Below are 51,818 nucleotides of genomic sequence, written 5' to 3'. Positions count from 1 at the left end.
GTCGTCAAGACGCTCGTGACCGCGGCGGCCGGTGCCGCCAGCATCATGGGCGGACTCGCCGGCGCGGCGATCCTCAAGCACTCCGACGAGGGCGCTCCCGGCGTCACGGAGCCGGGCGCGGACGCCTCGAAGCAGCTGAAGTCCGCCCAGCGGGTGGAGCAGCTGACCCAGTGGGCGATCCCGGTGCTCACCGGCGTGCTCATCGTGCTCGGCGCCCAGCAGGGCGAGCAGCAGCGTCCCGCCGCCGGGTGGGCCCGCCAGGTCGGGGCGAAGGCCAAGGGCCTCGTCGGCCGGTAGCGGCGCGACCTCATCGGGGCGGACGGGGACGACCCCTGCCCGCCCCGATCTACGCCGTCGCGCGTCCGCGCCCCGCAGTGCCACGTTCGGGCGTCGATTGCAACCCCCTCCGCTTCCCGCCTCGGGCGCGGAGACTCGGCCCATGCCTGGGCCGCTGCCCTCCGAGCCCGATGAGCCGTCGGCGATCGCGCCCCCGCTGCTCATCGAGCCGGACTGCCTGGCCTGCGGCGCGCCCCTGCAGCCGGTGACGCTGCGCTCCGAGTCCGCCGTCCTGCGCTGCCCGGCCTGCGGGCTCGTCGAGATCTGACCGCCCCGGATGCCGTCCCGTCGGGCACGGATCGCGTCCCGTGGCAACCCGTGGTCGCTGCGGATCCCCATGCCTACGGTCGACGCATGCAGCACCTCACCGTCGCCGACAAATCCGTCCTGATCGGCGACGCGATCGCGGACGCGCTCGTCCGCTACGCGGCGTCGCTGGGCCGCACGAACAGCGCCGACGACCTCGCGATCCAGGCCATCGGCGTCGACGGCGAGGAGGTGCGCCTGCTCCTCCTGCTGAACTCCGGCGTGACGCTGGTCGCCGAGAGCACCGAGTCCGTGCTGCCCGAACCGGACAACGCCGCCGCCCTCGCGTACATCGACCGCCGGATGGCTGCGTTCGAGCTTCCGACGAACGCGGACTGAGCGCGGCCCGCAGCCCGCGCTCCAGGCGGGACGGCGCTGAGGATCGACTGCGCGTCCCGGATCGCCCCTGCGCTTCTCGGACATCCGGCCGTATGGTCGGGAGGTCGGGAGGTCGCTGTGGGCACGCTTTCGTACGGGCACGCGATCGTCGAGTTCGACGACCGCACGCTGTCGCACCTGCAGATCGTCATCATGCAGAAGTTCCGGCGCGGGGAGTCCTTCCCGATGTCCTGGATCGACTCCATCGCCATCGGCGACGGCCGCAGCGCGTGGTGGCTCACGCCGTCGAACCCGGTCTTCTTCAAGTTCGACGGCTCGCGCGTGCCGGCCGTCGATCAGGCCTGGGTGGATCGGCTCACCCGATCGGCGGAGAGCCCGAGGGGCCTCGTCGTGACGGACGTCGACGGCGGCCTCATCGCGGCGACCGGGGCGAACCACCGGCCCGTCGCGGCGCACCACGCCGTGCGCTGAGCGCGGAGGCCGACGCCTCCGCTGGCACGGGTCGCACCCCGGTCGCTCGTCTCCCGAGCAGACGATGTCGTTCTGCGCCACCCGTAGCGCCGAACCCCTTCCCTCTGCCACCCTGCGTGCTCCAGTCCACACGTTCGGGAGCACCCATGTCCTACGCGCAGACCGAATCGCACCCGCGTTCGACGGGGACGATCCTCCTGCTGCCGTTCCTCGCGATCGCGGCCGCGCTGTCGGCGCTCGGCCTGCTGTCGACCACCTCGCTCGTCAGCAGCTGGTTCACCAGCAGTCCCCGCGCGGACTGGACCCCGCACCTGTCCGTCTTCACCGCGGTGTGGACGCTGGTGTACTGCGCCGATGCGCTGGCCGGCTGGCTGCTGCTGCGGGCCCGCCGCACGTCGTCCGCGTCGGGAGCGCCGCTGATCGCCTACTGGGTGCAGCTGGTGCTGCAGGCGGTGTGGCTGCTGGCGTTCATGGCGCAGGCGGCGGTGGGCGGCACATGGCTGTGGGCGGTGTTCGGCGTCATCGTCCTGCTCGACGTCGTCACCGCTGCGGCGGCGATCTCCGCGTGGCGCGTGTCGCGCGCGGCCTCGGTGCTGCTCGTCGCCGTGCTCGCCTGGCTGCTGTTCGGCACCGTGCTGTCCGGCGCCGACACGCTGCTGCAGGTCGGCCTGCCGTAGCCGCCGAGGTCGATGCACGCTCGCGCCGCAGTGACCTTCGCGCGGTAGCAGTGACCTTCGCGCGGTAGCAGTGACCTCCGCGCGGTAGGTCTGCCTACGGCGCGGAGGTCGGAGCATCGCGCGACGTGGTGGGAGCACCGCGCGACGACTCCGCCGCGGCTCATCGCCCGCCGGGCTCAGCCCGCCGCCGTCTCCTCGAAGTACTTCTCGAACGTGGCGTCGTCGATGAACCACACCGACGTCTTGGCCTGGACGCCCGTGACCACGAGCCAGTCGCCGGGCATCGCGCCGTGCTCGACGCCCATGACCTCCAGCTCGATGTACCCGGTCAGGTCGGATCAGCCCTTGTACTCGGTGCGGGGGCGCACCGGCCAGTCGGGAGCGACCACGCCCGTCCAGGTCACGATCCGCTCGACCCCAGCGGTGGTGCCGTCGAACTGCATGGCCTCAACCTGCCGGGGTCGCATCCGGTAGCGCTTCACGTCCGGAGCCTACGGACGCCCTCGCGGCGCAGCCCTGGGAGCATCCCGCCGGCGCCGTCCCACCTGCCGCTGCGGCGCTCGGGGGCGAAGGCCTCGTCCGCCCACACCTCGGTGTCCGCCCAGGCCTCGGCGAGCGCTCCCGCGCGCACGGGGTAGCCCGCCTCCACCCGGATCCAGAACCCCGCGGCCACGAGTTCCGAGATCGCCGCCCCGCACCGCTGCGCGAGCCGCTCGGCGTCGCGGCAGCCGATGCGGCCCTCGCCGCGGCCACCGATGGCGGCGATCAGGCCGAGCGTGTGCAGCAGGATCGCCTCAGGGCTCGGCAGCCGCGATCCGGTGCTGCGCGTCCCGCCCGCCCGCGCCCCGTCGTGCTGCGAACCGAACCTCCCCATCGCTGCTCCGGTCCTGGTCCTCGGCGGGCGCCGCCCTCGGGCGCCGACATCTGGCACCCGGTGCCGGGAGCGACGCTGCCCGGTCCGCGATCCGACGGCAACGCCTCCCGGCGGATCCTCAGGATCGCGACACGCGGGCGGCGCCGCGCGACCGGCGGTCGGGCCGTCGGCGGGGGCGCGGAGCCTTCCCTCAGCCGGGCCGGGGATGCTGCGACGGTGAGAGCCGTGATCCTCATCGCCTACTGGGTCATGGCGGTGTGGCTGATCGTCGCGGCGATCATCCGCTTCGTGCTGCTGACGAGCGAGCACCTCCCGCTCGATCCCCTGCCCTTCGTCAGCGGCGCGCTCGGCCTCGCCGCGATCGGCGGCCTCGTCGCCCACCAGCGCATCGACGCCCGACGCGACGGCCGCCGGTAGCCCGCCCGGGTCCGCCGGTGCGGCCATCGGGGCGCGGGCGCCGCGATCGGCGGCGCACCATCGACGTCGCGCGGTAGTCGGGACCTTCGCGCGGTAGGTCTGCCGACCGCGCGAAGGTGCAGGTACCGCGCGACGCGGTGGCGCTACCGCGCGACGCGGCGGGCGACGTGCTGCTCGACGAGGTCGCAGATCGTGGACTCGGCGTCGGCACCGGCGATCTGCGCGGCGAGCCGTGCCGCCGCGGCACGGAAGGCGTCGTCGCGGCGCACCCGCTCGACGGCCGCCAGGATCTCGGCGGAGGACGGGCGGCTGCTGCGCAGATCGATGCCGGCCCCGCTCCACGCCACCCGGGCAGCGGTCTCGACGTCGGTCTCGAGCGTGCCGGCCACGACGACCGGGATGCCGTGGCGCAGCGCGTGCTGGGTGTGCAGGTAGTCGCCGTCCGAAACGACGACCGTGCGCTGCGGCAGCAGCCGGGACCACGGCATCCGGTCGTCGAAGTGCACGTTGACCGGGATCGGACCGGGGAACGCGCGGGCCACGGCCGTCCGGCTCACCCCGGCGACGATCACCGTGCTGCTCGTGTAGGCGAAGGCCCGCAGCGTCGGCACGACCAGGTCCTGCACCGCGGCCGCCGACCCGGCGCGGACGGCCACCACCGGCGGTTCCGTGACCGGGTCCCACCAGTCCGGCACCGGCTCCATCGACGGCGGGTGCAGCGGCCCGACGAACCGGAAGTTGGCCGGCAGGTCGGCGCGCGGGTACTCGAAGCGGGGGACCGTCAGCTGCGCCCACACGTCCCCGAACCTGGGGGAGGCGCGGAGGTCCCCGGTCACCGGCACCCCGAACGTCCGCTCCACTTCCGCGTTGAACGACCGCGACAGCCGGGCCATCGGCCGCGCGGCGAGCAGCTCGAAGGCGGCGGCGCGGACCCGGTCGGCGCCGTCGTCGGAGGGGGCGAAGCCCATCCCGTACGGCGGGACCCTGGGGTCGGGGATCCACGGCGCCGAGAAGCCCAGCATGATCACCGCCGGTCGCGTCGCCCGCGGACGCGCGGCGAGCATGGAGCCGCCGACGAACAGCCCGTCCGTCACGACCGCGTCGACCGCCGCGTCGCGCACGACCCTCTCGACCACCCGCCACTGGCCCGGGACCGGCTCGATCACGTTCCGCTGCACGCGCACGTACAGCTGGTGGGCTCGCCGCGCAATCGGCGGGAGCCCGCGCTCGAGGTCCGGCATCGGCGGCTCCGGCACCGGGTGCACCTCGAACCCGAGCCGGCGGTAGGGCGCGGCTCCCGGCTCCGAGGTGACCACGGAGACGCGGTGGCCACGCGCGCGGAGGGCCTCCGCGACGCTGACGGCGTGCTCCGCCGCGCCGAGTCCGGCGAGCGTCGACACGATCACGGATGCCACGCGAGCAGTGTCGTCCGTGCCTCTGTGGATCCCGGGCGAGCCCTGCGGTTCCCGGACGGGCGTCCGCGCGACGCCGCGGGCGTCAGGACGGCAGCGGAGCGAGCACGATCCCGGCGACGGCGAGCAGGCCGCCGAGGGTCCGCGGCCAGATCCGCCGTCCTCGCCGGAGGGCCGTCGCGCGCCTCCATCCGAGGGCTTGAGCAGGATAGAACGGCGTCAGCAGGACTACTCGCGCCGGATCGTCCTGCTGACCGCGTTCTGTCCTGCTGTCGGCCTGGGGCGTGGGACGCGAGCGGGACTCGGGGAGTCCCACCGCCGCCCGTCGAACGACTCGCTGCGCCGCGCGCCGCACCGACGGAATGGTCTGCTCGCGCGATGATCGCGCAGCCGGGAACGCGGAACCTGCGCTGAGAGGTGGGCCGTCATGCTGGGACGTCGACGCGAGAACGTCGTGAGCCACGACGCGGTGCTGGCCGCGGCGACCGAGATCATCCAGGCCGAGGGGCCGATCGCGGTGACCCTCGATCGGCTCGCGCGGGCGCTCGACGTGCGCGCGCAGCAGCTGGAGGTGGACGTCCCGGCGGTCGTCGCGGAGGCGTACCGGGCGCTGAGCGTCGCGGAGCTCGGCGCGGTGCGCCGCGCGGTCCTGGCGAACCCGTCGCCCGCCGAGCAGATGCGGGCGCTGCTGAACTGGCTGGCCACGCCGCCGGAGGACAGCGACGGCATCCGCCTGGAGGCGTGGGCGCTGGCCCGGCACAACCCCGCGCTGCGGCAGGCGGTCAAGGACGGCGAGACGGCGTGGCACGGGCTGGTCGCCTCGGTCGTCCGGCGGGGCGCCCGCAGCAACGACTTCCTCCAGGCCGACGCCGACGAGATCGCGGCGCACCTGATCTCGCTCGTCGACGGCATCAACGCGTACCAGACGATCGGCTACCGGTCGGACTTCGACCGCATGGTGCTGCTCACCCGGGTCGTGCAGGCGGAGCTCGGGCTGGCCTGGGGCCCCGACCTGGCGGAGGCGCTCGCCTGATCGGGCGGGTCAGGAGCCGTCGGCCGCCGGGGCGAGCTTCCGGCGCATGGTCGCCGTGCTCTCCCGCCACACCGCTGCGTCGAGCCGCACGACCACGACGGTGGCGTCCAGCCGCGCGGTCCTGACCGGCACGCGGTCGGCGCGGGCGAGCCGGCGTACCCCGGCACGCACCTCGCTCGCGAGTGCGTCGTCGGGGACGACGCGCACGCACTGCTCCTCGGACCGGGCGGTCGCCCACATCCGCTGCGCCAGCTGCTCGGCCTCGGCGGTCATCCCGCCAGTGTCCTCTGCGGGGGCCCCGAGCGACTGACGGGGCGCGGCAGGTCGCCCCCGGTGTCGCGGGAGGCCCCCGCAGCGCACCGGTTCAGCGCACGCGCCGGATGGGCAGGATCAGCACCGCGCCGAGCAGTCCGGCGAAGGCGCCGAGCAGGAACAGCGCCGAGTAGTTCGGGCCGGCTCCGCCGATCGCGAGCACCGCGGGCGCGATCAGCGGCACGACCGCGAAGGTGAGCGTGTTCGCCAGGTTCATGATGCCGAGGTCCTTGGCGGGGTTCTTCGGATCCGGCAGCACCTGCGTGACCAGCGCGACGTCGACCGCGAAGTAGACGCCCTGACCGAGCCCCACCACCGCGGTCGCGAGCAGGAACGCCGGGAACGAGGTCGAGAGGGCCGCCAGCACGAGGCCGACGCCGAACACGACCGCGGAGACCGCGACGAACGGCTTGCGGCGGCCGACCACGTCCGAGATCTTCGCCGCGACCGGCGCGGTGACCAGCGCGACGCCGGTGAGCACGAGCGTCGTCAGGAACACCGCTCCCGCGACGCTCCTCTCGTCGAACCCGAGCCTCGTCAGCAGGTAGAACACCTGGTAGGCCTGCAGCGCGGAGACGCCGAAGTAGATGAGGAACCGGCTGAACCAGGTCCAGGCGAAGTTCGGGTGCGTGCGGGGGCTGACCCAGAACGTGGTGCCGACCTGGATCCAGCCGAAGTGCGGGCGCTCCTCCGCGAGCAGCCTCCGGTCCGTCAGGCGCCACGCGAACAGCAGCGGGCCGACCACGGCGAACACCGCGGGCAGCACGATCTGCATCGTCAGGCCCGCGGGCGCCGCCGTGAACCCGACGAACAGGCCGAGCAGCGCGCCGACCGGCAGGCTGAGACCGACGATGGACGAGATCGGGCCGCGCCGGCCCGGCTCGACCTGGTCCGCGATCGTGGAGGTGACCGCGACGAGGACCGCGCTGTAGCCGACCGCGGTGAAGAGGTCGCCCACGATCAGCACTGGGACGTTCCCGGCGACGACCAGCAGGACGGCGCCGATCGCGAACAGCACGGATCCGACGAGCAGGAACGGCCGCCGCCTGCCGAGGGCGCTGGTCGTGCGGTCGCTCAGGCGGCCGAGCACCGGGAAGGCGATGAGGCCGGCGATGCCGGCCAGGCCGGCCACGATCGACAGGATCGACGTCGCGTTCGCGGGGTCGATCTCGGTGGCCTTCAGCGTGATGGTCAGCACAGCGGGGGTCAGGCTGCCCATGCCGGCGCCGATCGCCGCGAACGCGGCGAAGAAGAGGTACCCGCCGCGCGGGTTCGGCCAGCCGCCCACCGGGGCGTCGGACTCGGCCGGCGGCACCTCCGCGAGGCCGCCGATGGGGTTCGTGGGGATGGACATGTCGCTCCTTCGCGTCACGTGCTCTCGGCGATCTGCCGCTGCCGGCCTCGATGCTGCGCCGCTGCGGCGCGTCGACCGACCGGCGCGTCGCAGCGGGTGGTCCTACGTGGTGACGAAGGTCCGCCGCACCTCGGCGGGCAGGCCCTCCTCGGTGGCGGTGGGGCCGTCGGCCGGCGGGAACGACTCCGTCATCGACGGCGGCAGGCCGCCGTTCCGGTAGAAGTTGTTCGAGCCCTGCGCTGGCGTCCAGGTCTGCGCCTCCCAGTCCGGCACGTAGTTGCGGTACCCGCCGGTGTTCATCTCGATCCGCATCGTGGAGGGGTCGCGGAAGTAGAGGAAGTTCTGCTCGCCGATGCCGTGGATGGAGGGGCCGTACTCCATCGGCACCCCGTTCTCGATCAGCACGTCGGCCGCCTGGAACAGGTCCTCGCGCTGGTCGACCCAGAACGCGTAGTGGTTGATGCGGCCGCCGCGGCTCGACCGGTCGGCGAGCACGCCGAGGTCGTGGGACTTCTCGTTCGTGGTCACCACGCTGAAGATCGACTGCGGGCCCATCGGCGGGATGATCGTGCGGGCCATCAGCCGGAACCCGAGGACCTCGCTGTACCAGGCCGCGAACGCGTCGACGTCGGAGGCGGCCACGGTCACGTGGTCCAGCTGGCGGGGGGCGCCGATGTGGCGGCTGCGCCGCGCGGGACGGTCCGGGTAGACCGAGGCCTGGTCGCCGGTGCCGTGGAAGTGCTCGGCGTCCCAGTGCAGGGTCATCGAGTGGCCGAAGGGGCCGGTGAAGGTGAACGCGCGGCCGACGGCGTGCAGCTCGGCCCACGTGCCTGTGACGCCGGCGTCCTCGACCGCCTTCGCCGCCGCCTCCAGCGCCTCCGCGCTCGACGCGCGCCAGGCCATCGTCGCGAGCGACGCCTCGGGCCCCGGGGAGATCACGAGGCTGTAGCGGTAGTAGTCGCCCCAGCAGCGCAGGTAGACGTCCTCGCCGATGCGGTCGGTGACGGTCAGCCCCACCTGCTCCTCGTAGAAGCGCACGGACGCCGCCACATCGGGCGCCGTGAGCGTCACGAAGGAGAGGTGGGAGAGCAGCTTGATCATCGTCGATCCTTCCGCGACCGTCGGGGGACGTCGCGATGTCACTGTGACGACCGGCCGGGGCTGGGGGAAGGTTCGATCGAGTATCCCGGCCATTCACCGCAGTTATGGTGCGGAGTCCGGCGCGAAGCCCGTCAGCGAGGCGTGAGCATCCCGGCGAGCACGAGCTCGGCGTAGCGGCGCGCCTGCTCCTCGTCGTCCGGCACGCCGCCGATCAGCAGCGCGAGGTCCGCGCTCGTCAGGTCGGCGCGGACGGCTCCTGCTTCGACCGCCGCGCGGAGCACCAGCTCGACGGCGCCGACGACCCGGGCTTCCACGCCGCCCGCCGGGAAGGGGCCGGACAGCTCCGTGACGCGCGCGCCGAGCGTCGCCGCGGTCGCCTTCACCGTGCGATCCGCGGCGTGCATCACCGCGATCCGCCGCACCAGGTCCGCCAGCGTCCCCCCGGCGTCGGCGCCGTCCGCCACCCGCTGCGCCGCCCCCTCCGCGAGCGTCGCCCAGTCGCCCAGCCCGTCGGCGATCACCGCCTCGAGCAGCGCCGCCTTGGTGGGGTGGTGCCGGTACAGCGTGCCCACCGCGACGCCGGCCTCCCCGGCGATCTCGTCCATCGACACGTCGGCCCCGCGGCGTCGCACCAGGGCGCGCGCGGCCTCCAGGATCCGCGCGTTGTTGCGCTCGGCGTCGGCTCGCACGGCCCTCCCTCGTCGCTGCGATCGTAGTTGCATGAAGATGAACTGTGGTTCATGATGACCTGAACCAGCGTTCATCTTCGAGAGGGAGGTCGCCGGATGCCCGTCGACACGCATCAGCACGTCGCCCTGGTCACGGGCGCCTCGTCCGGCATCGGGCTCGCCACCGCGCTCCGGCTGCAGCAGGCGGGCCTCGTCGTGTACGGCGCAGCGCGGCGGGTCGACCGCATGCAGCAGCTGACGGACGCGGGCGTCCACGTCGTCGCGATGGACGTGACCGACGACGCGTCCGCGACGGCGGGCGTGGAGCGCGTCCTCGCGGAGCACGGCCGCATCGACGTCCTGGTCAACAACGCCGGCTACGGGTCCTACGGCGCCGTCGAGGACGTGCCGATCGACGAGGCCAGGCGGCAGTTCGAGGTCAACGTGTTCGGCGCCGCCCGGCTCGCCCAGCTCGTGCTGCCGGGCATGCGCGCGCGCCGCAGCGGGACGATCGTGAACATCAGCTCGATGGGCGGCCGGATCACCACCCCGTTCGGCGCCTGGTACCACGGCACGAAGTTCGCCCTCGAGGCGGTCAGCGACTGCCTCCGGCTCGAGACGGCCCCGTTCGGCATCGACGTCGTCGTGGTCGAGCCCGGCGGGATCCGCACGGAGTGGAGCGGGATCGCCGCCGAGCACCTCCGCGCGACCTCCGGCCGCGGCGCCTACGCCGAGCGCGCGAACGCGGTGGCGACGTCGTTCGACTCCGAGACCATGGCGAGGCGGTCGTCGCCGCCCGAGCTCATCGCCGCCACGATCGCGCGAGCCGTCACCGCTCGGCGGCCGCGGACCCGCTACGCCGTCGGCTTCGGCGCGAAGCCGCTGATCGCGCTGCGGCGACTGCTTCCCGACCGCGCGTGGGACGCGCTGATCCTCCGCGCGACGGCCTGAGGAGCACCCCGACCCCCCACGGGGCCCTCCGCTGCTGGATCCCCGATGCGCAGCGACGGATCAGCAGCGGAGGGCCCCGCGAGCAGGCCGGCGGGCTCAGTCGCGGTCGCGCGGGCGGGGGCGGGCCGGGGCGATGACGGGCTTCGGCAGGCCCTCGACCACCCGGTTGCGGATCGTGCCGATCCCCTCGACCGTCATCTCGACCACGTCCCCGGGCTGCAGCGGCGGCGGGACGCGCTCGCCGCGCCGCCCCCACAGCTCCGCCAGGCAGCCGCCGTTGCCGCAGGTGCCCGAGCCGAGCACGTCGCCGGGCCGGACCCAGGTGCCGACGGAGGCGTACGCGACCAGCTCGGACAGCGGCCAGCCGATGTTCGACAGCAGGTCGCGGCCGATCTCCACCTCGTTGACGCGTACCGAGAGGTGGAGGCGCAGGAAGCCCTCGGCGTCGTGCCGGTCCTCGAACTCGTCGGCGGTCACGATCCACGGCCCTAGCGTGGTGGCGGAGTCCTTGCCCTTCGCAGGCCCCAGGTTCACCGCCATCTCCCGCCGCTGCAGGTCGCGGGCCGACCAGTCGTTCATGATCGTGTACCCGAAGATCGCCTCGTGCGCCGCCTGCGGCGCGAGGTCGTGGCCGGTCTCGCCGACCACGACACCGACCTCGAGCTCGTAGTCCAGCTGCTGCGACCCGGGCGGCACGAACACGTCGTCCTCCGTCGCCACGACCGCATAGGGGTTCGTGAAGTAGAACGTCGGCGCCTCGTACCACGCGGGGGCCGGGCCGCTGCCGACGCCGGCGCGCATCCCCTCCACGTGCTCCTCGAACGCGACGAAGTCGCGGATCGTCGGCGGCTCGATCGGCGCGCGCAGCCGCACCAGATCGAGCGGCACGGAGGGGGTGGCGGCCGCGACCGCCGCACCCACCCCGAGCGCCGCGGGCAGGCCGCCGCGGACGAGGTCGAGCATGGTCGTCCCGGCGTCGAACAGGTGCACGCCGTCGTCGAGCACGACGCCGACGCGGTCGGCTCCCTCGTGGCGCACCGTCGCGAGCCGCACGTCAGCCCCGCCTGCCCGCGCCGCTCACGCCGGCCGGCTGACCAGCGCGGTGACGCCCATCATCAGGCCGCGGTTGTCGCCGCGGACCCCGTCGAGCGCCCACTGACCCAGCTGGACGCTCGCCCGCACCACCTCGCCGGCGCGGGCGTGGCGGCGGTCGGTGTACGCGGTCCACAGGTGCTCGTCGACCTGGTCGCGGGTCAGCAGCAGCTCGGCGATCACCGCGGCGTCCTCCAGGGCCATCGCCCCGCCCTGCGCCAGCGTCGGGGGGCACACGTGCGCGGCGTCGCCGACCAGCACGGCCCGGCCGCGGTTCCAGGGCGGGTCGAGCAGGTGCGTCTCGAACAGCGTGTAGTTGATCTGGCTCGGGTCCGTCAGGGTCTCGCGGATCTCGTCCCACGGCCCGTGGTAGTGGGAGGCGAGCTCGACGACCGTGGCCAGCTGCTCCTCCGGGCTCAGCGTCGTGCGGTCCTGCCCCGCCTCGACCAGGTAGGCGTACTGCGTGTCCTCGCCGGTCGGGCAGTACCCGGCGATGTACGCCTCGCCGCCGTAGTACAGGTCGGTGTGCGTGATCGACGCCGGCCGCGGGCCGAAGATCCGCCAGATCCCCATGCCGGTCAGGCGCGTCTCCAGCTCGATGCCGACGGCGCGGCGGGTCCAGGACCGGATGCCGTCCGCGCCGATCACGACGTCGTAGCGTCCCGTCGAGCCGTCGGAGAACCCGACGTCGACGCCGTCGTCGTCCTGCTGCAGGTCGGTCGCGGCGACGCCGAGGCGGACCGTCGCGCCCACCTCCCGCACCCGCTCCATCAGGATGCGGGCGAGCACGCGGCGGTCCATCCCCATCACGGACGGCAGGTCGGGGCCGCCGGTGTGCGCGTCCTGCATCTCCACCAGGACGGTGCCGTCGGGGGTGCGCATGCCCGTGACGGAGAAGCCGTAGCCGTTCGCCTCCACCTGCGACCAGACGCCCAGCTGGCGCAGCACCCGCAGCGCGTTGCCCTGCAGGGTGATGCCGGAGCCGAGCGCGGAGGCGTCCGGCTTCGTCTCCACGAGGTCGACCGCGACGCCGCCCTCCGCGAGCAGGATCGCCGCGGCGCAGCCGGCCAGGCCGGCGCCCACGACGAGGGCGGATCGGACCGCGGGGCCGCCGATGGTGGCGTCGATCGCAGGCAGTGACATGGGTGGACTCCAGTGGCCGGGGCCGGCCCGTGGGGGCCGCGCCGGCCCTCACTCTCCCGACGCGCCGGGAGGCGAGGAAGAGGGACCTGCTGATGCAGGGGCATCACTGTCGTGAATACTCGGGGCAGCGGGACCCCGCCCGCGCGGACTGGGGGAGGGCCCATGAACATCGCGAACCTCGACCTCAACCTGCTGGTGTCCCTCGACGCGCTGCTGCGCGAGCGCAGCGTCACCCGCGCCGCGGAGCGGCTCGGCCTGACGCAGCCCGCCCTGAGCGCCGCGCTGCGGCGGCTGCGTGCGCACTTCGGCGACGAGCTGCTCACCCGGGTCGGCAACACGTACCAGCTGACGCCGCTGGCCGTGTTCCTGCTGGGGCGGGCGACGATCGCGATGGACGGGGTGGAGCGCGTCTTCGACGCCAAGCCCGAGTTCGATCCGGAGCTCTGCACCCGCGAGTTCGTCGTCCTCTGCTCGGACTACTCGTTGTCCGTGGCCGGGGCGCCGGTCGTCGCCGCGCTCGCCGCGCGGGCGCCGAAGGCGCGGATCCGCTTCCGGCAGCCCGCCCTTGCGCAGATCCGGAGCGCCGCGGACAACCTGCGGACCTCGGACGTGGGCATCCACCCGCACGGCTTCTCGGTCGACCTGCCCCACCTCGACGTGTTCCGCGACCGTTGGATCTGCATCGTCGCGGAGGGGAACGAGCGCGTCGGCGACCGGCTGACGGTGGACGACCTGACCGCGCTGCCCTGGGTCAGCGCGCTCGACCAGTCGTCGACGGCCTACACCCCCGCGCACAAGCAGCTGCAGCTGCAGGGCGCGGTGATCGACATCCGGGTCGTGACGGACAGCTTCCTCGCCGTGCCGGCGATGGTCGCCGGCACGGATCGGGTCGCGCTGCTGCAGGAGCGCCTGGCCCGCGCGATCCCCGGCGATCTCGGGATCCGGGTGCTGGACTGCCCGTTCGACGCGCCGCCGCTGCGGGAGGCGCTGTGGTGGCACCCGCTGTCGGAGGAGGACCCCGAGCACCGCCTGCTGCGATCGGCGTTCGCCGACGCGGCGCTCGTGCTCGCCTGAACGGCGCCCGCCCTCAGGGCAGCGGTGCGCGGCCCGCCGACGGGTCGACGCTCAGCGAGGCGAGGTGCGCGCCCATGGCGGCCCCGGCCGCGTCGGCGTCGCCCGCCGCGATGGCGTCGTGGATGCGCCGGTGCGCGACCCCGACCGCCTCCGCGCGCGCCCGGGAGGAGTTCGGCTCGAACCGCAGCTCCTGCGCCGACCGCAGCGCCCGCACGGAGGCGCGCAGCGCGCGGTTGTGCGAGGCCTCGGCGACGAGCAGGTGGAAGTCCAGCGCCGTCTCGGTGAAGACGCGCGGGTCGTCCACGGCCGTCCCGGCCCGGTGCAGCGCCGCCTCCAGCCGCTCCAGATCCGCCGCGTCGGCGCGCTGCGCGGCGAGGCGCGCGGTGAGCGGCTCGACCGTCTGCATCGCCTCCACCACCTCGTGCCAGCCGACCCCCGCCAGGTGCAGCTGCACCGACAGCGCGTCGGCGAAGCGGTCGGGGTCGGGCTCGGCGATGCGCAGGCCGCCGCCCGCGCCGACCTTCACCTCCACCACGCCCTGAACCTCCAGGGTGCGGATCGCGTCGCGGACGGTGACCCGGCTCACGCCGAACCGCTCCGCGAGGTCCTTCTCGGTGCCGACGCGGTCGCCGGGTCGCATGCCGTCGAAGAACGCGCGCTTGATCTGCGCCACGACCTCGTCGGACGCCCGCACGGTCCGCACCGGCGTCCACCCCCGCGCCGGCTCGCCGGTCATCGCCCGGCGGCCCCGGCCAGCGCGAGCCGCTTCAGCAGCCAGGGCACGATGATCTCGTGGACGGTCCGCTCGGGCCCCCACCCGGCGCCGAAGCCCATGTGCACGCCCTTCGGGTTGATCCACGCCTCCTTCGCGTCACCGCGCGTGATCAGCAGCAGCTGGTCGGCGATCGGCACCTGGCTGTCGCTCGCGCCGTTCATCACGAGCATCGGGGCGCACGGACCGTCGATCCGGTCGTCGATCAGCAGCGACATCCGCGGCCCGTACGCGAGGAACTCGTCGAGCGTCGAGACGCCGAACACGTTGGAGCGGGCGCCGAACAGGTCGAGCAGGTACTCGCGGGTGCCGAGCGCCTTCAGCTGCCACTCCTCCTGGAAGAAGTGGTGGACGGCGCCGCCGTGGTTGATCGCGCCGAGGATCCGGTCCTTCTCGAGGAACGCGACGCGGGTCGCCCAGTGGCCGCCCCAGCTGACGCCGCGCATGAACATGCGGGTGGAGTCGAGGTCGTCCCGCGTCTCCGCCCAGTCGTAGATCGCCGAGAACATCCGCTCGCTGCCGACGTCCGCCTTGATCGGCGCCTCGCCGGTGCCGGGCATGTCCACGCCGAACACGGCGATGCCGTGAGGGAGGTAGGACAGCGCCTCGTCGGCGACCTGCTCCTTCCAGAAGTCGAGGCCGCCGCACTGCACCATCAGCGGGAACGGGCCGTCCCCCGCAGGCGTGCGCAGGTAGCCGACGATCTCCGATCCCTCGAAGGGGATCCGCACCACCTCGAGCCGCTGCGGCAGCAGATCGGCGTAGCGCGCGTACGCATCGAGCGCCTTGGCGTAGGCCGCGCGCTTGCCCGGGGTCGTCGGCGCCGGGAAGCGGCCCATCGTGTAGGTCGTGTACGCGTGCTTGTACAGCGCGGCCCGCGCCTCCCGCGCCTCCCGCTCCTCCGCGTCCTCGGCCTCGCGCACGACGCGGTCGCCGACCGCGGTCCAGACGGCGGCCCACTCGTCGGGGTCCAGGGAGGTGAGTGCCGACATCGCCTCCTGCGCGTCGGGCAGGCGGATGCCGCGGCCTGGGTAGCCGTTGCCGGCGACCCGCTGCAGCACAGCCGCCTTCAGCTCGTCGAGCGTGCGAGGCGGGGCGATGCGCGGGTCGAGCGGCATGCGAGGATCCTGTCTGTCGGCCGAATGACCGTATTGTATGATCTTTCCATCGCGGCGGGCGAGCGCGGAGCACCGGAGGTCTCGGATGACGGGGAACCTGTTCGACCTCACCGGCAAGGTGGCGGTGGTCACCGGCTCGAGCCGGGGGCTCGGCTACGCGGTCGCGGAGGCGATGCTCGAGCACGGGGCCACGGTCGTGGTCTCGAGCGAGGACGCCGCCGACACCGCGGCCGCCGCCGCGGCGCTGGGGGCCACCGGCATCCCGTGCGACGTCGCGGACGACGCCGCGATCGCGGCGCTCGTGCAGCAGACCGTCGATCGCTTCGGCGGCATCGACGTCCTCGTCTCGAACGCCGGGATCCAGGGCGCCCGGTCGGCCGACCCGCTCGACATGACGGTGTTCGACCGGGTCGTCGCGGTGAACCTGCGCTCGATGGTCAGCCTGACGAAGCACGCGCTGCCTCACATGGCCGGCCGCGAGGGCGCCTCCGTCGTGCTCATGTCGAGCATCTCGGCGCTGCGCGGCAACGCGGCGATCGAGGCGTACGCGCTCGCGAAGGCGGGGGTCGCGCAGCTGGCGCGGAACCTGGCCGTGCAGTGGGGCCCGAAGGGCGTCCGCGCCAACGCGATCGCTCCCGGCCTGATCGACACCGCGCTCGCGGACCACATGAAGGCCGACGCGGCGTTCATGGCCCGGCGGATGCAGATGACGCCGCTGCGGCGGATGGGCCTGCCCACGGAGATCGCGGGGGCCGCGGTCTTCCTCGCCTCGCCGGCCGGCGGCTACGTCAACGGGCACGTCCTCGTCGTCGACGGGGGCACCGTGATCACCGATGGGAGCTGATCGATGGGCGTCGCACCCGTTCGCCGCGTCGTCACCGGGCACGACGCCGACGGCCGCGCGGTCGTCGTCGCCGACGACCTGATCGAGGGCGTGCCGAACCCGACGGGCTCGACCTTCCTGACCCTGCTCTGGACCAGCCTCGGCTCGCCCGTCGACAACGACGACGCGACGGACGGGCGCGACCGGGAGGCGGGCCTGACGCTGCCCGGCGGCTCGGTGCTGCGCTTCGTCGACCTGCTGCCCGGCAGGAGCGGCCCGATGCATCGCACGAGCAGCCTCGACTACGGCATCGTCGTCGCCGGCACGATCGAGCTGATCCTGGACGACGACGTCCGCACCCTCGTGGAGGCGGGCCAGGTCGTCGTGCAGCGCGGCACCATCCACGGCTGGCACAACCCGAGCCCGGACACGACGGCGCGCGTGGCGTTCGTCCTGCTGGACGCGAGCCCCGCGACCGTCGACGGGCGGCCGCTGCCGGACATCCACCCGGCGGGCGCGCCCCGGCCGGCCGGCGACGGGGCGTAGCGCAGCCGCTGTCGCCGTCCGGGAGGATGCTCCTGGCACGGCTCGCGGCGTCGGTCCCGACGCCCGGCCGGACGGGAGGACGCATGGGCGCGCTCGACGACGGCGAGCGGGTGCGCGCGCCCGACGCGGCGACCTGGCGCGCCTGGCTCGAGGCGAATCACGCGTCGTCGAAGGGCGTGTGGCTGCTGCGCGGGCGCCCCGGCTTCGGCCATCTGCACATCGAGTACGAGGCGGCGATCGTGCAGGCCCTGTGCTTCGGCTGGATCGACGGTCCTGTCCGCGTGTTCGACGAGGAGACCAGCGGCCTCTGGTTCGCGCCCAGGCGGCCGTCGAGCGGCTGGGCGGCGACCAACAAGGCGCGCCTGCTCCTGCTCGAGGAGCAGGGCCTGATGGCCGAGGCCGGGCTGCGCGCGGTCGAGGTCGCGAAGGCGAACGGCGCCTGGACCGTGCTCGACAACGCGGAGGCGCTGCGGGAGCCGAGCGACCTGGCCGCCGCGCTGGACGCCGATCCGGCCGCCCGCGCCGCATGGAACGGGTTCCCGCCGTCCGCGCGGAAGGTCGGCATCGGCGCGGTGGACGCCGCGCGGCGGCCCGAGACGCGCACCGCCCGGATCGCCCGGCTCGTCGCGGACGCCGCCGCGGGGAGGCGGCCCGGCTGACCGCCGCCGCCGCGACCGGCCGTCAGGTGGCCGTCGGACTCGATCCCATGGCGCCCGTCTCGACCAGGAAGGCGAGCATCGCCTGCGCGTCGCCGAGGCGTCGGTAGCGACCGAAGACGTGCCCGGTCCCGTCGGTGACGACGAACCGGCGCCCGATCTCGATGCTGCCGACCACGCCGCGCTCCGCGATCCCGACCACCAGGGTCGGGGTCAGCGTGCGCCACCGCACCGGCTCCTCCTGCACACCCGCGTTCATCATCGGACGCCCCTCTCGTCGCATGATCCCGATCGTCGGGATCATGCTGCGCCGCAAGATCCCCGGCTGCACCGGCTTGCGCGGACCCCGCGGGTGTGCTGCGGACCCGCACGGCCCGAGCCCTCGAGCGGGTCCTCCACGACGTCGCGCGGTACCGCCACCCTCGCGCGGTGGGGAGGCCCACCGCGCGACGGTGAGGACCACCGCGCGACGGTCGCAGCGAGCACCACGAGCCGCGGCGGCGACGCCGAGCCGAACCGGGAAACCGTTCCTAGTCGATTACCTGGCCGGTGGCTCCCTTCACCCGGTCGCGCCAGTCCTGCAGCGCCTCGGGCGTGAGCCGCGGCCAGTCGAGCACCTCGCCCGTGATCCGCAGCGGATGGGAGCTGCGGTAGGAGCGGGTCGGGTTGCCGGGGAGCTTCTTGTCGGTGACGTTCGGATCGTCCTCGAACTCGCCCGTGGGCTCCACCGCGTAGACCCGCGGTTCCCCGTCGCCGCGGGCGAGCTCGGCCGCGAGGCCGGCCCCGTTCCGCAGCGCCGTGAAGTAGATGTGGTGCATCACCAGGTCCGGCCGGTAGTTCGACCGGTGCCCCGGTGCGAGCAGGTCGCCGACGCGCAGGTCCGCCCGGGTGCCGTGGAGGAAGGGTCCCGACTCGGTGGGGTTCGCTTGCGAGTTCATCGGTGCTCCTCCTGCGCGCGTCCCGCTCGGCGATCGTCCCGGCAGGTGCCGGATCGCGCGGGTGGCGCGATCCGGGATGCTGCCGCAGGGACGGGGGCTTGCCGCAAGACCCCCCACCCGCGATAGTCGTTGAAGGAGGACGTGACCGCCCATCGACCCATCGGGAGTCCGCTCGGCGGCACGCGTCGGACCGGTGGCGGAGAACGCCACCGGTCCGACGTGCCCGGAGGGCCCGAGATGATCAGGTCACTCCGCGGGTCGCGCTACTCGCAGTCGCTGGCGGGGCTGCTGCCCGATCCGTTCGTGCTGCTCGCGGTGCCGGCGGCGTTGCCGGCGGAGGAGGAGCCGCTCTGGTTCGTCGTGGCGTTCCCGCCGTCGGCCGTGCTCGAGGCGGGCGCGTCCACCACGGTGCTGCCACCGCTGCTCTGACCCAGCAGGGCCGCGCTGTTGCCGTTCCCGACGGTGACCGGCACGCTCACGACCGATCCGGACGAGGCGTTGCCGCCCGTGGTGGTGGCCGTGTTGGACTGGTTCGAGGTCGACGACTGCGAGGTGGAGCTGCTCGACGAGGTCGTCGAGTCGCTCTTGCTGGAGCGGGACGGCGAACCGCCGGCGGAGCCGTTCGTGCTGCTCGCGGTGCCGGCGGTGTTGCCGGCGGAGGAGGAGCCGCTCTGGTTCGTCGTCGCGCTCCCGCCCTTGGCGGTGCTGGACGCCGGCGCGGAGACGCCGGTGTTCCCACCGCTGCTCTTCCCGAGCACCGCGACGCTGTTGCCGTTCCCGACGGTCACCGGGGCGCTGATCACCGACCCGGAGGTGGCGTTCCCGCCCTTCGTCGTGGCCGTGTTCGACTGGGTCGAGCTCGCGGACTGCGAGGTGGAGCTGCTCGACGAGGTCGACGAGCCGCTCTTGCCCGAGCGGGGCGACGAGTTGGTCTTCGACCCGTTCGTGCTGCTGCTCGTGCCGGCGGTGTTGCCGGCCGAGGACGAGCCGCCCTGGTTCGTCGTCGTGGCCTTCCCGCCGTCCGCCGTGCTGGACGCCGGAGCGGACACGATCGTCGTGCCGCCGCTGCTCCTGCCGAGCACCGCCAGGCTGTTGCCGTTCGCGACCGTCACCGGGGCGCTGCCGACGGAACCGGACTTGGCGTCGCCGCCGGTCGTGGTCGCCGTGTTCGACTGCGTTGAGCTCGAGGACTGCGTCGTGGTGTTGCTCGACGAGGTCGACGGGCTGCCCTTGCCCCACCATGAGGACGAGCCGGACTTCGACCCGTTCGTGGCGCTGCTCGTCCCGGCGGTGTTGCCCGCGGAGGAGGAGCCGTGCTGGTTCGTGGTGGCGGAGCCGCCGTTCGCGGTGCTGGAGGCGGGCGCGAGCACGAAGGTGCTCCCGCCGCTGCTCCGGCCCAGCAGGACGGCGCTGCTGCCGTTCCCGCCGGTCAGCGGTGCGCTGAGGACGGAGCCGGAGGTCGCCCGACCGCCGGTGGTGGTGGCCGCGTTCGACTGCGACGAGGTCGCCGTCTGGCCGGTCCTGTTCGAGCCGACGACGCTCGCGTCAGCGGCCGTCGCGGTGAACGCCGTCAGTGATCCGACGATGAGGACGCCGAGCATGCCTCGGCTGATGTGGGTACGCATGTGCGTGGTTCTCCTGTACTTGGTACTGCGTTGGACTGATGGATCCCGCTCAGCGCGGGTCCGCGCTGAGCGCGGAGGAGGCGCTCGTGCCGCTTCGAGGCGGCCCGAGTCCGATCAGTCGGGGCTGCAGTCGAGTACGAAGAAGGGGCCGGCGGGGATCCTGGCGTCGGGCGCGAGGCGTTTCCGCTGCACCAGGAGCACGATGCCGAACGCGGCCGCGCCGAGCCATGCGATCCCGCCCGCGGCACCGCCGCTGGTGCCGGAGCTCATCGTGCCGGTCGGGGCGGCCAGCGCGAGGACGTTCTGCAGGGGCGCGGTCGGCGCACCGAGGGGCGTCCCGCCGCCGGAGGGGCCTGCCGAGCTCGCCGCGGGCGCTGCGTGAACGGCGGCCTGCCGGGCGGAGATGCTCCCCGGAGCGCTCGTGACGGCCGCGTCGGTCTCGCTCGTCCGATCGCGGATCAGCAGCGCCGTCGTCTTCGACCGAGCGGCCGCGACCGTTGCAGGGCTCGACGGAAGGGGTGCGACGACCGAGGTCGAGTCGGGCTCAGCGGCGAGGGCGGGTGCGGGAGGGAGTCCCGCGGTGCCGGTGCCGGTACCGGTGCTGCGGGTGGAGGTCGCCGCGCCGCTGGTCGGGATCGCGTCCCTGGTCACTTGGCCGCCGCTCGAGCCACCGGCCGCAGCCGTCCCGGACGATCGCGGTGCGGGCCCCGCCGAAACGGTGCCGGCGGACGGAGCGCCCGCCCGCACGGGAGCGACGGCCGAGGTCCCTGCGCTCGTGGAGACGGTGCCGGCGACGGAGTTGACGCTGGTCCTCGCACCGCCGGCGACGGAGCCGACGCTGACCTTCGCAGCGCCGCCACCGGCACCGGAGGCGCCGACGACGCTGGTCTTCGCGCCGACGACGGTCGCCGTGACGACGGCAGACGCGGAGGCCGTGGTGGAGGCGATCGAGCCGCCGGCCGACGTGACCGTGACGGAAGCCGTGCCGGCGGTCGCGGTCGCTGCAGCGGAACCGCCGGAGGCGACGGCGGTCGCGGTCGCCGTCGCGTCGCCCGCGACGGCGACGACCGGGGTCGTGCCGCTGCCGACGGAGCCCGCCTGGTTCGCACCCTGCGACACCGCGGTCGCCACCGTCTGCGAAGCCGTCGCAGCGACCGAGTGCACGGAGCCGCCATCGTCCGCGCTCTTGGATGACGCCTGCGCGGCGGCGGTCGACGCGGTGCTCGCCCCGTCGGCGACGGCGTGCGAGGCCGGGTCGGTCGTCTTCGCGACCGCACCGGACTGCCCGGCGGCGACCGAGACGCCTCCGACGGCCACCGAAGCGACGCCGTACCCGGCGTTCGCGGCCAGCCCGCTCACGTCCGCGGGATCGCTGCTCGGCGTCGACGGGGCCGGAGGCGCGGCCGCCGGGCTCGACTGCTGCTGAGCGCCCGCCGGCCTCGCGCCGGACGTCGCCGCCTGCACGGTCTGCTGCACGGACTCGTCGATGGTCCCGGCGGCGGACGAGCCGGTGTCCGTGCCGAGGACGCCGACGGGCCCGTCGCTCTCCGCGGCCGACGCGCTCTGCGCGTCGAGGAACAGGATCGCGCCGCTCAGCGCGGCACCCGCGAGCGCAGCGACGGCCAGCGAACGGCCGAAGGTCGACCGTCCACCTCCGCTCGCCGGCGCCGCCGAGCCCTGTTCGTACGTCATCGTGCGGGCACGGTAAGTCGGGAATCCACGATTCGGGCTGAAAAGGTTCCGAATGCGCAAGGCTGCGTATCCGGGGTCGCCGAACGGGCCGCGGAATGGTTCGGCGGATGCCGGCGTCGGGTCGGACCGGCGGACCCGTGGGCCGTGCGCCGCTCAGCGCGCGGTGCGACGCAGCTGCAGCAGGGTGAGCGTGAGGACTCCGAGGAGCACGAGCGCGGCGCCGACGAGCCCGACCAGCACCGGCGAGAGATCGCCCAGCGCCGTGCCGAACAGCGCCGCGGTCGCACCGGTGCCGATCGCCGTCCCGACGTTGAACGCGGAGGGGGTGAGCGCGTTCGCGAGGGTGGGCGCCGAGCCCCCGAACCGCATGGCGAGGGCGGCAAGGATCGGGTTGACCGACAGACCGGTGAGCCCGACGACGGTGAAGAGGATCAGGGTCGGCGCCGCGGCCGTCGAGGTGAGCACGAGGCCCGCGATCGCGAGGGTCGTCACGACCGCGACACCGAGCATGACCCGGTACGGATGCGCGTCGCCGAGGCGTCCGGCGATGACGACGCCGATCAGGGAGGCGATGCCGAACAGGACGAGCGCGAGGGGCACGGCCGTCTCCGGCAGCCCGGTGCGGTCGGTGAGCAGCGGCGAGATGTAGCTGTAGAGCGACAGGACGCCGCCCGTCGCGAACGCGCAGGTCAGGAGCACCAGCCAGAGCCGGCCGGAGCGCAGCGCGACGAGCTCGCCGCGGACGGACAGACCCCGGTCGGCGCGGGCGTGCGGGACGAACCGGGCGATCGCCGCCGCGGCGAGGAGGGCGAGGACGGCGAGCGCCCAGAACGGGCCGCGCCAGCCGGCGACCTGGCCGGCGATCGAGCCGAGGGGCACGCCGAGGACGTTGGCCAGCATCCCTCCGGCCCCGACGATGCCGAGCGCTCGGCTGCGTGCCCCGTCCCCGGCGGCGTCGGCCGCGACCTGGCCGGCGATCGCCCAGAACGCGCCCGTCGCCAGGGCGGTCACGAATCGGGCGAGCAGCAGGACCCCGAACGCGGTGCTCAGCGCACCGACGACATGGCCGGCGGCGAAGACGAGCAGGAGGAGGACCAGCGTCGCGCGTCGCGGCAGCCGGAGGGTCAGCAGGACCATCGTCGGCGACCCGATGACCATCCCGATCGCGAACACCGTGATCGCGAGCCCGGCGCTCCCGATGTCGACCCGGAAGTCCCGGGCGACCTCGGGCAGCACGCCGGCGACGAGGAACTCGCTCGTCGCCATGAGGAACGTCCCGACCGCGACCACCCACACCACCAGCGGGAGGGCGCTGCGGGGTGCGGGCGGTCCGAGGACGGGCGCCGGCCCTGCGGTGGTGCTCACGCGGCGACGACCTGCTCGGGCTGCTCAGCCATGAGGGCTCCTCCTACTCGGCCGCGTCGTGCGCGGCGCGGTGCTGCTCATCGGTCACCGGCTCGAGCCAGTGCGTCGGGTCGCTGCCGTCCTCGTTCACGTCGAGCAGCGCGAGATGGGCCATCAGCGTGTCGGCGGAGGCGCCGTGCCAGTGCTCCTCGCCGGGCGGCGTCCAGACCGTCTGGCCCGGCTCGATGCGGACGACGCGGCCGTCGCGCGTGCCGACGAACCCGCTGCCGTCGACCCCGTGCAGAGTCTGCCCCACGTCGTGGGAGTGCCAGTTGGAGCGAGCACCGGGAGTGAACCGCACGAGCGCGGCGGTGAGCCGGGACGTCCCGGTCGGGGCGGCGATCGGAGTGACATACACGTCGCCCGTGAAGGTGCGCGCGGGCCCCTTGGCGGTCGGCTTGATGGGGGAGTGGTCCATGGAGGTCCCTTCGGTGGGTGGTCGGTTCAGACGGTGAGCAGGACCTTGACGGCACGCCGCTCGTCCATGGCCCGGTAGCCCTCGGCGGCCTGCTCGAGCGGCAGGGTGAGGTCGAACACCCTGCCGGGGTCGATCCTCCGGTCCCAGATCAGTCGGATCAGCTCGGGCAGGAAGCGGCGCACGGGCGCGGGTCCGCCGTGGATCGAGACGCCGCACAGGAACAGGGTGTCGCCCGTGATCCTGAGGTCGTGGGAGACGCCGACGAAGCCGAGGTGGCCGCCGGGACGCGTGGCCGCGATCGCCTGGTCCATCGCCTCCTGGGTGCCGACGGCCTCGATGGTGCTGTGCGCGCCGAGGCCGCCCGTCAGCTGCTTCACCTTCGCGACGAACCCGTCGCCGCGCTCCTCCACGATCTCGGTCGCGCCGAACTCGCGAGCCAGCGCCTGGCGGTCCGCGTGGCGGCTGGAGACGATGATCCGCTCGGCGCCGAGCTGCTTCGCGGCGAGCACGCCGAGCAGCCCGACGGCGCCGTCGCCGACGACCGCGACGGTCTTTCCCGGGCCGACCTCGGCGGCGACCGCGGCGAACCAGCCCGTGCCGAGCACGTCGGAGGCGGCCATCAGCGACGGGATCTGGTCGGCGTCCGGCTGCCCGGGCGTCGCGACGAGCGTGCCGTCGGCGAGCGGGATGCGCGCCTTCGTCGCCTGCGTGCCGATCGTGCCCATCAGCACGCGGTGCACGCAGAACGACTGGTAGCCGGCCTCGCAGATCTCGCAGGTGTTGTCGGAGGCCCAGAACGAGCCGACGACGAAGTCGCCGCGCTGCACGGTCCTCACCTCCGCGCCGATCTCCTCCACGACCCCGACGTACTCGTGGCCCATGACCGCGTCATGGACCTGCTCGATGCCGCGATACGGCCACAGGTCCGACCCGCAGATGCAGGTGGCGGCGATGCGGATGATCGCATCGGTGGGCTCGACGATCGTCGGGTCCTCGCGCTCCTCGACCCGGACGTCTCCGGCGGCGTGCAGAACGACTCCACGCATGGGGTCTCCTTCCGGTCGGTGGTCATGGCGCGCTGTTCCGCGCGCCGGTCTCCAGCCAAGCCGCCGCCCGTCGGGACAGGGAGTTCCTCTCGTGGCGCGTACCGGCGGGGCACCCCTCGCGCCCCGGCTCGGATCAGGACGTGCGGACGGCGGGTGCTGCGGTCCAGGACGCGAGCAGCTCGAGCGCGTGCGCCGTGGGGGAGGCGGGCTCCGCGGCGTAGATGGTGAGGCTCAGGCCCGGTTCGGAGACCATGTCCACGCTCTCGTACGCCAGCTCGAGGCCGCCCACCACCGTGTGGTGGAAGTGCTTCATCCCGGTGCCGTGCAGCCGCACGTCCTGCCGGGACCACAGCCGTCGGAAGTCGTCGCTGCGGGTGGACAGCTCGCCGACGAGGTCGTGCAGCGACTTGTCGTGCGGGTCGCGTCCCGCCTCCGTGCGCAGGATCGAGACGGCGATGTCCGCCGCGGCGTCCCAGTGCGGGTAGAAGCGACGGCTCTCCTCGTTCAGGAAGGTGTAGCGCGCGAAGTTCGGGTGCTCGCCCGGGTACGCGTCGTAGAGGGACGAGTGCATCGCCCGGCCGAGCGCGTTGACCGCGAGCAGGTCCATCCGCCCGTTCCGGATGATCGCCGGCGCGCTGATGCTGTCGAGCACCCACTGCAGCGCTGGCCGTGGCTGCCACTGCTTCGACGGCCGCCGGCGGGACCGCATGGCCGCTGCGGTGCCGTCAGCGGCATGGGCGAGGTGGAACAGGTGCTCCCGCTCCGCGTCGTCCAGCTGGAGGGCCCGAGCGATCGCGTCGAGCACGGACGCGGAGACGCCGCCGAGCGCGCCGCGCTCGAGCTTGGCGTAGTACTCCGGGCTCACTCCGGCCAGCGTCGCGACCTCGGAGCGCCGCAGCCCGGGCACGCGGCGAACGCCGCTGACCGAGATCCCGGCCCGCTCCGGCGTGAGCTTGCCGCGTCGCGAGACGAGGAACTGCGCCGCGTCGGTCCTGTCGTCCATGTCGCAGCACGCTACGACCCGGCCCCGGGAGGAGACACACCCTGGCGGTACACCCCTCCCTCGTCCGAACCGACACGGGTTGGATGGACCGCGACGAGCGGAGGGGAGCCCATGGTCGCGATGGTTCGCAGGCCTGCTCCTCGGCGCACCGGCTTCCTCGCCGCGGCCGGAGCCTTCCTGGTCGTCTTCGTCGCCGGCGCCACGCCGATCCCGCTCTACGGCACCTACCGCGCGGAGAACGGCATCACCGACGCCGAGTTCTCGCTGGCCGCCGTGAGGAGCGCGGCATGACCGAGTCCTCCTCCACGATGACCGACGACCGCCCGATCACCCGCGGACAGGCGCGGACCGCGCTGGTCCTCGGATCGCTCGGCTTCTTCCTCATCACGCTCGACATCCTCATCGTGAACCTCGCGCTGTCCCGGATCGGACGGGAGCTGCGCGGCGGCACCACCGGTCAGCAGTGGGTCATCGACGGCTACACCCTGACCTTCGCCGCACTGCTGCTCTTCGCGGGCAACCTCGCCGACCGGATCGGCGCGAAGCGCGCGGTCGGCGGCGGGGACGCGCTCTTCCTGCTCGCGTGGATCTGCTGCGCGATCGCACCGACGCTCGGCGTCCTCATCGCGTCCGGCGCAGTCCAGGGCGCGGCGGCCGCCGTGATGCTGCCGGCCTCGATGGCGCTCATCCGTGAAGCGTTCCCTGAGCCGCGCGAACGCGCGCACGCCCTCGGTATCTGGGCGGTCGGCGGCGCCGTCGCCGGCGCTGCCGGTCCGCTGCTCGGCGGGTTGCTGACCACGATCGACTGGCGGCTCGTGTTCGGGATCAACATCCCGGCCTGCGCGCTGATGCTCGCGCTGCTCGTCCGGGTCCTGCGATCGCCGCGGCGTCCGCGCCCGTTCGACTGGGCCGGCCAGGCGCTGTCGCTCGTCGCGCTCACCACCCTGATGTTCGGGCTCATCGAGGGCGGTCACGACGGGTTCGGATCCGTGGCGGTCGTCGTCGCGCTGGTCGTCGCCGCGCTCGCCCTCGTCGCGTTCGTGCTCGTCCAAGCGCGCGTCCCGCACCCGATGCTGCCGCTCGCGCTGCTCCGCCCCGAGGGATGCGGATCGCGCTGCTCGTCGGCTTCGCCTTCATGATCAGCAACTTCGGCACCGTGTTCGTCAACAGCCTCTACCTGCAGCAGCACCTCGGTCTCGCGCCGCTGCTCGCCGGCCTCGTGTTCCTGCCGTCCGCCGCCTTCAGCATCGCCGGCAACCACATCAGCGGCCCGCTCGCGAACCGCTTCGGCACGCGTGCGCCGATGATCGGAGGCCTCACCTCGATGGCCGTCGGTCTGCTCGGGATGATCCTCGTCGCGCCGCTCGGGATCCCCTGGCTGATCGCTCCGTGCATGGTCTTCACCGGCGCGGGCGGGTCGATCGCCATGCCGCCCACGACCTCCCTGGTGCTGGCGAGCGTCTCTCCTGCGCAGGCCGGCACCGCGAGCGCCGTCTTCAACACCTTCCGTCAGGTCGGTGGAGCGGTCGCGATCGCCGTGTTCGGCGCCCTCGTCGCGAACCCGGCCGGGTTCGTGGCCGGGATGCAGATCAGCTTCACCATCGCCGCGGCGACGGTTCTCGTCGGCGTGGCCGCGAGCGTCCGCGCCCGCTGACACCGGCGGTCGGTGCTCGAGGGCGTCGGGCGAACCCGCGGTCGGCGGCGGAAGGGGGGACACCCCCGAGATCGTCTGATCGGACCCGCCGGCAGCCCGCACGACGGAGTGCTGATCGAGTGCGGCGACCTTCTCGTCCGTCAGCCCGAGGTCGACCGGCGAGGCGGTGTCGGCGAGGTGGTGCTGCTTCGTCGCGCCGATGATCGGTGCCGCGACGACCGAGTCGCGCTCATTCCGCTTCTCGTCGAGGAACATCGGTGGTCGCAGCTCGTTCGGGACTTCCGGTTCGGGTCCCCGAACCGGGTGGCACCCCACAGGTCGTTCCACCGCCGGCTCTCACCCGAGCGGGCACCAGCCCGTGTGACGTCCCGCCGGTACGGCCGAGTGAGACCCCTACCCGTGCGCGGGTGGGGTCAGCGCCGGAGGGTCTGGCTCGGGTGCTCCCCGTACGCCGCGCGGTAGGCGGCGGCGAAGCGCGAGAGGTGCATGAAGCCCGCGGCCCGGGCGATCGTCGAGACCTGCGTCCCGTCCGCTCCGTCCGCGGCGAGCAGCGCGTCCCGGGTCGCAGCGAGTCTCGTGGCGCGCAGGTACGCGGTCGGGGTCAGGCCCAGCTGACGCTGGAACGCATCCTGCAGCCCTCGGACCGATAGCCGTGCCGCAGCGGCCATGTCCGCGACGGTGATCGGTCGCCCTGCGTGCTCGTCCGCGTAGGCGGTCGCGCGCCGAACAGCGGCGGTGCTGGGCAGGCGTCGCTCACCGGTCGACCCTGAGGCGTTGGTCGGGAACGTCAGCAGCATCGTCTCGATGAGCAGCTCCGTCAGCGTCGCTGCGATCACCGGCACGTCTGCCAGCCCGATCCGCATCGCCTGCTGGACGTAGTTCTTCGTCACGCTCCATCGGATGTCGCCGGCGGCGCCGACCGGAGCCGTGCCGAGGATGTCGAATTTCCCCGGGTTCGGCATGTGATGCGCCTCCAGCACGCGATGGACGGCGGACTCGCGGATGCTCAGCGCCCGGGACCCTCCGTGCTCCCAGTGCGCGAGCACGTGCTTCGGCAGCACCAGAGGCCGGTTCTTGTCGATCTCCGTGCGGCCGTCGTCGATGCCGCCGTCGTACTCGAGGAGGTCGCAGAACACGAACGAGCCGTCCCGATCGACCTCCGCGCGGGCCTCGCGCCCCTCGAAGCGGTAGTCGAGGTGGACGAGGTCCTCCCCACCGGTGAAGCCGTCCATGGTGAACGACGTCTCGCGCGTGGCCGGCCCGCTCATCCGGATCCCCGGGAACATCGTGCCCATCGAGTCCAGGATGACTTCGATGTCCTGCGACGCCTCCCGAATCACCCGCATCGCTCGGCCTCCTCGACTCACGGTCACATCCGGCGCGACCCGAGCTGCGGATCACCTGCACGATGGATCAGGCGGAAGCATGCCGCATCGACCCTGGGTGGAGTGGAAAGCGCGACGTCCTGTCGAGGTGGCCGTGAAATGGTCTCGCCATCCCGAAGGAGACGGTCATGGGTCTCGGAGTCACGAGGCCCGGTCCTCGAGTCGCGCACGCGGACCGCGGATCGCGATACACGCCCTGGCTCTTCGGTCACCGACTCCGTCGAGCCAGGCTGCTCGGAGGGGTGGCAGATCGTTGATCTCGTGCGGATCGAGGCCTCGCTCGATCACGGGAGATCGCGCACGAAATCGCGCAACGTTCGGGATGGGTTCGGGCAGCAACACTCATGCCGGCTACTGCTGACCCACGGGTCTTCACGGCGAACAGCCCGGATACGTCGCGGAAAGGCCGTGTCTATGGCTCGGCGTCGTGGTGAGCGACCCGGCCGACCCCGGCCGCGCGCGTCGCGCTGCTCGACGCCGGCGTTCCCGCTCGGCGATGCCCACTACGAGGAGCGCGCGTTCTGAGAACCCCGGGAGGCGACGGCAGCTCGATGGGTGCCGCTGCTGCAGCAGGCGTCAAGGACCGAGCGGGCGTCGCTGCACGTCACCGAGCAGCCGGACCACCAGCACGGCGGCGATCGTTCCCGCCGTGAGAATCGCTGCGAGCACCACCACCTGGAACCGTCCGGCCTCGAGCGGCGACAGCCCACCGAACACCGCGCCGACGAACGCGCCAGGCAGGGTCACCAGCCCGGTCGTCTTCGTCTGATCGATGGACGGAACGAGCGCCGCGTGCACGGCGGATCGCGCGAGGGCACGGGTCGCGTCGACCGGCCCAGCGCCGAGCGCGAGCCACCCCTCCACCTGATCCCACTGCTCGCCGACCGCCTGCAGGAACCGCCGCGCGGTCAGCGTCGTGATCGCCATGGTGTTGCCGATCACGATGCCGCCGATGGCGAGGAGGTACCGCGGCGTCGGCGCGAGCGCGCCGGAGCCGAAGACGACGAGCAGCGTCGCCGCGGCACCGCCGACGATCGCCGACGCGACGACCAGCACGTGCCGGGTGCTCCAGCCGAGTCGGTGCGTCGACGTGGCGATCGCGACGCTCAGCATCACGAGCAGCGCGAGGGCGACCCAGACGATGTCGGTGATGACGCCCGAGAGGATCAGACCGATCGCCGCGAGCTGCACCGCGGCTCGCGCCACGGCCGTGAACGGCGCCCACCACTGCGGGATGCGGGCCAGCGAGAGCACACCGACCGAGACGGCGCACAGGGCCAGGATCCCGACGAGGGTCGGGCCCAGCGCCGCCGGCGTCATCAGGTCGCCGCGACGACGCCGGTCGCCAGCAGGACGATCAGGACGGCAGCGAGGGCGAGGCGGTACCAGATGAACACCACGATGGAGTGGCGGGCGACGATACGCAACAGCCACGCGATCGAGGCGTAGCCGACGACGAGGCTCACGCCCGTGGCGATGATCGTGGGGATCCAGCCGACGCCGGCGCCGACGTCCCCCGCTGCGGTGACCGCCTCGAACGCTCCGGCGGCGACGAGCGCCGGGATCGACAGCAGGAACGCGAACCGCGTCGCCGCGACCCGGTCGAGACCGCGCAGCAGCCCGGCGCTGATCGTGGCGCCGGAGCGGGAGACGCCCGGGATCAGGGCGATGCACTGGACGACGCCGATCACGATCGCGTCGGTCGCGGTGAGGTCCTGCTCGCTGCGGGTCCTGCGTCCCAGGCGCTCGGCGAGCGCCATCACGATGCTCCAGCCGATCAGCGCCGCGGCGACGACCCAGAGGCTGCGGAGAGCGCCGGTGACCAGGTGCCGACCGAGCAGGCCGACGACGCCGATCGGCGCGCTGCCGATGATCACCCACCACGCCATCCGCCAGTCCTGGCCGTGGCGGGCGTCCCGATGCAGCAGGCCGCGGACCCAGGCCGCGATGAGCCGCCCGATGTCGTGCCGGAAGTACACGATCGCCGCGACGATCGCGCCGACCTGGATGATCGCGGTGAACGCGGTGACACCCACGCCGCCGACGCGCAGCCCGAGCAGCCTCTCGGCGATGGTCAGGTGACCGGTGCTCGACACCGGCAGGAACTCGGTGAGCCCCTCGACGATGCCGAGCAGGACGGCCTGGAACAGGTTCACGCGGGGGTCCTCCTGGGTGCGGGGGCCGGCGTCCCGACGGGAACGCCGAGCAGGGACCGTAACGACCGGGAGTAGCCCGGATCCGGCCGAACGGCCTCCCGCTGCGACGGGGTTGCGATTCGATTGCGATCCGGTGCACGGATCGCCGCTGAGGCGCCTGAACTGGGGTCGTCGCCGTCGGCGCGTCTCCGGTTCACTGGCCCATCGGATCGAGCGCTGGGGGCGTCGGATGAGGAAAGCGGCCGAGCGCCGACGGTGGACGCTCGCGGCGTGGGGCGCCGCGGTGGCGCTGGTCGCGCTGCCCGTCTCGGCGGCCACGGCGTCGACCGGCACCGTGAACGGTGACGCGCGAGCCGCGGCGGTGCAGGCCGTACTGGACCGCGTGCTCGGCCCGGGAAACGCCGTCGTCGTCGTGTCCGACACGGTGCGGACCTCGACGGCCTCGACGACGAGCGTGCGGTGGGGCAGCGGCGTCGCAGGAACGGTCGGATCGCGCGTCACCTCGGTCGCCGGCGTCGGCGCCTCCACGGCGGTCGTGCAGCAGCACCTCGTCGGCGGAACGCGGACGTCCACCGTCACGCCGGCTGGTGCGCTCGTCCGGCAGTCCGTGTCGGTCGCCGTGGACACCGCCCACCTCGGGACGACGAAACTGACGACGGTCCGCCGCCTGGTCGCCGCCGCGGTCGGGCTCACCCCCTCGCGCGGCGACCGACTCTCCGTCGTCGCCGCGCGGTTCGCGAATCCGGCTCCCGCGCCGGTCCCGGCAGCGCCAGGACCGCTCGCGGTCCTGGCGCCGTACGCCTCCACGATCCTGTGGACTCTGGGCGCGGTCGTGGCGACCGGCATCCTCGGCGCGTTCGCCGGAGGCCGGCGACGGGGAGACGCGGTCGCTCGCTCCTGACCGGTCGTGCTCGACCGGGCCCGCGTCTTCGCGGTTCCTTCGGGCGAACCGGGAAGTCTGGCCGGATGGCCACTCCCTCGCTCGCCGTGCGCGGCGTCCGCCACCGGCTGCGGCGGCAGACCGAGGTCGGCGCCGGATGAGCCACACTGCTGCCGTGACCAGCATCCCCGGCGGGAGACCCGTACCGCCCCTGCTGGTCGTCGAGGACGATCCGCAGCTCGGCCCGCTGATGCTGGAGGTGCTGGGCGAGGACTACGCGGTCACCCTCGTGCGCGACGGCGACCAGGGGCTCGAGGCCGCCCGTCACGGCGACTTCGAGGCGATCGTGCTCGATCGACGCCTGCCCGGCATGGACGGCGTGGGTGTCGTGCGGGAGCTGCGGCGGGTCGGCGTCGCCACGCCCGTGCTCCTGCTGACCGCTCTCGGCGCCGTCGCGGACCGGGTCGACGGGCTCGACGCGGGAGCGGACGACTACCTGGTCAAGCCCTTCGACTTCCTCGAGCTCGCCGCCCGCCTCAGGGCGCTGCGGCGGGTGCACGGCGAGGACGAGGAGGTCGTCTACGTCGGCGACTGGGAGTTCCGGCCCGCGAGCCGCCTCATCAACTCGCCGTGCGAAGGGCGCAAGGTGCTCACCGAGACGGAGGCCCAGCTGCTCCTGCTGCTGGCGCAGCACGCCGACGAGACCCTGTCGCGGGAGCGGATCCTGCGCGACGTGTTCCCGGCGGGGGACAGCGTCGGCACCGTGGACACCTACGTGCACTACGTGCGGCGGAAGACCGAGCGCGACATCATCACGACCGTCCGCGGCCGCGGCTACCGGCTGGGGCAGCTCTGAGCGCCACGGGCGGTGCCGACGATCTCGATGTCCGGTCCGTGCGTCGAGCGGCGCTCAGAACCGCGTGGCAGGTCGCCGCGGTGTCGGCAGCGATCGTCGTGGGCATCCTCGGGCTCGCAGCGCTCTTCATCCTCGATCAGTCGCGGCCGACCGAGCTGCTGGAGCGGCCGAAGCCGGGGGAGTCGAAGATCTACGTCGACTCGAACGAGGTGCTGGTCGCGCTGATCGTGCTCGGCGTCGCGGCGATCGTCATCGTCGGGTTCGCCAGCTGGGGCATCAGCCGTCGCGCGGTCACCCCGCTCGGCGCGGCGCTCCGGATCCAGCGGGCGTTCGTCGCCGACGCGAGCCACGAGCTGCGCACGCCGCTCACGGTCCTCGACACCCGGGTGCAGCTGCTCGAACGACGGCTGGCGCGCGGGGAGCCGTACGCCGACACCCTCTCCGCGGTCCGCCGGGACACCCGCACGATGATCGACCTGGTCGCCGACCTGCTGCTCGTCGCGGAGGCGTCCGCGACGGAGGTGCACGGCGACTCGGAGACCGGCGCCGACCTCCGGCCCACCGTGCTGTCCAGCGCGCAGGACCTGCGTCTGCTCGCCACCGAGCGCGGGGTGCGCGTCGAGGTGGCGGTGGAGAACGAGGCACGGGTGGGTCTCTCGGAGATCAGTCTGCGCCGCGCACTGGTCGTGCTCATCGACAACGCCGTGGCGCACTCCTCCGACGGCGGCGTCGTCCAGGTGGAGGCGGGCGTCGAGCGCGGCGTCCGCGTCCGCGTCCGCGACGCCGGAACCGGGATCACGGGCATCGACGTCGACCAGGTCTTCGAGCGCTTCGCCCATGGCCCGGAGACGGGCCAGCGGCGGGGCTTCGGCATCGGGCTCTCGCTGGTGCGAGATCTCGCGGTGCGGCACGGCGGCCGGGTGGTCGTCGAGTCCACCTCCGGCAGCGGCACGGTCATGCGGCTGGAGCTGCCGGTCGCCCGCTGATCGGCGCGGTCCCGCAGGCCGGAGCGCACCGCACCCCGGCCCGCGGCGGTCCTCACGCCTCGGCGACGATCCGGGCACCCCGTGCCCGCCGGTCGGCGGAGCGCCGGCGCACGCTGAACACGACCACGCCCGCGAGGATGATCGCGAGGAGCAGGTCGCTCACGACGGCGGTGCCGAGGCCGAGGCAACCGGCGTCGGTCGGCTGGGTCAGCAGGTCGCCGATGGAGGCGCCGAGCGGGCGGGTCAGCACGGAGGCGTTCCGGGGTCAGCCGCCGGTGCAGCCGCCGCCGGACCGGGCTCCTGCGGCTCACGTGCCGCGCAGGATGTATCCGACGCCGCGCACCGTGTGGACGGTCGCGGACGCGCCCAGCTCGCGCAGGTGGGTTCGGAGGCGGTGCAGATACGTGTCGAGCGTGTTCCCGTTGACGTGGGCACCGGGTACCCAGGCCGCGCTGATCAGGTCCCCGCGCCGCACGAGCCGGCCCGCGTGGGCGAGGAGCTCCGCCATCAGACGGAACTCGGTCGGGGTCAGCAGATGGGCGTCCTCGCCGAAGCGCAGCGCGAAGCGCTGCGGATCGAGGTGCAGTCCCTGGACGGGCTCGAACGGGGTCGTACGGCGCGCGAGCGCTCCGATCCTGGCGAGCAGCTCCGGCACGGCGAACGGCTTGACGAGGTAGTCGAGGCCGCCGGACGCGAAGCCCTGCACGATGTCGTGCACCTGGCCCATCGCGGACAGGAACATCACCGGCGCCTGCTGGCCGTTCGCGCGGAGCACGCGGCACAGGTCGCGGCCGTCCATGTCGGGCAGCCCGACGTCGAGCACGAGCACGTCGATGCGAGCGTCGTCCGCGAACCGCTGCACCGCCTGGGCGCCGGAGCGGGCGAACAGCCCGGTGTGGCCGGCGGCCGCGAGCGCCTCGTCGAGCAGCCGGGTGATCGCCGGATCGTCCTCGCAGCAGGCGACGACCAGCGTCGCCGTCGCCGCGGTCCCGTCGATCACGCGGTGCCCTCCCGCCCGGTCAGCAGCACTGGCGCACCGCGGCCGCGACCGGGCCGCGACCGGACGGTCATCACGCTCACCACGACGACGAACACGAGCAGCAGGGAGCCGCTCACGGGTCCGGTGCCGAGGTCGAGACCGCCGCGGGCGGCCGGCACGGCGAACCAGTCGGCGAAGGACGCGCCGAGCGGCCGCGTCATCACGTACGCGGCCCAGAAGGTCGCGATCGCGGCACGGCCGGTGACGACGAACACGAGGCCGGGGATCGCGAACACCACGAGGAACAGGAAGCCGGACCCGAGGTAGCCGAGGCCGACCGTCGCCGCGGTGAAGTCGCCCGCCGCGGTGCCGAGCGCGAACGTCGCCATCACGGTGGCCCAGTAGAAGCGCTCCCGTCGCTGCGTCGTGATCGCGTGCACCGACAGGGAGCGCTCGACCCGCCACCACACGACGAACACCGTCGCGAGCACGAGTGCGAACCCGGCGGTCGAGACCGCGTACGGCACCCCGAGCCCGACGTGCAGCACGTCCGCGGCCATCGTGCCGAACACCGACACCATCAGCGCGGTCGTCCAGTACCGCGCCGGGCGGTACGCGCGGGTCCGCAGCTGGATGGCGAGCACCACGGACAGCACGAGCAGCGCGGCCGGGACGACCAGCTCGGGCGCGAACGTCTTGACGAGGAAGTCGCTCGTCGTCTCGCCCATGCCGGTGGTCAGGATCTTGAGACCCCAGAAGGCCGCACCGGGCTCGGGCACGCGGTTGCGCGGCGGAGGCCCGGCCGCGCCGGATCGCAGAGTGGTCACGGCCGGAATGCTGCGAGACCGCCGACAAGAAATCGCGAAGACACCCTTCCCGCCGCATCTTGGACCTTCCTCCGCGATGCCCGCCGACCATTCCGGCATGGATGTGCAGTCGATCTTGGAGGGCCCGTGGGCCCTCGTCGCCATCGCCGTGGTGGTGTTCATCGAGTCCGGGGTGCTGTTCCCATTCCTGCCGGGCGACTCCCTCCTCATCACCGCCGGCCTGGCCCATCAGCAGCTCGGGCTGTCCGTCCCGGTCATCGCGGGCGTCGCGTTCGTCGCTGCCGCCGCCGGTGATCAGGTCGGCTACCTGCTCGGCGACACGTTCGGTGCTCGGTTGTTCACGGACGACGCGAGAGTCCTGAAGACGTCACGGCTGCGCGCGACGGAGGCGTTCTTCGAGGAGTACGGCGGCCGCGCCCTGGTGCTCGGCCGCTTCGTGCCCGTGATCCGCACGTACGTGCCGCTCGCCGCCGGAAGCGCCCGCTACCCGTACCGCCGCTTCCTGCCGTGGAACCTGCTCGGCGGCTTCCTCTGGGCCGTCGGCGTCACCGTCATGGGGTCGCTGCTCGGCGGGGTCCCGTTCATCACCGACAACATCGAGATCCTCCTCGCCGTCATCGTGCTGGTCTCGGTGCTGCCGATCGTCATCGAACAGGTCCGGAAGCGGCGCAAGGGCCGCCGGGACCGCGCTCTGACGACCGAACCGCAGGCCTGAAGCCCGACGGCCGTGCTCGTGCTCGTGGTCGCCCGGACCCGTGGTCGGTGGAGAGCATCATACGGTCCGGAGCGTGGAGGCGACGGCGTCGAGCGATCCGAGCACGAGCGCGTAGTAGGCCCACGTGCCGCGCTTGGACCGGGTGACGAACCCGGCGTCGAGCAGGACCTTCAGATGGTGGCTGACCGTCGGCTGCGTCAGGCCGAGCGGTTCGGTGAGGTCGCAGACGCAGGCCTCGCCGTCCTCATGCGCCGCGATCATCGACACGAGCCGCAGCCGGACCGGGTCCGCGAGGGCCTTCAGGACCGCAGCGAGATCCTGCGCCCCGGCCTCGGTGACGGGCTCGCGGGTGATCGGAGCGCAGACGTCGCCGATGCAGCACGCGGCGCTTCGCGTCCTCACGGTCAGCGGCAGCTCCGTCATCGTCATGGTCAGCACCATAGACATCGATACCCATCTATGTCTATGGTGCATCGACATCGATCGATGGGAGAACCCGATGGCCGCTGGCCGGATGACGGTGCTGTTCGTGTGCGTGCACAACGCCGGCAGGTCCCAGATGGCCGCGGGCTTCGCTTGCGCGCTGGGCGGAGACGGGGTCGATGTCCTCTCCGCCGGCAGCGAGCCCGCTGACCGGACCAACCCGGTCGCGGTCGCTGCGATGGCGGAGGTCGGGATCGACATCGCCGGCACGCAGCCGCGGGTGCTGGCCGTCGACGACGTCCGCGCCTCCGATGTCGTGATCACGATGGGATGCGGTGACGCGTGCCCGGTGTTCCCGGGCAAGCGGTACGAGGACTGGGCGCTCGACGATCCGGCCGGGCTGCCGATCGAGCAGGTCCGGCCGATCCGGGAGGCGATCCGTGCCCGCGTCGAGGCGCTGGTCGCCGACCTCGCTCCCTGAGCCGATTCGCTGGACGGGAGGAGGTGACGACATGGACGAGCAGACCTCCTGCGGCGGCACCGGCTGCTGCTGAACCGGTGAGCCGCTCCGGCAAGGAACCGGCCGGAGAGGCTCTGCACCTGCCTGGTGGTCTCGCTGCGCGTACGAGCCTGCCTGCGGTCAGGGGGCCGCGACCCGGGGACGCGGACGTAGGAGTGGTCGCCCGCTGTCCCGGAGATGCGTCGCCATACGCCCGGGAAGTGCGGCGACGGGTCCTCGATGAACAGGGGTGGCAGCGTCGCGTCGCCGGTGAGCTGGACCGAGACGATCTCGTGGGTCCTGGGCCCGAGGGACCCGGTCAGCAGGGTGATCTCCGCGGTGCGGTTCGTGTTCGTCATGATGGTGCTCCTCGAGGTGCAGGAAAATGGGTCGGTGAATTGAATGAAATGAATGCGCGGCGAATTGCAGAAGGGCGCAGCGGAATATCGTGACGCGCAGGCCGATGCTCGGCCAGGTGTCGGAGAACGTGTCCCGTCGGCTCCATGGTGAGCGGGGGGAGGCGCACGGGTGGTCCTCGATCTCGTTCCCGCCGTCACGGCGCCCCCTACCTCGTCGAGCACAGACGTGCCGCCAGGTAGGGACTGTTGTCGGCGATCGCCGAGGTTGGGAACGGTGAGACCCACCACCGTGCGCTGGTGCGCGAGACGAGTATGCGCCTCCATCCGGTGGAGTTCCAGAGGCAGTCGTCCTTCTCAAGGGGTTTTAGGAATTTGCTTTTCGGCGGCACTCGGGCGGCCGTCCGCGGGCTGACGATCGAACTGCGGGACGTGCCATCCGGTGTCGGTGCGGATCAGCTCGTTCCACGATCCGTTCGGCGCCCGGATCGACCCGATGCGCGGATCGAGCGCGACGAGCAGCGGGCGGATCACCGCGTCGTGGGTGACGATCGCGACGGTGCCCGACTCCTCCTCGAGCACCGCGTCCAGCGCGGGACGGACGCGGAGCACGACGTCCCCCGTCGGCTCGACGCCCGGTGCGGCGTCGACCGACCCGAATCGGTCGACGACCTCCTGCCGCAGGTGTCCGGTCCACGGGCCGTAGTCGCGATCGGTGAAACGCGGGTCCGGAGCATGCGGGACGTCCAGCGCTCGCGCGATCGTCGCGGCCGTGTCGACCGCGCGCGCCAGCGGGCTGGCGAGCACGCGTCCGACGTCGAGTACGGTCATCGGGAGCACCAGCGCCCGAGCCTGCTCCACCCCACCTCGTCGAGGGGAGGGTCGGCGAGGCCACGCAGCCGGTCCGCCCGGTTCGGCGCCGTCCGCCCGTGCGGGACGAGCACCAGCCGGCGTGGCCTGACCCCTTCCCGCGCCGCAGTACCGGCCGCGCCGCCGACCCCGACCGCCGCGACGAACTCGGGCCGAAGGTGGATGACTCGCGCGTCGCGGCTCGAGCCGAGCGCGTCGCTGTCGAGCGGTTCGCCGCGGAGCTCGGGCGCGCTCACGCGAGCCCGTACGGCAGGTCGGGGCGGTCGCGGGCGATCTCGGCGAGCCGGTTGTACTTGGCGACCCGCTCGCCGCGGGCGAGAGCGCCGGACTTGATCCTCCCGACTCCGGTGCCGACGGCGAGGTCCGCGATGAAGGTGTCGAGCGTCTCGCCGGACCGGTGCGAGATCATGGCCGACATCCCGTGCGATCTCGCCGTGTCGACGGCGCTCAGGGTCTGCGTCACCGTCCCGATCTGATTCGGCTTGATGAGTGCCGCATCGAACAGGCAGCGGCCTGCGCCGTCGGCGATCCGACCGGGGTCCGTCGCCTTCACCGCGATCTGGTCGTCGTCGGCACTCGAGGGTGCGGCCCGCACGCTCGTCGAGGTCGCGATCGCCCACGAGCGCGCCCGCGGCACGGGTTGATGGATACCCCTGAGGGGTATACCGTTCCTCCGGTGACGAGCGCGAGGAGCCCCCGCAGCGGGCTGCACGTCGCGCTCGTGGCAGGTCTCGCGTTCATCGCGATCCTCCTCGGAGTCCTCGGCATGCACGCGTCGATGGTCGGCGCGCACGGCGTGGGCCCCGAGCACGCCATGGCGATCGATGAGCCGGCGCCGGCGGTGCACGCCAGCTCCGCGCACGCCGGCTCCGCGCACGCGTCGGCGAGCGATCCGCCGCACCCGATGGGCGGCATGGGCGACCTCGACTGCCTGCTGTTCGGCATGCTCTGCTCGCTCGGCGCCGTCGCGCTGGCGGTGCTCGGGATCCTGCTGCGCCGGCCGGCAGCGGCGCTGCGTCCGCTCGCCCTCCCGCGGGGCCGGCCGCTCATCGCCCCCCTGACCCGCCCGCCACTCCCTCCATCGCTCGACCTGCTCTCGATCAGCCGGACCTGATGGCGATCCTGCCGAGCCGCGCGCTCGGCATGCGATCCGCCCTGCCATCAGACCGATTGGACGACCCGCATGAAGACCCGACCGAGAACCCGACTGATCGCTGCGCTCGCACTCGCGGGCGGCAGCACGCTGCTGCTCGCCGCCTGCTCGACCCCGAGCGGCGGCAGCGGCAGTCACGACATGAGCGGCATGGACATGCCGTCGAGCACCAGCACGACCTCCGGCTCGCAGAACGCCCAGGACGTGTCGTTCGCGCAGGGCATGGCGATGCACCACCTCCAGGCCATCGAGATGGCTGACGTCCTCCTCGCCAAGCACGGCGTCGACGCGCGGGTGACCTCGCTCGCGCGCGAGATCAAGGCCGCCCAGCAGCCCGAGATCGAGGAGATGAACGGCTGGCTGTCCTCCTGGGGCGAGACGACCGTCACCGCATCCATGGGCGCCGGGCACGCGATGTCCGGGATGGGCGACGGGATGATGAGCGAGGCGGACATGACGGCGCTGAAGGACGCGTCCGGCTCGACGGCGTCATCGCTGTTCCTCACGCAGATGGTCGAGCACCATCGCGGCGCCGTCGCGATGGCGAGGACCGAGCAGGCGGCCGGTCGCGATCCCCGCGCCGTCGCGCTCGCGGACTCCATCGTCACGAGCCAGACCGCGCAGATCGCGGACATGCAGCAGCTGCTGAAGCGGCTCTGACCACCGGGTGGGCGGGGGAGCCGCGGCGCCCCCGCCCACCGTCGCCTCGTCGCGCCGAGCGGCGCACGAGCACCAGACGGAATGGAGGCGGGTCGATGAACCCGTTCGAAGCTGTGCTGAAGTCCCTGGCCGAGGCCGGCAACATGGGCTGGGAGATCCTCTGGCCGCTGATCCTGGGGTTCCTGCTGTCCGCGATCGTGCAGGCCGTCGTCCGCACCGAGCGGATCACCCGGCTGATGTCGGGGACGTCACCGCGGGCGCTCGCCGTGTCCGCGGGCCTGGGCGCCGCGTCGTCGTCCTGCTCCTACGCGGCCGTCGCGCTCGCGCGATCGCTGTTCCGCAAGGGCGCGTCGTTCACCTCGGCGATGGTGTTCGAGATCGCGTCGACGAACCTCGTCGTCGAGCTCGGCATCATCCTCGCCATCGCGCTGGGGTGGCAGTTCACCCTCGCCGAGTTCATCGCCGGGCCGATCATGATCGTGTTCGTCGCCCTCATGTTCCGGCTCTGGCTGCGGCGGAAGATCGTCGATGCTGCTCGAGCGCAGGCGGACAAGGGCGTCGCCGGATCGATGGAGGGGCACGCCGGCATGGACATGTCCGTCCAGGGCGACGGCCCCTTCCTCCGCCGGCTGCTCTCCCGCGCCGGGCTGACGGCCACGAGCCGCTACTTCGTCATGGACTGGGCGGCCGTCCTCCGCGACATCGTGCTGGGCCTGCTCATCGCCGGCGCGTTCGCCGCGCTCGTCCCGAAGGCGTGGCTGCAGACCCTGTTCTTCGCGAAGGACCCGGTGCTCGCATTCGTGCTCGGACCGCTCATCGGGCCCCTGATCGCGGTCGTCAGCTTCGTCTGCTCGGTGGGCAACGTCCCGCTGGCCGCGGTGCTCTGGAACGGCGGGATCAGCTTCGGCGGGGTGATGAGCTTCATCTTCGCGGACCTGATCATCATCCCGATCCTGCTCATCTACCGCCGCTACTACGGGACCCGGGCGATGCTGCTGATCGCCGGCGTGTTCTACCTCGCGATGGCCGCGGCCGGCTACGTCATCGAGCTCGTCTTCACCCCGCTCGGTCTCGTGCCCGCGCAGCGCCACGCGGCGGTCCTCGAAGCGACGATCAGCTGGAACTACACGACCTTCCTCGACATCGCGTTCCTGGTGATCGCGGGGGCGCTGCTCGTGCTCTTCTTCCGCAGCGGCAGCGGTCCGATGCTGCGAGCGATGGGCGGATCACCGGAGCCCGGACATGCGGGAGTCGAGGCCTGAGGTTGCGCGAGGACGTCGTCTCCCGCACCTCCCGTGCGGCCTGTCGCGGCAGTCTCGCGGCGTCGGGTCCCGGTCGGGTCCCCAGGCCCGATTCGGTGACGCGCACCAGAGTCGACCCGGAACGGGCCGTGTAGCCCGAGCACGTGGCAGAGATCCACCGTGCGTCGAGGGGGCGGCGTGATGTGGTCGATGCGAGCGGATCAGATCGTCCATCAGCAGGATCCGTTCAACGCCGAGCCCGAGCCCACGCACCTGTCGGTCGGTCCCATCACCGACGTCACGCGGTTCTACTCACGCAACCACGGTCCGATTCCCGTGCTGGATCCCTCGACCTGGCACCTCACCGTCGATGGCCGGGTCGATGCGCCGAAGACGTGCTCCCTCGAGGACCTCCGGGAACGTTTCGAGCACGTGTCGATCGAGCGACGCTGCAGTGCGCAGGGAACCTCCGCTCGGGGCTGTTCTCGGTCGGCGAGATCCCCGGCGAGGCGCCGCGGGGTGCAGGCGTCACGTCGACGGCGGCGTGGACGGGGATCCGGCTCTCCGACGTCCTCCGCGACGTCGGGCCGACCGCCGCAGCACGCCACGGGGTGTTCGAAGCACCCGACGTCTCGCAGATCCCCGGACGCCGGAGGCCTACGGGAGCTCGATGCCGCTCGGCAAGGCGCTCGGACCCGAGGTGATCCTCGCGTGGGAGATGAACCGCGAGCCGTTGCCCACCATCCATGGCGCTCCGCTCCGAGTCGTGGTCCCAGGGTTCATCGGAGCTCGAAGCGTCAGACGGTTGCGCCGAATCGTGCTCAGCGAGGAACCGTCTGCGAACTACTTCCAGGCGACGGCGTACCGGCTGCTGCCGCCCGGCGTCGATCCGAAGCAGGCCGGGCCGGGCGACGGGCTGTCGCTCTCGCCGGTCGCGCTGAACTCCGCATTCTTCCTTCCGGATCGCAGCATCGTCCCGGCAGGCACCAATCGGCTGGCGGGCTACGCATACGCGGGCGACGACCGGACGGTCAGCCGGGTCGACGTCTCGCAGGACGATGGCGCGACCTGGCAGATCGCGGTGCTCGAGGAGGCGTCGAACCCCTGGACATGGCAGTTCTGGCACGCGGACCTCGACCTCGAACGCGGCCACCACACCGCTGTCGTCCGCGCGTGGGACTCCACCGGCGCGCTGCAACCGGCGCGCCCCGAGGATGTGTGCAATCCCAAGGGATACGTGAACAACTCGTGGAAGCGCGTCGAGCTCGACGCACGCTGACGGGTCGGGTCGGATGAGGAGCAAGGCATGACGCATGAGAACCGCATGCCGCGATCGGTCTACGGGGTCGGGAGCGAGCCGGATCCGCGGTTCACGATGGCGAACGAGCGGACGTTCCTCGCCTGGATCCGCACGGCGCTCGCCTGCATCGCGGGCGGTGTCGCGATCGATGCCATCGCGCTGCCGATGCCGGAGCCGCTTCGACTGGCGACGGCGGCGATCCTGCTGCTGCTCGGTCTCGTCGTTCCCGCGCTCGCCTGGCGCAGCTGGGCGGTGACGGAACGGGCGCTCCGGCTCGACCGTCCACTGCCCGCATCCCCGGTTGCCGCGGTCCTGGCCGCCGGCGTCCTTCTGGTCGCTGTGCTCGTCATCGTCGGCACCCTGATCACGTGACCTCGCCTGGTCGGGACCCGGGTCTGCAGCGAGAGCGGACCGAGCTCGCATGGCGGCGCACGCTGCTGGCGTTCGCGATCGGCGCGCTGATCTCGATGCGGGTCCTGTCGGGAACCTTCGGCGGCTGGGCCGTCCTGGTGGGCGTCGGCGGGCTCATGATCACCGCTGCGCTCTGGGCCCTGGTGCACGGCAGCTCCCGAGGAAGCGCGAGTCCGGGGTCGACGCACGGACCTCCATCGTTCGGACCGAGCCGCCTGCTGATGGGAACGGTCGCCCTCGCGAGCATGCTCGGCGCGGCTCTCGGACTCGTCGAGCTCGTGACGAGCGCTTCACGATGAGCCGAGGCGGTCGACTCCGCGAGCCCGAGGAGTCGTCAGCGGACCGCGCTCCACGCCTTCCCTTCGAGCCGTCCGGAGCCGTCGAGCGCCACTCGCCTCGAAGTCGCTCGACCAGCCTTGCCGCCCTCTCGATCGGACGACCGAAGCACGGGAGAGCCCGCTACGACGGCACCGGGTCGCGACCCGCGCGAACTCGACGATCGGGTGGGCCCCGTGGGGCTCGAACCCACGACCCGCGGAGTGGAAACAGTGGGTTCGCGCCCGATCACAGGAGGTAGCAGATCGTTGATGTGGTGCGGATCGAGGCCTTGCTCGATTACAGGAGATCGCCTTCGATACCGTCGAATGTTCGGAGTAGGTTCGGGCGACGGAACCCATCTTTGTGCACTACTAACTCGCACAACTTCGCAGCGCGTTCACCGGATCACGTAGGGCGACGCCCAGAAATTGATCAGCAGAGTCCGGGCTGTTGCGACTTCGCGGGCGGAGGCTGCGCGCAGCAGCACCCGCGTGCCCTTCCTGAACGCCGAACATGACGCCGCGCACATCGGTGCGGTCGCACCCTTGACCATCCGCGCCTGCGGCCGGCTCGAGCAGGTCGTCTCGGCCCACAGGTCGTCGGGGATGACCATCTGAGCGAGGTGCTCCATGAGGTCCTCCGGGTGGCGCTGTGCCAACGCTCCTTGCCGGGAGAGGTGACGATCGTGTCGCCTGGTGGATCTCGAGCGAGGTCAGCTCCGCGCGCCTCATCATGAGGAAGTCAGAAGCTTCTTCGCGGTTGATCACGACGCCGGCGGCAGACCCGCTGCCTCTGGACTCGGATGCCCTGCTGGAACACCCTTCGTCAGGGCACCCCTCGGGTACCGGAGGTGGTGTGGAATGCGGTCGTGACCGCCGAACAGCCCACCGCGACGGATCAGCCGGCCGTCGTGCCGCCCGGCGCCGCGCGCACCGCGCTGGTGCTCGGGTCGCTGGGGTTCTTCCTCATCACCCTCGACATCCTCATCGTGAACGTCGCCCTCACGCGGATCGGTCGCGCGCTCGGCGGGGGCACGGCCGGGCAGCAGTGGGTCATCGACGGCTACACGCTCGCCTTCGCCGCCCTCCTCCTACTCGCGGGCAACCTCACCGACCGGCTCGGGGCGAAGCGCGCGGTCGGCGCCGGGATCGTCCTCTTCCTCCTCGCCTCGATCGGCTGCGCCCTCGCGCCGACGCTCGGCGTCCTGATCGCCGCCCGCGTCGTGCAGGGCGCCGGCGCGGCGCTGATGCTCCCAGCCACGATGGCGCTGATCCGGGAGGCGTTCCCCGACCCGCGCGAGCGGACGCACGCGCTCGGCATCTGGGCAGTCGGCGGCGCGGTCGCCGGCGCCGCCGGCCCGCTCATCGGCGGGCTGCTCACGACCATCGACTGGCGGCTCGTCTTCGGGATCAACATCCCCGTCTGCGCGCTCATGCTCGTGCTGCTGGTCCGGGTGCTGCGCTCCTCGGTCCGGCCGCGAGCGTTCGACTGGGCCGGTCAGGCCGCATCGCTGATCGGGTTGACCGCGCTCATGTACGGGCTGATCACCGGCGGCCACGACGGGTTCGGCCGCGCCGATGTCATCGGCGCGCTCGTGATCGCGGTCGCGGCGCTCACCGTGTTCGTGCTGCTGCAGCAGCAGGTCTCCTCGCCGATGCTGCCGCTTCAGCTGCTCCGACCGATCGGGGTGCGGATCGCGCTGGTGGTCGGCTTCGCGTTCATGATCGGCAACTTCGGCACCGTGTTCGTGAACAGCCTCTACCTGCAGCAGCACCTCGGGCTCACGCCGCTGCTGGCCGGCCTCGTGTTCCTGCCGTCGGCTGCGTTCAGCATCGTCGGCAACATCGTCAGCGGCACGCTCGCCAACCGGTTCGGTGCCCGTGTCCCGATGGTCGGCGGGCTGCTCGCGATGGTCGTCGGACTCATCGGGATGATCGTGGCCGCACCGCTCGGCCTCCCGGTCCTCATCGGGGCATGCATGGTCCTCACCGGCGCAGGCGGCTCGGTCGCGATGCCACCGACCACCTCGCTCGTCCTCGCGAGCGTGCTCCCCGCCCAGGCGGGTACCGCGAGCGCGGTCTTCAACACCTTCCGCCAGATCGGCGGCGCTGTCGCCATCGCGGTCTTCGGTGCGCTGATCGCCGATCCCGCTCACTTCGTCCCCGGCATGCAGGTGAGCTTCTGCATCGCTGGTGCCGCCCTGCTTGTCGCCGCGGTCGTCAGCCTTCGGGCATCGCGATGAGCACGTCACAGATGGGCGGTCCGCTGTGCGGGCCGGTGCAGCCTCAGGCATCCACTGAGACCACAGCAGTGCTCAGATCGTTGATCTTCCGCGGTCGATCTTCGTGAGCTCGTCGGGAACGCGCTTGGAACGCTCGACTCAGTCTCTCGACGCGACGGCAGGATTCGAACCTGCGACCAGCGGTTTATGAGACCGCTTCCTTCGACCACTTGGATACGCCGCGATCCCGTCACGGTAGGTCGGTCCGGCCGCGGCATGGGCGACATGACCGGTCGTGACGACAGAAGTCGAATGGTGACGTCCACCGCGCATTCGACGAGCCACGGAACTGGTTGACACGTCCGCTAGCAGCGGACACACTCGCGGCGTCCGCCTCCGCTCTGTCCGCCGCGGTCGAAGGGTCTCAGCCCACCATGTCGTCCACGTTCGATCCCGATGCGATCCCGTCGGACCGTCAGCCGCAGGGAGCACGACGCCCCGATGCCTCGAGCACGAGCGAGGTCCGCGGTTTCGCGATCTACGTCGGGCTGGATGAGCAGAAGGCTCGGGCTGCAGGCATCGACCTCGCGTCGGTCGTGGAGGCGCTCCGCACGCTCACGGCGCAGCTCGTCCCCGGCGCCGAGACCTCCGCGGCGGTCGCGCTCGCTCCGGCGGGGATCGGAGGTCGCGACGTCGACATCGTGCGCCATGCGCTCACCGACCTGACGCCCGGCTCGCAGCAGGAGACGGTGGCGAAGCGGCGCACCGGCATGATGCTCGACCTCGGCAGGAAGCGCCTCCGCATCGACGAGCGCATCGTGCCGCTGACCTATCGGGAGCTCGAGCTGCTCCAGTTCCTCGTGCTCCGTGAAGGTCTGACGGTTCCGCGTGCCCAGATCATCGAGACCATCTGGGTCGGCATGGACGGCGAGGTGCCGAACGAGCGGACCATCGATGTCCACGTGCGCCGGCTGCGGATGAAGCTGGGCAAGTACGGCGATGTCGTACGGACCGTTCGTGGCGGCGGCTATCGCTTCGACCGCCAGGGCGACGTCGTCATCCGCTACGGCGAAGGGCCGTCGCCCGATCGGTTCTGAGGCGTCGCCGTCCGGCAGCGACGTGAAATATGACGACGCCCGGCTCACGCCCTCGATCGGCGCCGGGTTACGGTGGCGCAATGCAGCAGCAGTGCAGGCGGTGTTGTCGGGGCTGACCCCCGACCGCCGCCCGCGTGCCTCGCGGGCTCCTCTGAGAGCAGCACCCGCATGCGCATCGCCTCGAGCGTCCTCGACCTCATCGGATCGACCCCGCTGGTCCGGCTGAACGCCGTGAACCGGTCTGAAGTCCCGATCGTGGCGAAGGTCGAGTACCTGAACCCTGGCGGCTCCATCAAGGACCGCATCGCCGTCCGCATCGTCCACGCCGCGGAGGCGAGCGGCGAGCTGCGACCAGGAGGGACCATCGTCGAGCCGACCAGCGGCAACACCGGGGTCGGACTCGCGCTCGTCGCCCAGCAGCGCGGCTACCGCTGCGTCTTCGTCGTGCCGGACAAGGTCGCCGAGGACAAGCGCGCCGTGCTGCGGGCCTACGGCGCCGAGGTCGTCGTGGCACCCACCGCGGTCGCGCCGGAGGACCCGCGGTCGTACTACAGCGTCTCCGACCGACTCGTGCGGGAGACCCCGGGCGCTTTCAAACCGAACCAGTACGCCAACCCAGCGGGCCCGGCGAGCCACGCCGCGTCCACCGGCCCGGAGATCTGGGAGGCGACCGACGGCCGCATCACGCACCTCGTCGCGGGGGTGGGGACCGGCGGCACCATCACCGGCACCGCGCGATTCCTCAAGGAGGCTTCCGGCGGGAGCGTGCAGGTCATCGGCGCCGACCCCGTCGGCTCGATCTACTCGGGCGGCACCGGACGCCCCTATCTCGTCGAGGGCGTCGGCGAGGACTTCTGGCCGGGCGCCTACGACCCCTCCCTCGTCGACGAGGTGATCGCGGTCTCGGACGGGGACTCGTTCCGGATGACGCGACGCCTCGCACGGGAGGAGGGGCTCCTCGTCGGTGGGTCCAGCGGCATGGCGACCGTCGCAGCCGTGCGGCTCGCGTCGCGTCTCGGCCCTGACGACCTCGTCGTGGTCCTGCTGCCGGACGGCGGCCGCGGCTACCTCGGCAAGGTCTTCGACGACGACTGGATGCGACGCCGAGGCTTCCTCGGCACCGCGGGCGTCGGGTCGGTCGGCGAGCTCGTCCGCCGCAAGGACGTCGGTGGACTCGCCGACGCCGGATCGCTGCCCGCCGTCCGGCGGGACGCGACCGTCGGCGAGGCGATCGACGTGCTGCGCCGTCGCGGCGGCTCGCGCCTCCTCGTGCTCAGCGCCCCGCAGCCCGTCGTGCTCGGCGAGATCGCCGGCACACTCGATGCGCACCGGCTCCTCGCCGCCGCCCCCGGCGATTCGATCGAAGCGCTGATCGGGCCGATGCCCGCGTTCGTCGGCGCAGCGGAGCCCGTCGCCGCCGCTCGCGCGACGCTGACCGCCGAGGAGTCCGTCCTCGTGCTCGACGACGGCCGCCCGCTCGATCTGCTCACCCGAACCGACCTGCTCGCCCACGCAAGCGACGACCACGAAGGGACCGCACCATGACCGACCGCCGAGACGGCTTCTCCACCCGGGCCATCCACGCCGGGCAGGAGCCCGACCCGCTCACCGGCGCGATCACCCCGCCGATCCACCAGACCTCGACCTTCCTGCAGGACGGCGTCGGCGGCCTCCGGAACGGCTGGGAGTACGGCCGCGGCGGCAACCCCACCCGGTCGGCGCTCGAGACGCAGGTCGCCGCGCTCGAGCTCGGCGCGCACGGCATCGCGTTCAGCTCCGGCCTCGCCGCGGAGGACGCGATCCTCCGAGCCGTGTTGAAGGCGGGGGACCGGGTGGTGCTCGGCAACGACGCCTACGGCGGCACCCACCGCCTGATCGCTCGCCTCCATGTGCCGAACGGCATCCGGCTCGACACCGTCGACCTCACCGACCCCGTCGCGGTCGACGCCGCGTTCTCGACGCCGGCGCGACTGGTGTGGATCGAGACCCCCACGAACCCGTTGCTGCGCATCGTGGACGTCCCCGCGGTCGCCGCCCGAGCGCACGACGCAGGTGCCGTCGTCGTGGTCGACAACACCTTCGCCTCGCCGGTGCTCCAGCAGCCCCTCGCGCTCGGTGCGGACGTCGTCGTCCATTCCGCGACCAAGTATCTGGGCGGGCACTCCGACCTGCTCGGCGGAGTCGTGGTGACCTCCGACGAGGCGGTCGCGGAGCAGGTGCGGTTCCTGCAGTTCGCCGCGGGCGCGGTGCTCGCGCCGTTCGAGGCGTGGCTGCTCACCCGGGGCATCAAGACCCTCGCGCTGCGGGTCCGGCAGCACGGCGCGAACGCGCAGGCCATCGCCGAGCAGCTCGCCGCCCATCCGGCGATCGAGCACGTCTACTACCCAGGCCTGCCCGACCATCCGGGCCACGACGTCGCCGCTCGGCAGATGACCGGCTTCGGCGGGATGCTGTCCGTCGCGGTGCGCGGCGGGGAGTCGGCCGCGCGGCGGTTCGCGGAGAGCACCCGGCTGTTCTCGCTCGCGGAGTCGCTGGGCGGCGTCGAGTCGCTGATCGGGCACCCGGCCTCGATGACCCACGCATCCGTACGCGGTACGCCGCTCGCGGTGCCGGGCGAGGTCGTGCGGCTGTCGGTGGGCATCGAGGAGCTCGACGACCTGCAGGCGGATCTCGCGACCGCACTCGACCTCGTGCATCGGCCCGTCCGCGTCTGAACGTCATCCGCCGTCATCCGCGCGGTCGGCGGCTCGGCGGCCCGGCAGGCTCGGAGCCGGACGGGAGGACCTGCGATGACCGACGAGAACGAGTACCGCTTCCTGGCCGAGGAGGCGCAGGAGGTCGGGCGGGCCACCCCGCTGCCGCCCGTCGACCGGGTCGATGTCCGCGTCGGGGACGGCGTCGTCAGCGCGCTGCGGTGGGGCGCGGGAGCGCCGCAGCTGACGCTGCTGCACGGCGCGGCGCTGAACGCGCACACCTGGGACTCGACGCTGCTCGCGCTCGACCGGCCGGCGATCGCGATCGATCTGCCCGGACACGGCCGCTCGTCCTGGCGCGACGACTTCGACTACGGGCCCGTGCGCACCGCGGAGGCCGTCGCCGCCGTCCTCGACGACCAGGCGCCGGGTTCCCCGCAGGTCGTGGTCGGGCAGTCGCTCGGCGGCCTGACGGCGATCGCCCTCGCCGAGCACCGGCCCGACCTCGTGAGCGCGGTCGTGGTGGTCGACGCCAGCCCGGGCCTCCGCGTGGGCGACGCCCGTCAGGTCAGCGACTTCCTCGCCGGCCCGAACGTCTTCCCGGATCGGGACACGATCGTCGATCGGGCGATCGCGGCCGGCATCGGGACCGACCGGCACCGCATCGCGCGCGGCGTCGAGCTGAACACGCGCGTCCGTGACGACGGGAACGTCGTCTGGTCCCACCACCTCGCCTCCCCTCCTGCGGAGCTCGGGCCGGTCCCCGTGCTCGACGCCGGCTGGGAGGGGCTGACCGAGAGCGACGTGCCGGTGCTGCTCGTCCGCGCGCGCGGCGGGTTCCTCCGACCGGAGGCGGTCACGGAATTCCGGGAGCGGGTCCCGCGGGCGGTCGTGGTCGAGACGGACACCGGGCACAACGTGCAGGAGCAGGAGCCCGCGGAGCTCGCGCGGCTGATCGCCGCGTTCGCCGCAGGCTGACGTCAGCCGGCAGACGCCGGTCCCTCGTCGTCCTGCACGAGGAACGCGCGCAACCGAGCGACCGCCGCCGCATCCAGCCCCCATGACTCGGCGTACGTCGCCACGGTCCCGAACCGCTCGTCGATCCGGTCCAGGACCCCGGCGAGGGCGGCGGGCGGGCTCGTCCGGACGAGCGCGTCGAGGTTCGCGCCGGCAGTCGTGTGCTCCGCCCGCAGCCGCACGACGATCTCGTCGAGCGCGGCCGCGGGCAGGTGCAGCTCCGACTCCGCGTAGTCCGCAAGCACATCAGCCCGATCGACCCCGACGAGCAGCAGCGCGAGGGCGACCACGAGACCGGTCCGGTCCTTGCCCGCCGTGCAGTGCACGAGCGCCGCACCCGGTGCCCCGGACGGGATCGCCCCGATCGCCGCGACCAGGTTGGCGCCGCCGATGAGGACGATGTCGTCGTAGAGGTCGTCGAGGCTCGCGTCAGCGGCGATGAACTCGACGGTCGGCTTCGACAGCAGCGGCAGATGCGAGACGGGCACCCCCAGCGCGTCCAGCCCGGTCGGCGCGAAGGATCGCTCGAGCTCGTCGCGCAGGTCCACCACGACGCCGACGGGAAGCTGCCGCAATGCTGCGACCTCCTCCTGGCCCAAGCCCAGGGGAGCGCTCGACCGCAGCAGCCGCCCGAACCGGACCGTGCCGCCCTCCGCGCGGTAGCCGCCGACGTCGCGCGCGTTCCAGATGGACGGCAGCCCCAGCGAGCGGTCCGGAGGCAGCGGCACCCCTCCAGCGTGCCCCGCGAGCGACCACGACCCGGCCCTGTATGACGCCCCGTTGCACCCCGTGACGTCCCCGGTCGTTTGTTACGGCGCCGATGTCGACGGTGGTCGACCCCTCACCTAGCGTCCCGAGCGATGTCCCACCACGCGTACGGGTTCACCACCAAGCAGGTGCACGCCGGTGCCGCCGCCGATCCGGCGACCGGCGCCCGAGCCACGCCCATCTACGCGACCACGAGCTTCGTCTACGAGAGCGCGGAGCAGGCGGCCGCCTCCTTCACGCTCGACGACCTCGAGCACTACGCCTACTCCCGCATGTCGAACCCCACGACCACCGTCGTGGAGCAGCGCATCGCGCAGCTCGAAGGCGGGGCTGCTGCGGTCGCCACCGCCAGCGGGCAGGCAGCGACCGCGCTCGCGCTCCTGAACGTGCTCCGATCGGGCGACCATGTCGTCGCATCGAGCCAGGTGTACGGCGGGACGACGAACCTCCTGCTGCAGCGGTTCGCGGAGTTCGGCATCACCACCACGCTGCTGCGCGACGTGAACGACCTCGATGCGTGGCGCGCGGCGATCCGGCCGGAGACCCGCGCGTTCTTCGCGGAGAGCATCGGCAACCCGACCGGCGTCGTCGCCGACCTGCAGGCGATCGCGGACATCGCCCACGACGAGGCCCGGGTGCCGTTCTTCGTCGACAACACCCTCGCGACCCCGTACCTGCTGCGCCCGCTCGAGCACGGCGCCGACGTCGTCGTCCACTCGACCACGAAGTTCCTCGCCGGGCACGGCACCGCC

General features: G+C 72.7%; 64 protein-coding genes, 1 tRNA gene and 1 pseudogene (1 of these 66 running past the window's edge). 34 read left to right on the top strand and 32 right to left on the bottom strand.

Features of this window, described 5'->3' with window-relative positions:
- From ACFE60_RS00330 to ACFE60_RS00310, 5 genes are all read left to right on the top strand, one after another.
- A protein-coding gene (locus ACFE60_RS00330) for a hypothetical protein (protein ID WP_375386834.1) crosses the window boundary here: on the top strand, nt 1-297 show its 3' portion. 270 nt of this gene lie to the left of the window's left edge; 297 of the gene's 567 nt are visible here — the last part of the coding sequence; its start codon lies off the left edge, out of view; the stop codon is at nt 295-297.
- A gap of 142 nt (nt 298-439) precedes the next feature.
- On the top strand, nt 440-604 hold the full coding sequence (locus tag ACFE60_RS00325) for a hypothetical protein (protein ID WP_375386833.1): 165 nt from the start codon (nt 440-442) through the stop codon (nt 602-604).
- A gap of 86 nt (nt 605-690) precedes the next feature.
- A complete protein-coding gene (locus ACFE60_RS00320; protein ID WP_375386832.1) occupies nt 691-981 on the top strand; it encodes a hypothetical protein in 291 nt (96 codons plus the stop codon).
- Between the two features lie 117 nt (nt 982-1,098).
- Nucleotides 1,099-1,452: an ATP-dependent DNA ligase gene (locus ACFE60_RS00315; RefSeq protein ID WP_375386831.1), complete on the top strand. Its 354-nt coding sequence runs from the start codon at nt 1,099-1,101 to the stop codon at nt 1,450-1,452.
- Nucleotides 1,453-1,598: 146 nt separating this feature from the next.
- The gene (locus tag ACFE60_RS00310; RefSeq protein WP_375386830.1) at nt 1,599-2,129 is read left to right on the top strand and encodes a TspO/MBR family protein; all 531 of its coding nucleotides are present in this window, start codon (nt 1,599-1,601) and stop codon (nt 2,127-2,129) included.
- A gap of 176 nt (nt 2,130-2,305) precedes the next feature.
- Here ACFE60_RS00310 and ACFE60_RS00305 read toward each other — a convergent pair whose 3' ends face one another.
- The gene (locus ACFE60_RS00305; protein WP_375386829.1) at nt 2,306-2,434 is read right to left on the bottom strand and encodes a hypothetical protein; all 129 of its coding nucleotides are present in this window, start codon (nt 2,432-2,434) and stop codon (nt 2,306-2,308) included.
- Between the two features lie 173 nt (nt 2,435-2,607).
- Nucleotides 2,608-3,003 carry a hypothetical protein gene (locus ACFE60_RS00300; protein ID WP_375386828.1) on the bottom strand — a complete coding sequence of 132 codons (396 nt, stop codon included), beginning with the start codon at nt 3,001-3,003 and terminating at the stop codon, nt 2,608-2,610.
- 225 nt (nt 3,004-3,228) lie between these two features.
- Between ACFE60_RS00300 and ACFE60_RS00295 the strand changes: the two genes are divergently transcribed.
- The gene (locus tag ACFE60_RS00295; protein ID WP_375386827.1) at nt 3,229-3,420 is read left to right on the top strand and encodes a hypothetical protein; all 192 of its coding nucleotides are present in this window, start codon (nt 3,229-3,231) and stop codon (nt 3,418-3,420) included.
- Between the two features lie 143 nt (nt 3,421-3,563).
- Here the strand turns inward: ACFE60_RS00295 and ACFE60_RS00290 are convergent, their stop codons facing one another.
- Nucleotides 3,564-4,835: a glycosyltransferase gene (locus ACFE60_RS00290; protein WP_375386826.1), complete on the bottom strand. Its 1,272-nt coding sequence runs from the start codon at nt 4,833-4,835 to the stop codon at nt 3,564-3,566.
- Between the two features lie 424 nt (nt 4,836-5,259).
- On the opposite strand from ACFE60_RS00290, the gene ACFE60_RS00285 reads away from it, so the two are divergent.
- Nucleotides 5,260-5,865, top strand: a complete 606-nt coding sequence (locus tag ACFE60_RS00285; protein WP_375386825.1) for a TetR family transcriptional regulator C-terminal domain-containing protein — start codon at nt 5,260-5,262, stop codon at nt 5,863-5,865.
- A 9-nt stretch (nt 5,866-5,874) separates the two neighbouring features.
- Here ACFE60_RS00285 and ACFE60_RS00280 read toward each other — a convergent pair whose 3' ends face one another.
- The 4 genes from ACFE60_RS00280 to ACFE60_RS00265 form a co-directional block, all read right to left on the bottom strand.
- The gene (locus tag ACFE60_RS00280) at nt 5,875-6,138 is read right to left on the bottom strand and encodes a hypothetical protein (protein ID WP_375386824.1); all 264 of its coding nucleotides are present in this window, start codon (nt 6,136-6,138) and stop codon (nt 5,875-5,877) included.
- 91 nt (nt 6,139-6,229) lie between these two features.
- The gene (locus ACFE60_RS00275; protein WP_375386823.1) at nt 6,230-7,531 is read right to left on the bottom strand and encodes an MFS transporter; all 1,302 of its coding nucleotides are present in this window, start codon (nt 7,529-7,531) and stop codon (nt 6,230-6,232) included.
- 102 nt (nt 7,532-7,633) lie between these two features.
- The gene (locus ACFE60_RS00270; RefSeq protein ID WP_375386822.1) at nt 7,634-8,632 is read right to left on the bottom strand and encodes a VOC family protein; all 999 of its coding nucleotides are present in this window, start codon (nt 8,630-8,632) and stop codon (nt 7,634-7,636) included.
- A gap of 131 nt (nt 8,633-8,763) precedes the next feature.
- Nucleotides 8,764-9,321 (bottom strand): TetR/AcrR family transcriptional regulator, encoded by a 558-nt coding sequence (locus tag ACFE60_RS00265; protein WP_375386821.1) that lies wholly within the window; start codon nt 9,319-9,321, stop codon nt 8,764-8,766.
- A gap of 96 nt (nt 9,322-9,417) precedes the next feature.
- Between ACFE60_RS00265 and ACFE60_RS00260 the strand changes: the two genes are divergently transcribed.
- Nucleotides 9,418-10,251 (top strand): oxidoreductase, encoded by an 834-nt coding sequence (locus ACFE60_RS00260; protein ID WP_375386820.1) that lies wholly within the window; start codon nt 9,418-9,420, stop codon nt 10,249-10,251.
- A 96-nt stretch (nt 10,252-10,347) separates the two neighbouring features.
- Here the strand turns inward: ACFE60_RS00260 and ACFE60_RS00255 are convergent, their stop codons facing one another.
- Together ACFE60_RS00255 and ACFE60_RS00250 are read right to left on the bottom strand one after the other, a co-directional pair.
- Nucleotides 10,348-11,304, bottom strand: a complete 957-nt coding sequence (locus tag ACFE60_RS00255; protein ID WP_375386819.1) for a fumarylacetoacetate hydrolase family protein — start codon at nt 11,302-11,304, stop codon at nt 10,348-10,350.
- A gap of 24 nt (nt 11,305-11,328) precedes the next feature.
- Nucleotides 11,329-12,486, bottom strand: a complete 1,158-nt coding sequence (locus tag ACFE60_RS00250) for an FAD-dependent monooxygenase (protein WP_375386818.1) — start codon at nt 12,484-12,486, stop codon at nt 11,329-11,331.
- A gap of 162 nt (nt 12,487-12,648) precedes the next feature.
- On the opposite strand from ACFE60_RS00250, the gene ACFE60_RS00245 reads away from it, so the two are divergent.
- The gene (locus ACFE60_RS00245) at nt 12,649-13,560 is read left to right on the top strand and encodes a LysR family transcriptional regulator (protein ID WP_375386817.1); all 912 of its coding nucleotides are present in this window, start codon (nt 12,649-12,651) and stop codon (nt 13,558-13,560) included.
- A gap of 13 nt (nt 13,561-13,573) precedes the next feature.
- On the opposite strand, the gene ACFE60_RS00240 is transcribed toward ACFE60_RS00245, so the two are convergent.
- Together ACFE60_RS00240 and ACFE60_RS00235 are read right to left on the bottom strand one after the other, a co-directional pair.
- Nucleotides 13,574-14,296: a FadR/GntR family transcriptional regulator gene (locus ACFE60_RS00240; protein ID WP_375386816.1), complete on the bottom strand. Its 723-nt coding sequence runs from the start codon at nt 14,294-14,296 to the stop codon at nt 13,574-13,576.
- Complete coding sequence (locus tag ACFE60_RS00235; RefSeq protein WP_375386815.1) at nt 14,293-15,450, bottom strand: alpha/beta hydrolase family protein; 1,158 nt, start codon at nt 15,448-15,450, stop codon at nt 14,293-14,295. Before ACFE60_RS00235 ends, ACFE60_RS00240 begins: the two co-directional genes overlap by 4 nt.
- Before the next feature lie 85 nt (nt 15,451-15,535).
- Between ACFE60_RS00235 and ACFE60_RS00230 the strand changes: the two genes are divergently transcribed.
- The 3 genes from ACFE60_RS00230 to ACFE60_RS00220 all read left to right on the top strand — a co-directional run bounded on the left by ACFE60_RS00230 (nt 15,536) and on the right by ACFE60_RS00220 (nt 17,478).
- Complete coding sequence (locus ACFE60_RS00230; RefSeq protein ID WP_375386814.1) at nt 15,536-16,294, top strand: SDR family NAD(P)-dependent oxidoreductase; 759 nt, start codon at nt 15,536-15,538, stop codon at nt 16,292-16,294.
- A 3-nt stretch (nt 16,295-16,297) separates the two neighbouring features.
- Complete coding sequence (locus ACFE60_RS00225) at nt 16,298-16,819, top strand: cupin domain-containing protein (RefSeq protein WP_375386813.1); 522 nt, start codon at nt 16,298-16,300, stop codon at nt 16,817-16,819.
- Between the two features lie 83 nt (nt 16,820-16,902).
- A complete protein-coding gene (locus tag ACFE60_RS00220; protein WP_375386812.1) occupies nt 16,903-17,478 on the top strand; it encodes a YdeI family protein in 576 nt (191 codons plus the stop codon).
- A 22-nt stretch (nt 17,479-17,500) separates the two neighbouring features.
- On the opposite strand, the gene ACFE60_RS00215 is transcribed toward ACFE60_RS00220, so the two are convergent.
- The 8 genes from ACFE60_RS00215 to ACFE60_RS00180 form a co-directional block, all read right to left on the bottom strand.
- Complete coding sequence (locus ACFE60_RS00215) at nt 17,501-17,737, bottom strand: hypothetical protein (protein ID WP_375386811.1); 237 nt, start codon at nt 17,735-17,737, stop codon at nt 17,501-17,503.
- Nucleotides 17,738-18,005: 268 nt separating this feature from the next.
- Nucleotides 18,006-18,413 (bottom strand): NAD(+)--rifampin ADP-ribosyltransferase, encoded by a 408-nt coding sequence (arr, locus tag ACFE60_RS00210; protein WP_375386810.1) that lies wholly within the window; start codon nt 18,411-18,413, stop codon nt 18,006-18,008.
- Nucleotides 18,414-18,676: 263 nt separating this feature from the next.
- Complete coding sequence (locus ACFE60_RS00205; protein WP_375386809.1) at nt 18,677-20,038, bottom strand: beta strand repeat-containing protein; 1,362 nt, start codon at nt 20,036-20,038, stop codon at nt 18,677-18,679.
- Nucleotides 20,039-20,152: 114 nt separating this feature from the next.
- A complete protein-coding gene (locus tag ACFE60_RS00200; RefSeq protein WP_375386808.1) occupies nt 20,153-21,730 on the bottom strand; it encodes a hypothetical protein in 1,578 nt (525 codons plus the stop codon).
- A 153-nt stretch (nt 21,731-21,883) separates the two neighbouring features.
- Nucleotides 21,884-23,095 (bottom strand): MFS transporter, encoded by a 1,212-nt coding sequence (locus ACFE60_RS00195; protein ID WP_375386807.1) that lies wholly within the window; start codon nt 23,093-23,095, stop codon nt 21,884-21,886.
- A gap of 43 nt (nt 23,096-23,138) precedes the next feature.
- The gene (locus ACFE60_RS00190; RefSeq protein ID WP_375386806.1) at nt 23,139-23,552 is read right to left on the bottom strand and encodes a cupin domain-containing protein; all 414 of its coding nucleotides are present in this window, start codon (nt 23,550-23,552) and stop codon (nt 23,139-23,141) included.
- Between the two features lie 26 nt (nt 23,553-23,578).
- Nucleotides 23,579-24,598 (bottom strand): zinc-dependent alcohol dehydrogenase family protein, encoded by a 1,020-nt coding sequence (locus ACFE60_RS00185; RefSeq protein WP_375386805.1) that lies wholly within the window; start codon nt 24,596-24,598, stop codon nt 23,579-23,581.
- A 133-nt stretch (nt 24,599-24,731) separates the two neighbouring features.
- Entirely contained in the window at nt 24,732-25,601 is an 870-nt protein-coding gene (locus ACFE60_RS00180; protein WP_375386804.1) for a helix-turn-helix transcriptional regulator, read from the bottom strand.
- Nucleotides 25,602-25,712: 111 nt separating this feature from the next.
- On the opposite strand from ACFE60_RS00180, the gene ACFE60_RS00175 reads away from it, so the two are divergent.
- The 3 genes from ACFE60_RS00175 to ACFE60_RS00165 are packed head-to-tail and all read left to right on the top strand — an operon-like array spanning nt 25,713 to nt 27,255.
- Complete coding sequence (locus ACFE60_RS00175) at nt 25,713-25,892, top strand: hypothetical protein (protein ID WP_375386803.1); 180 nt, start codon at nt 25,713-25,715, stop codon at nt 25,890-25,892.
- On the top strand, nt 25,889-26,740 hold the full coding sequence (locus ACFE60_RS00170; RefSeq protein WP_375386802.1) for an MFS transporter: 852 nt from the start codon (nt 25,889-25,891) through the stop codon (nt 26,738-26,740). The genes ACFE60_RS00175 and ACFE60_RS00170 overlap by 4 nt, the downstream gene beginning before the upstream one ends.
- On the top strand, nt 26,704-27,255 hold the full coding sequence (locus ACFE60_RS00165; RefSeq protein ID WP_375386801.1) for an MFS transporter: 552 nt from the start codon (nt 26,704-26,706) through the stop codon (nt 27,253-27,255). The genes ACFE60_RS00170 and ACFE60_RS00165 overlap by 37 nt, the downstream gene beginning before the upstream one ends.
- Before the next feature lie 413 nt (nt 27,256-27,668).
- Here the strand turns inward: ACFE60_RS00165 and ACFE60_RS00160 are convergent, their stop codons facing one another.
- The 3 genes from ACFE60_RS00160 to ACFE60_RS00150 form a co-directional block, all read right to left on the bottom strand.
- A complete protein-coding gene (locus ACFE60_RS00160; protein ID WP_375386800.1) occupies nt 27,669-28,601 on the bottom strand; it encodes a helix-turn-helix domain-containing protein in 933 nt (310 codons plus the stop codon).
- A 615-nt stretch (nt 28,602-29,216) separates the two neighbouring features.
- Complete coding sequence (locus tag ACFE60_RS00155; RefSeq protein ID WP_375386799.1) at nt 29,217-29,960, bottom strand: ABC transporter permease; 744 nt, start codon at nt 29,958-29,960, stop codon at nt 29,217-29,219.
- Nucleotides 29,960-30,796 carry an undecaprenyl-diphosphate phosphatase gene (locus ACFE60_RS00150; RefSeq protein WP_375386798.1) on the bottom strand — a complete coding sequence of 279 codons (837 nt, stop codon included), beginning with the start codon at nt 30,794-30,796 and terminating at the stop codon, nt 29,960-29,962. The genes ACFE60_RS00155 and ACFE60_RS00150 overlap by 1 nt, the downstream gene beginning before the upstream one ends.
- Nucleotides 30,797-31,025: 229 nt before the next feature.
- Here ACFE60_RS00150 and ACFE60_RS00145 point away from each other — a divergent pair, with 229 nt between their 5' ends.
- From ACFE60_RS00145 to ACFE60_RS00135, 3 genes are all read left to right on the top strand, one after another.
- Entirely contained in the window at nt 31,026-31,697 is a 672-nt protein-coding gene (locus ACFE60_RS00145) for a flagellar M-ring protein FliF C-terminal domain-containing protein (protein ID WP_375386797.1), read from the top strand.
- 154 nt (nt 31,698-31,851) lie between these two features.
- Nucleotides 31,852-32,532, top strand: coding sequence for a response regulator transcription factor (locus tag ACFE60_RS00140; RefSeq protein WP_375386796.1), 681 nt, complete (start codon nt 31,852-31,854; stop codon nt 32,530-32,532).
- An 80-nt stretch (nt 32,533-32,612) separates the two neighbouring features.
- The gene (locus ACFE60_RS00135; RefSeq protein ID WP_375386795.1) at nt 32,613-33,518 is read left to right on the top strand and encodes a sensor histidine kinase; all 906 of its coding nucleotides are present in this window, start codon (nt 32,613-32,615) and stop codon (nt 33,516-33,518) included.
- Nucleotides 33,519-33,570: 52 nt separating this feature from the next.
- Here the strand turns inward: ACFE60_RS00135 and ACFE60_RS00130 are convergent, their stop codons facing one another.
- From ACFE60_RS00130 to ACFE60_RS00120, 3 genes are read right to left on the bottom strand one after another with little or no spacing between them, the layout of a single operon-like run.
- On the bottom strand, nt 33,571-33,768 hold the full coding sequence (locus tag ACFE60_RS00130; protein ID WP_375386794.1) for a hypothetical protein: 198 nt from the start codon (nt 33,766-33,768) through the stop codon (nt 33,571-33,573).
- A 57-nt stretch (nt 33,769-33,825) separates the two neighbouring features.
- The gene (locus ACFE60_RS00125; protein WP_375386793.1) at nt 33,826-34,518 is read right to left on the bottom strand and encodes a response regulator transcription factor; all 693 of its coding nucleotides are present in this window, start codon (nt 34,516-34,518) and stop codon (nt 33,826-33,828) included.
- Nucleotides 34,515-35,324, bottom strand: coding sequence for a hypothetical protein (locus tag ACFE60_RS00120; protein WP_375386792.1), 810 nt, complete (start codon nt 35,322-35,324; stop codon nt 34,515-34,517). Before ACFE60_RS00120 ends, ACFE60_RS00125 begins: the two co-directional genes overlap by 4 nt.
- A 97-nt stretch (nt 35,325-35,421) precedes the next feature.
- Here ACFE60_RS00120 and ACFE60_RS00115 point away from each other — a divergent pair, with 97 nt between their 5' ends.
- A complete protein-coding gene (locus ACFE60_RS00115; protein WP_375386791.1) occupies nt 35,422-36,039 on the top strand; it encodes a VTT domain-containing protein in 618 nt (205 codons plus the stop codon).
- A 57-nt stretch (nt 36,040-36,096) separates the two neighbouring features.
- Here ACFE60_RS00115 and ACFE60_RS00110 read toward each other — a convergent pair whose 3' ends face one another.
- A complete protein-coding gene (locus ACFE60_RS00110; protein ID WP_375386790.1) occupies nt 36,097-36,468 on the bottom strand; it encodes an ArsR/SmtB family transcription factor in 372 nt (123 codons plus the stop codon).
- Nucleotides 36,469-36,538: 70 nt separating this feature from the next.
- On the opposite strand from ACFE60_RS00110, the gene ACFE60_RS00105 reads away from it, so the two are divergent.
- Together ACFE60_RS00105 and ACFE60_RS00100 are read left to right on the top strand one after the other, a co-directional pair.
- Complete coding sequence (locus tag ACFE60_RS00105) at nt 36,539-36,943, top strand: arsenate reductase ArsC (protein WP_375386875.1); 405 nt, start codon at nt 36,539-36,541, stop codon at nt 36,941-36,943.
- Nucleotides 36,944-37,201: 258 nt separating this feature from the next.
- Nucleotides 37,202-37,363, top strand: a complete 162-nt coding sequence (locus ACFE60_RS00100; protein WP_375386789.1) for a hypothetical protein — start codon at nt 37,202-37,204, stop codon at nt 37,361-37,363.
- Nucleotides 37,364-37,674: 311 nt separating this feature from the next.
- On the opposite strand, the gene ACFE60_RS00095 is transcribed toward ACFE60_RS00100, so the two are convergent.
- The 3 genes from ACFE60_RS00095 to ACFE60_RS00085 are packed head-to-tail and all read right to left on the bottom strand — an operon-like array spanning nt 37,675 to nt 38,824.
- Nucleotides 37,675-38,148, bottom strand: coding sequence for a histidine phosphatase family protein (locus tag ACFE60_RS00095; RefSeq protein WP_375386788.1), 474 nt, complete (start codon nt 38,146-38,148; stop codon nt 37,675-37,677).
- The gene (locus ACFE60_RS00090) at nt 38,145-38,423 is read right to left on the bottom strand and encodes a hypothetical protein (RefSeq protein WP_375386787.1); all 279 of its coding nucleotides are present in this window, start codon (nt 38,421-38,423) and stop codon (nt 38,145-38,147) included. The genes ACFE60_RS00095 and ACFE60_RS00090 overlap by 4 nt, the downstream gene beginning before the upstream one ends.
- Nucleotides 38,420-38,824: a hypothetical protein gene (locus ACFE60_RS00085; RefSeq protein ID WP_375386786.1), complete on the bottom strand. Its 405-nt coding sequence runs from the start codon at nt 38,822-38,824 to the stop codon at nt 38,420-38,422. The genes ACFE60_RS00090 and ACFE60_RS00085 overlap by 4 nt, the downstream gene beginning before the upstream one ends.
- Before the next feature lie 39 nt (nt 38,825-38,863).
- Here ACFE60_RS00085 and ACFE60_RS00080 point away from each other — a divergent pair, with 39 nt between their 5' ends.
- From ACFE60_RS00080 to ACFE60_RS00050, 7 genes and pseudogenes are all read left to right on the top strand, one after another.
- Nucleotides 38,864-39,301, top strand: a complete 438-nt coding sequence (locus ACFE60_RS00080) for a hypothetical protein (protein WP_375386785.1) — start codon at nt 38,864-38,866, stop codon at nt 39,299-39,301.
- 69 nt (nt 39,302-39,370) lie between these two features.
- Nucleotides 39,371-40,000, top strand: coding sequence for a DUF305 domain-containing protein (locus tag ACFE60_RS00075; RefSeq protein WP_375386784.1), 630 nt, complete (start codon nt 39,371-39,373; stop codon nt 39,998-40,000).
- A 95-nt stretch (nt 40,001-40,095) separates the two neighbouring features.
- Entirely contained in the window at nt 40,096-41,262 is a 1,167-nt protein-coding gene (locus tag ACFE60_RS00070; protein WP_375386783.1) for a permease, read from the top strand.
- 180 nt (nt 41,263-41,442) lie between these two features.
- Nucleotides 41,443-41,945 (top strand): annotated as a pseudogene (locus ACFE60_RS00065) (molybdopterin-dependent oxidoreductase).
- Nucleotides 41,912-42,520, top strand: a complete 609-nt coding sequence (locus ACFE60_RS00060; protein WP_375386782.1) for a molybdopterin-dependent oxidoreductase — start codon at nt 41,912-41,914, stop codon at nt 42,518-42,520. Before ACFE60_RS00065 ends, ACFE60_RS00060 begins: the two are co-directional and overlap by 34 nt.
- 27 nt (nt 42,521-42,547) lie before the next feature.
- The gene (locus tag ACFE60_RS00055; RefSeq protein ID WP_375386781.1) at nt 42,548-42,913 is read left to right on the top strand and encodes a YidH family protein; all 366 of its coding nucleotides are present in this window, start codon (nt 42,548-42,550) and stop codon (nt 42,911-42,913) included.
- The gene (locus ACFE60_RS00050) at nt 42,910-43,251 is read left to right on the top strand and encodes a DUF202 domain-containing protein (RefSeq protein ID WP_375386780.1); all 342 of its coding nucleotides are present in this window, start codon (nt 42,910-42,912) and stop codon (nt 43,249-43,251) included. The genes ACFE60_RS00055 and ACFE60_RS00050 overlap by 4 nt, the downstream gene beginning before the upstream one ends.
- A gap of 416 nt (nt 43,252-43,667) precedes the next feature.
- On the opposite strand, the gene ACFE60_RS00045 is transcribed toward ACFE60_RS00050, so the two are convergent.
- Entirely contained in the window at nt 43,668-43,901 is a 234-nt protein-coding gene (locus tag ACFE60_RS00045; protein WP_375386779.1) for a hypothetical protein, read from the bottom strand.
- A 237-nt stretch (nt 43,902-44,138) separates the two neighbouring features.
- On the opposite strand from ACFE60_RS00045, the gene ACFE60_RS00040 reads away from it, so the two are divergent.
- The gene (locus tag ACFE60_RS00040) at nt 44,139-45,512 is read left to right on the top strand and encodes an MFS transporter (protein WP_375386778.1); all 1,374 of its coding nucleotides are present in this window, start codon (nt 44,139-44,141) and stop codon (nt 45,510-45,512) included.
- A 149-nt stretch (nt 45,513-45,661) separates the two neighbouring features.
- Here the strand turns inward: ACFE60_RS00040 and ACFE60_RS00035 are convergent.
- A tRNA-Met gene (locus tag ACFE60_RS00035) sits at nt 45,662-45,735 on the bottom strand.
- A 190-nt stretch (nt 45,736-45,925) separates the two neighbouring features.
- Here ACFE60_RS00035 and ACFE60_RS00030 point away from each other — a divergent pair.
- From ACFE60_RS00030 to ACFE60_RS00015, 4 genes are all read left to right on the top strand, one after another.
- Nucleotides 45,926-46,588, top strand: coding sequence for a winged helix-turn-helix domain-containing protein (locus ACFE60_RS00030; RefSeq protein ID WP_375386777.1), 663 nt, complete (start codon nt 45,926-45,928; stop codon nt 46,586-46,588).
- Between the two features lie 168 nt (nt 46,589-46,756).
- Nucleotides 46,757-48,133 carry a cystathionine beta-synthase gene (locus ACFE60_RS00025; protein WP_375386776.1) on the top strand — a complete coding sequence of 459 codons (1,377 nt, stop codon included), beginning with the start codon at nt 46,757-46,759 and terminating at the stop codon, nt 48,131-48,133.
- Complete coding sequence (locus ACFE60_RS00020) at nt 48,130-49,302, top strand: cystathionine gamma-synthase (protein ID WP_375386775.1); 1,173 nt, start codon at nt 48,130-48,132, stop codon at nt 49,300-49,302. The genes ACFE60_RS00025 and ACFE60_RS00020 overlap by 4 nt, the downstream gene beginning before the upstream one ends.
- A 75-nt stretch (nt 49,303-49,377) precedes the next feature.
- Nucleotides 49,378-50,259 carry an alpha/beta fold hydrolase gene (locus tag ACFE60_RS00015; protein ID WP_375386774.1) on the top strand — a complete coding sequence of 294 codons (882 nt, stop codon included), beginning with the start codon at nt 49,378-49,380 and terminating at the stop codon, nt 50,257-50,259.
- A 2-nt stretch (nt 50,260-50,261) separates the two neighbouring features.
- Here ACFE60_RS00015 and ACFE60_RS00010 read toward each other — a convergent pair whose 3' ends face one another.
- On the bottom strand, nt 50,262-51,026 hold the full coding sequence (locus ACFE60_RS00010; protein WP_375386773.1) for a tyrosine-protein phosphatase: 765 nt from the start codon (nt 51,024-51,026) through the stop codon (nt 50,262-50,264).
- Nucleotides 51,027-51,158: 132 nt separating this feature from the next.
- On the opposite strand from ACFE60_RS00010, the gene ACFE60_RS00005 reads away from it, so the two are divergent.
- On the top strand, nt 51,159-51,818 hold a 660-nt coding region (locus ACFE60_RS00005; RefSeq protein WP_375386772.1), incomplete at its 3' end, for an aminotransferase class I/II-fold pyridoxal phosphate-dependent enzyme.

Source organism: uncultured Amnibacterium sp. (genome assembly GCF_964245895.1).
GTDB lineage: Bacteria > Actinomycetota > Actinomycetes > Actinomycetales > Microbacteriaceae > Amnibacterium.
This window is presented reverse-complemented; position numbering and strand designations above follow the sequence as displayed.

Excerpts from the sequence above, each read along its gene's own strand:
- ACFE60_RS00325 (WP_375386833.1), top strand. The coding sequence starts at position 440 with ATGCCTGGGCCGCTGCCCTCCGAGCCCGATGAGCCGTCGGCGATCGCG.
- ACFE60_RS00320 (WP_375386832.1), top strand. The coding sequence starts at position 691 with ATGCAGCACCTCACCGTCGCCGACAAATCCGTCCTGATCGGCGACGCG.
- ACFE60_RS00310 (WP_375386830.1), top strand. The coding sequence starts at position 1,599 with ATGTCCTACGCGCAGACCGAATCGCACCCGCGTTCGACGGGGACGATC.
- ACFE60_RS00305 (WP_375386829.1), bottom strand. The coding sequence starts at position 2,434 with ATGGGCGTCGAGCACGGCGCGATGCCCGGCGACTGGCTCGTGGTCACG.
- ACFE60_RS00300 (WP_375386828.1), bottom strand. The coding sequence starts at position 3,003 with ATGGGGAGGTTCGGTTCGCAGCACGACGGGGCGCGGGCGGGCGGGACG.
- ACFE60_RS00285 (WP_375386825.1), top strand. The coding sequence starts at position 5,260 with ATGCTGGGACGTCGACGCGAGAACGTCGTGAGCCACGACGCGGTGCTG.
- ACFE60_RS00280 (WP_375386824.1), bottom strand. The coding sequence starts at position 6,138 with ATGACCGCCGAGGCCGAGCAGCTGGCGCAGCGGATGTGGGCGACCGCC.
- ACFE60_RS00275 (WP_375386823.1), bottom strand. The coding sequence starts at position 7,531 with ATGTCCATCCCCACGAACCCCATCGGCGGCCTCGCGGAGGTGCCGCCG.
- ACFE60_RS00270 (WP_375386822.1), bottom strand. The coding sequence starts at position 8,632 with ATGATCAAGCTGCTCTCCCACCTCTCCTTCGTGACGCTCACGGCGCCC.
- ACFE60_RS00260 (WP_375386820.1), top strand. The coding sequence starts at position 9,418 with ATGCCCGTCGACACGCATCAGCACGTCGCCCTGGTCACGGGCGCCTCG.
- ACFE60_RS00250 (WP_375386818.1), bottom strand. The coding sequence starts at position 12,486 with ATGTCACTGCCTGCGATCGACGCCACCATCGGCGGCCCCGCGGTCCGA.
- ACFE60_RS00245 (WP_375386817.1), top strand. The coding sequence starts at position 12,649 with ATGAACATCGCGAACCTCGACCTCAACCTGCTGGTGTCCCTCGACGCG.
- ACFE60_RS00240 (WP_375386816.1), bottom strand. The coding sequence starts at position 14,296 with ATGACCGGCGAGCCGGCGCGGGGGTGGACGCCGGTGCGGACCGTGCGG.
- ACFE60_RS00235 (WP_375386815.1), bottom strand. The coding sequence starts at position 15,450 with ATGCCGCTCGACCCGCGCATCGCCCCGCCTCGCACGCTCGACGAGCTG.
- ACFE60_RS00230 (WP_375386814.1), top strand. The coding sequence starts at position 15,536 with ATGACGGGGAACCTGTTCGACCTCACCGGCAAGGTGGCGGTGGTCACC.
- ACFE60_RS00225 (WP_375386813.1), top strand. The coding sequence starts at position 16,298 with ATGGGCGTCGCACCCGTTCGCCGCGTCGTCACCGGGCACGACGCCGAC.
- ACFE60_RS00220 (WP_375386812.1), top strand. The coding sequence starts at position 16,903 with ATGGGCGCGCTCGACGACGGCGAGCGGGTGCGCGCGCCCGACGCGGCG.
- ACFE60_RS00215 (WP_375386811.1), bottom strand. The coding sequence starts at position 17,737 with ATGATGAACGCGGGTGTGCAGGAGGAGCCGGTGCGGTGGCGCACGCTG.
- arr (WP_375386810.1), bottom strand. The coding sequence starts at position 18,413 with ATGAACTCGCAAGCGAACCCCACCGAGTCGGGACCCTTCCTCCACGGC.
- ACFE60_RS00205 (WP_375386809.1), bottom strand. The coding sequence starts at position 20,038 with ATGCGTACCCACATCAGCCGAGGCATGCTCGGCGTCCTCATCGTCGGA.
- ACFE60_RS00200 (WP_375386808.1), bottom strand. The coding sequence starts at position 21,730 with ATGACGTACGAACAGGGCTCGGCGGCGCCGGCGAGCGGAGGTGGACGG.
- ACFE60_RS00190 (WP_375386806.1), bottom strand. The coding sequence starts at position 23,552 with ATGGACCACTCCCCCATCAAGCCGACCGCCAAGGGGCCCGCGCGCACC.
- ACFE60_RS00185 (WP_375386805.1), bottom strand. The coding sequence starts at position 24,598 with ATGCGTGGAGTCGTTCTGCACGCCGCCGGAGACGTCCGGGTCGAGGAG.
- ACFE60_RS00180 (WP_375386804.1), bottom strand. The coding sequence starts at position 25,601 with ATGGACGACAGGACCGACGCGGCGCAGTTCCTCGTCTCGCGACGCGGC.
- ACFE60_RS00175 (WP_375386803.1), top strand. The coding sequence starts at position 25,713 with ATGGTCGCGATGGTTCGCAGGCCTGCTCCTCGGCGCACCGGCTTCCTC.
- ACFE60_RS00170 (WP_375386802.1), top strand. The coding sequence starts at position 25,889 with ATGACCGAGTCCTCCTCCACGATGACCGACGACCGCCCGATCACCCGC.
- ACFE60_RS00165 (WP_375386801.1), top strand. The coding sequence starts at position 26,704 with ATGCGGATCGCGCTGCTCGTCGGCTTCGCCTTCATGATCAGCAACTTC.
- ACFE60_RS00160 (WP_375386800.1), bottom strand. The coding sequence starts at position 28,601 with ATGCGGGTGATTCGGGAGGCGTCGCAGGACATCGAAGTCATCCTGGAC.
- ACFE60_RS00155 (WP_375386799.1), bottom strand. The coding sequence starts at position 29,960 with ATGACGCCGGCGGCGCTGGGCCCGACCCTCGTCGGGATCCTGGCCCTG.
- ACFE60_RS00145 (WP_375386797.1), top strand. The coding sequence starts at position 31,026 with ATGAGGAAAGCGGCCGAGCGCCGACGGTGGACGCTCGCGGCGTGGGGC.
- ACFE60_RS00115 (WP_375386791.1), top strand. The coding sequence starts at position 35,422 with ATGGATGTGCAGTCGATCTTGGAGGGCCCGTGGGCCCTCGTCGCCATC.
- ACFE60_RS00110 (WP_375386790.1), bottom strand. The coding sequence starts at position 36,468 with ATGACGATGACGGAGCTGCCGCTGACCGTGAGGACGCGAAGCGCCGCG.
- ACFE60_RS00105 (WP_375386875.1), top strand. The coding sequence starts at position 36,539 with ATGGCCGCTGGCCGGATGACGGTGCTGTTCGTGTGCGTGCACAACGCC.
- ACFE60_RS00100 (WP_375386789.1), top strand. The coding sequence starts at position 37,202 with ATGAACAGGGGTGGCAGCGTCGCGTCGCCGGTGAGCTGGACCGAGACG.
- ACFE60_RS00095 (WP_375386788.1), bottom strand. The coding sequence starts at position 38,148 with ATGACCGTACTCGACGTCGGACGCGTGCTCGCCAGCCCGCTGGCGCGC.
- ACFE60_RS00075 (WP_375386784.1), top strand. The coding sequence starts at position 39,371 with ATGAAGACCCGACCGAGAACCCGACTGATCGCTGCGCTCGCACTCGCG.
- ACFE60_RS00070 (WP_375386783.1), top strand. The coding sequence starts at position 40,096 with ATGAACCCGTTCGAAGCTGTGCTGAAGTCCCTGGCCGAGGCCGGCAAC.
- ACFE60_RS00060 (WP_375386782.1), top strand. The coding sequence starts at position 41,912 with ATGCCGCTCGGCAAGGCGCTCGGACCCGAGGTGATCCTCGCGTGGGAG.
- ACFE60_RS00055 (WP_375386781.1), top strand. The coding sequence starts at position 42,548 with ATGACGCATGAGAACCGCATGCCGCGATCGGTCTACGGGGTCGGGAGC.
- ACFE60_RS00045 (WP_375386779.1), bottom strand. The coding sequence starts at position 43,901 with ATGGAGCACCTCGCTCAGATGGTCATCCCCGACGACCTGTGGGCCGAG.
- ACFE60_RS00030 (WP_375386777.1), top strand. The coding sequence starts at position 45,926 with ATGTCGTCCACGTTCGATCCCGATGCGATCCCGTCGGACCGTCAGCCG.
- ACFE60_RS00025 (WP_375386776.1), top strand. The coding sequence starts at position 46,757 with ATGCGCATCGCCTCGAGCGTCCTCGACCTCATCGGATCGACCCCGCTG.
- ACFE60_RS00020 (WP_375386775.1), top strand. The coding sequence starts at position 48,130 with ATGACCGACCGCCGAGACGGCTTCTCCACCCGGGCCATCCACGCCGGG.
- ACFE60_RS00015 (WP_375386774.1), top strand. The coding sequence starts at position 49,378 with ATGACCGACGAGAACGAGTACCGCTTCCTGGCCGAGGAGGCGCAGGAG.